We start from the raw sequence: 56,218 nt of genomic DNA, 5'->3' as shown, positions 1-56,218 counted from the left end.
CCGACGAGATCACGCTCCGGGTGGGCAAGTTCGGCCCATACCTGGAAAGCTCTGCTGCCCTAGTGGACCCCAAGACGGGCGAGATCGTCGAATCGGCGCGTGCCAACGTCCCCGAGGACCTGGCCCCCGACGAACTGACCGCGGCCAAAGCCATCGAACTGATGGAGACGGCGGCGCCCGAGGAACGCGTGCTCGGCGCGGATCCGCACACCGGACACACCGTGGTGGCCAAGAACGGCCGCTACGGCGCCTACGTCACCGAGATCATCCCGGAAATGACCGACGAGGAACTGGCCAACCAGCCGGTGGAGTACTACAAGAACGGCAAGCCCAAGCCGCCCAAGAAGCCGGTCAAGGCCAAACCGCGCACGGGCTCGCTCTTCAAGTCCATGACCGTCGAATCCGTGACGCTTGAGGAAGCGCTTCAGCTCATGAGCCTGCCCCGGGCGCTGGGCGAGGACGCCGAAGGCAACCTCATCACGGTCCAGAACGGCCGGTTCGGCCCGTACCTGAAGAAGGGGACGGACTCCCGGTCCATCGGCTCCGAAGAGGAAATCTTCACCATCACCCTGGAACAGGCCCTGGAGATCTACTCCCAGCCCAAGCAGCGCGGCGCCCGTGCCGCGGTGCCCCCGCTGGCTGAATTCGGCCCGGACCCGGTGTCCGAAAAGAACATCGTGGTGAAGGAAGGCCGGTTTGGCCCCTACATCACGGACGGCATCACGAACATCACGGTGCCCCGAGCCACCTCCCTCGAGGAACTCACGCGGGAACAGGCAGTGGAACTGCTCGCCGAGAAGCGCGCCAAGGGACCGGTCAAGCGGACCACCACCCGCAAGGCGCCGGCCAAGAAGAAGGCAACGGCCAAGAAGTAACCAAGTGGCCGGCGCGTTTGCGCCGGCCACAGTATCGTGATCGGCTAGGGGAATGACTGAACAGCCCGCGCACACGGACCTCCAGCCGCTCAACGACCTCGAGGAGAAGCTCGCCACCGGTGGCCAGCCGGACGCAGACCCGGTGGACGTCATCCTGTCGTTCCTGAACAGCGAGGTCTACATCATCAGCTCGGACACGGTGGAGGGCGTGGACTCCAAGGTGGAGCCCCTGGTTCTTGCCAATGCCGACGGCGACCCCGTCCTGGCCGTCTTCTCGCACCCCAGCAGGGTGGACCAGCAGTACCTGGAAGCCGCTCCAAACGTCCTGGGCACGCAGGGCGCTGCCATCATCGCCAATATCGGCGACGAGCTGGGCATGGTGATCAACCCGGGCGCGGCCTACGGTTTCGAAATCAACCCCGAGGGTGTTGCCAACATCAGGCGCGACTTCAAGCGCGCTGACGAGCAATAATGTCCCCATGCGTCTAGGTGTCCTCGATATCGGGTCCAACACTGTCCACCTGCTCCTGGTGGATGCCCACCCGGGCGCGCAGCCGGTCCCGTTCGCCTCCCATAAGCGGCCGCTGTCCCTGGTCCAATACCTTGAACCGGACGGCAGCATCAGCGATCAGGGCCAGCAGGAGCTGACGGACTTCGTGCTGGAAGCCTGGGAATTCGCTGCCAGGCACAAAGCCGAGGACCTGCTGGCTTTCTGTACCTCAGCGATCCGGGAGGCCACCAACGGCCCCGCCGTCCTGGCCAGGGTCAAGCACGAGACCACTGTGACCCTGCAGGAATTGAGCGGCAGCGAAGAGGCGTCCATGACGTTCTTCGCGGTCAGGCGCTGGCACGGGTGGGGCGCCGGGCCCATCCTGAACCTGGACATCGGCGGCGGCTCCTTCGAAATGGCGTTCGGCCAGGACGAACTTCCCGAGGTGGCGACTTCCGTGCCGCTGGGCGCCAGCCGGCTTACCCGGGACTGGCTTCCCGAGGACCCGCCGACCGCTAAGAGTGTCAAGGAACTGCGGCGCTACATCAGGGCCACCCTCAAGCCTGCCGTCCGCGAATTCGACGGCCTGGGCCGGGCCAACGTGGTGGCCGGCACCTCCAAGACGTTCCGGTCCCTGGCCCGGATCGCCGGTGCTGCGCCCAGTGCCGAGGGTCCTTACGTCAAGAGGGAACTGCACGCCTCGGACCTGGGAATCTGGACGCAGCGCATCTCGGCCATGAGTTCGGAAGACAGGCTGCACCTTCCCGGAGTCTCCGAAGCCAGGGCCCGCCAGGTCCTTGCGGGCGCTTTGGTAGCTGAGGCCGCCCTGGAGATGTTCAAGTTCAAGAAGCTCCGCATCTGCCCGTGGGCGCTCCGTGAAGGGCTCATCCTGCGGCGCCTTGACCAACTGGTCTTTGACGGACCCCTGGAGCCGGCACCCCATGTGGCAGGCTCCCGAACCGTGGATGCCACCGTCTAGCCCTCGACACAGCTCGACCAAGGGACGCCACCAAACCGGCCGTTAAACGCGGAAGCACCGGGGCCGGCAACAGGAAAATGGGGGAAAACCTGTTGCCGTGCCACCGGTGCCCTGGCAGACATCCCCATGCCTGCCGCATCACTCGCACCCTCAATGAGGTAATAACTACGGTAGGACCCCAAGTTGTGTGCTGCCTGCGCTGAGGATGGGAGTTGCCTGTGAATGCCTGCGAACTGCAATGATGGAGGCATGAGCAACCGAATCGCATTCCTTGGCTGTGGATCCATGAACGAAGCCATTCTTGGCGGCCTGCTGGAGGCAGGGAAGGATCCGGGGGATGTGGTGGCCACCGTCCGCCGCGCGGAGCGCGCCTCGGAACTGGCCCAGCGCTACCAGGGGATCACCGCCATTGCCGGCGAGGAAGAACCCGACAACAACAAGCAGGCCGCCAAGGGATCCGCAGTGGTCATCCTCGGCGTCAAGCCGGTGGGCATCGCGGACCTTGCGAGGGAAATCAGTCCTGCCCTGTCTCCGGAAACCGTAGTGGTCAGCGTGGCCGCGGCGGTGTCCATCGCCCAGCTTGAAGCAGCACTCCCCGCGGGGCAGCCGGTGATCCGCACCATGCCCAACACGCCCGCGAAGCTGGGCCGCGGCGTCGTGTCCGTCTCACCCGGCACACACTGCAGTCCTGAACAGCTCCAAATGGTCAAAGACCTCCTGCAGGGCACCGGAACCGTGGTTGAGGTTCCCGAGGAACAGGTGGACGCGCTCTCGGCCATCAGCGGCTCCGGTCCTGCCTACGCCTTCTACCTGGCCGAGGCCATGGCGTCCGCCGGGGAGGAACTGGGCCTGGACCGCGAGTTGTCCGTCCTGCTGGCCCGCGAAACCGTGGCCGGTGCCGGCCTCATGCTGGCCGAACCCGGTGCCGACCCATCAGCGCTCCGCAAGGCCGTCACCAGCCCCAACGGCACCACTGAGCGCGCCATCGCCACCTTTGACGAACAGGGCATCCCGGCCATCATCGCCGCCGGTGCCCGCGCGGCAGCGGACCGGGCTGCCGAGATCACCAGGCAGCTCGGCTAGGGCCGGGCGGCGAACCTTTCCAGCAGGTCCACGTGGCCGGAGACTATCAGCATGTCCCGCGAGGACACCTTGGTCTCGGGCCGGGCGTACGTGAAGTCTTCACCAGGGGACTTCACCCCCACGATGGTCACCCCGTACTTGGAGCGGACCTTTGATTCGTCCAGGGTAAAGCCCACGGTTTCGCGCGGCGGGTACATTTTGACGATGGCGAAGTCGTCGTCGAACTCGATGAAGTCCAGCATCCGGCCGGACACCAGGTGCGCAGCGCGCACGCCGGCGTCGGCCTCGGGGTAGATGACGTGGTTCGCGCCGATCCGGGTCAGGATCTTGCCATGTGACGGGGTGATGGCCTTGACCCAGAGGTGTTCGATTCCCAGGTCTACCAGGTTCACGGTGATCAGCACCGAGGATTCGATGGACGTTCCGACGCCCACCACGGCGGAGCTGAACTCCTGGGCGCCCAGTTGGCGGAGGGCATCGATATTGGTGGCGTCGGCCTCCACCACGTGGGTCAGGAGGGGTGCCCATTTCTGCACCAGGCTCCGGTCCCGTTCGATGGCGAGCACTTCCCGGCCCTGCTTGACCAGCTGCTCCGCGGTGGATGATCCAAAGCGGCCCAGCCCGATCACCAGGACCGGAGCGTTGTGGGCGGGGCGCCGGGGGGCGTCTGTGGAACTAGCCAATGATCGGCCTCTCTTCGGGGTAGTGGTACAGCTGGCTGCGCTGGCGCAGGGCCAAGGCCGCGGCGAGGGTCACGGTGCCCACGCGGCCGGCGAACATGAGGGCCGTGAGGACGTAGACGCCCTCGGGCGGCACCTCGGCGCTGAGGCCGGTGCTCAGGCCAACGGTGGCGAAGGCCGAGATCGTCTCGAACAGCACCCGGTCCAGTGACGCACCGCTGAACTGCAGGAGCAGGAAGGCGGAGACGGAGACCAGGGTGGCGCCGGCAACGATCACGGAGATGGCCACCCGCATGGTGCCCTGCGGAATGGTCCGGCCGTACACCTTCACGTCGGCATCGCCGCGGGCCTCGGCAACGATGGCCAGGAACATGACGGCGATAGTGGTGACCTTGATGCCGCCCGCCGTTGACGCCGACCCGCCGCCGGCGAACATCAGCGCGTCGGTCAGCAGTTTGGTGGTGGATTCCATGTGGTTCTGGTCCACCAGGTTGAATCCACCGGAACGCGTCATGACCGAGGCAAACAGGGAATGGGTGATCTTGTCACCGAGGCCCATCGGCCCGATGGTCCGGGCGTTGTCCCACTCCATCAGGGCCCACAGGACCGTGCCCGCGGCGAGCAGGATGAGCGAGACCTGGATGGTGAGCTTGGTGTGGAGGTTCCATTTCTTCCAGTTCAGCCCGTTCTGCTGCAGCACCATCACCACGGGAAAGCCCAGGCTGCCCAGGAAGACGCCCACCATCAGCGGGATGAGGATCCACAGGTCCGTTTCGTAGGGCACGATGCCGTCCGAGTGCGGGGTGAAACCGGCGTTGTTGAACGATGAAATGGCGTAGAAGATGCCGTGCCAGACAGACTGCCAGAACGGCTCCCCCAGAGTGAGGAAGCGCGGAATCAGCGTCAGCGCCAGGATGCCTTCGATGACCACCGAGGTAGTGATGACGATCCGCAACAGGGTGCCCACTTCGCCCAGTCGGCCCGCGTTGTTCATGGACTCCGCCGCGATGATCTTGCCGCGCACGCCCAGCCGCTTGCTCACCATCAGGGCGAGGAGCGACGCGAGGGTCAAGGTGCCCAGGCCGCCGATGAAGATGCCCACCAGGATTACCAGTTGGCCGAAGAACGACCAGTGGACCGCCGTCGATACCACCGTGAGTCCCGTGACGCAGACTGCCGAGACCGCCGTGAACAACGCCTGGTGGAGAGGGGTGGGCGTTCCGTCGGCTGCAGAGACCGGCAGGGTGAGCAGGAACGTAAAGAGTGTGCAGACGGCGGCGAACGCGGTCAGTGCCAGCCGTGCGGGGGACGTATTGGCGATGTCGTCAATGAAGTCGCGCAGCCGGGTGAAGATCCAGAGGCCCTCCCGGTCCTGCGCCGGGGGGTGCCAGGGGGCCGGCGTCCGGGGCCTCGACTGGCTTTGCGTCATGTGTGGCTTTTCCTCGGTTGAAACGGCTTCCTTCAGTAGTAAACCACTAAAGCCCGCGTCATGGCCGGGCCGGCGGCGGCGCAGGCTCGGGTAGCCTGTGATTGATGACATACCTGCCCGGACTCCGCCAGCCCGCGCCGCCAACGATGGTGGCGTGGAGTCCTGACATGACAGCCTACAACTTCGGCCCCGGCCACCCCATGGCACCGGAGCGCCTGGACCTTACCGCGCGCCTGTCACGCAGCCTGGGGCTCTTCGACCTGGACCACGTTGACCTCGCAGCGCCGGAGGTCGCATCCGACGCGGAGCTGGAGTCCGTCCACTCGGCCGACTATGTGGCAGCAGTCCGCCGGGTCAGCGCGGACCCCACCCGGCCCGACGAATCACGAGGGCTGGGAACCGAGGATGACCCCGCGTTTGCCGGCATGCACGAGGCCTCGGCCCGCCTGGCCGGCGGCTCGCTGCTGGCGGCCCGGCGCCTGCTGGAGGGATCGGCCGTGCACGCGGTGAACTTCGGCGGCGGCATGCACCATGCGGCCCGGGAACGCGCCAGCGGATTCTGCATCTACAACGACGCAGCCCTTGCCGTGCAAACGCTGCTTGACGGTGGCGTGGGTAAAGTGGCCTACATTGACGTCGATGCCCACCACGGGGACGGCACCCAGAACATCTTCTGGGACGATCCCCGGGTCCTCACCATCTCGCTGCATGAGACAGGCCTGACTCTCTTCCCCGGAACTGGGTTCGCCAACGAGATCGGCGGCCCCGCGGCCGAGGGGACCGCCGTGAACGTCGCCCTGCCGGCCGGGACCTCCGACGCCGGCTGGCTGCGCGCCTTCTACGCCGTGGTGCCCCAGCTGGTCGGGGCCTTCGAACCGGAGGTGATCGTGAGCCAGCACGGTTGCGATTCGCACCGCAACGACCCCCTCACGCACCTCAACCTCAGCGTGGACGGGCAGCGCGAGGCGGCCAGCGCCGTCGGACACCTGACCGAGCGCTATTGCGGCGGCCGCTGGATCGCCACCGGCGGCGGAGGCTACAACGTGCTGGACGTGGTGCCGCGGGCCTGGAGCCACCTGGTGGCCATCGCGGCGGGACGTCCCGTGCCGCTGCGGACACCCGTGCCGGAAGACTGGCGGCAGTACGTAATGGAGAAGTTCGGCAGGGAAGCGCCGGCCCTCATGGGGGACGACGTGGAGCTCTGGTGGCGGTCCTGGGAAGTGGGCTTCGACCCCAACGACGCTGTGGACCGCACCGTCATGGCCACCCGCAAGGCCGTGTTCCCGCTGCACGGGCTGGACCCCTGGTTCGACTGATCCGGCCGGAAACCTGGGCCGCCGAAATAGTTGATGCCTTTAGACGTATATGTCGCTAGGGTGGGAGGCATGGTGACAGACGACGTATTTGCCGTCATAGCGGAATCCACCCGGCGGGATATCCTGGTGGCGCTTCGGGCAGGCGACAAAGCCGTGGGGGAACTGGTGGAGGAACTGGCGGCAAGCCAGCCCACCATTTCCAAGCACCTGAAAGTCCTCCGTGAGGCACAGCTGGTCAGCATGCGCGCGCAGGGCCAGAAGCGCTACTACGCCCTGAACCGGGGCCCGTTGGAGGGCATCGCCAGCTGGCTGGAGACGTTCGACGTCGGCACTGGCGGCAGCGCCGCAGCCGCACCCGGCGGACCGGGCAGCATAAGCGCCGACCAGCCGGTCCCGGCCCACCTGAAGGAAAGCGTCGCCGCAGCGGCGGCCCCACAGCCGCAGGCCCCCCGGGCGGCCGAGCCTTCGCAGCCGGTCCGGGAGGGCATTCCCGCGCCCGTCCTGGTGAGGGAAGGCGCAGAGCTGAGCCCCGCCGTCGTCATTCCCGGCGGGACGGCCGCCCCGTTGAGCGACGACACTGTGCCGCAGCAAATCGGCCGGACGGTTGGCCGTGCCGCCACCAAGGCAGCCGACCTGCTGGCCAACCTCCCCACCCTGCCGAAATTCGGGCGCAAGAAGTAGGACTTACCGGGGCAGCAGCCGCACGTGGTCCGGGGTGAGCTCGGAAACGCGGCTGACCCCCAGCAGCGCCATGGTGCGGGCCATGTCCTTCTCAAGGATCTGCAGGGTCCGGTCCACGCCCGCGCGTCCGCCTGCCATCAGCCCATAGAGGTAGGCGCGGCCGATCAGCGTGAAGTCCGCGCCCAGTGCCAGCGCCGCCACGATGTCAGCGCCGCTCATGATGCCGGTGTCCAGCATGATGGCGGCATCACTGTTGTCAGCAGTGAGGGCCTGCCTGACCTCCGGGAGCAGGTGGAACGGGATGGGGGCCCGGTCGAGCTGCCGGCCGCCATGGTTGGACAGAACCACGCCGTCGGCGCCGTGGTCCACCACGCGGCGGGCATCCTCGACGGTCTGGATGCCCTTGACCACCAGCTTGCCCTTCCAGGTTTCGCGCAGCCAGTCCAGGTCCCCGAACGTCAGCGTGGGGTCGAACATGGAGTTGATCAGGTCGGCCACGGTGCCGGTGTAGCGGGACAGCGAGGCAAACGTCAGGGGCTCGTGGGTAAGGAAGTTGAACCACCATGCGGGCCGGTAGGAGGCGTCCAGCACGGTTTTGAGGGTCAGTGCCGGCGGGATGGTCATGCCGTTCCGGACGTCGCGGAGGCGCGCGCCCGCCACGGCCGTGTCCACGGTGACCATGAGGGTGTCGTTGCCGGCTTTGGCTGCGCGCTCGATCAGTTCCAGCGAGCGGTCCCGGTCCGTCCACAGATACAGCTGGAACCAATTCCTGCCGTTCGGGGCAGCCTCGGCAACATCCTCGATGGAGGCGGTCCCCATGGTGGAGAGCGTGTAGGGGATGCCGGCGGCCTCGGCCGCCTGCGAACCGGCGTACTCGCCCTCGGACTGCATCATCCGGGTGAAACCCGTGGGGGCGATGCCGACGGGGAGCCGCGACGGCTTGCCCAGGATGTCGGTGCTGAGGTCGATGCTGGAGACGTTCCGCAGGATTCCGGGCCGGAACTCGATGTCCAGGAACGCCTGGCGGGCACGGCGGAGGGTGATCTCCCCTTCCGCGGCACCATCCGTGTAGTCAAACGGCGCCTTGGGGGTGCGGCGCTTGGCGATGTCGCGGAGCTCCCAGATGGTGCTGGCCCGCTGCAGCCGGGCGGCCCTGCTGAATTCCGGCTTCTTGAACTGCATCAGGGGCGCCAGGTCCGAGTACTTGGGGACGCGCCGCTTCAGGGCGGCAGGCAGGGCGGACGACGACGGAGCCCTGGCGGGTGCCGGCGCTGCGGAAATGTCCGTGGCATCCGGGGCCGGGGTGGCTTCCGGATTGTTGGGCTGGATGGTGTGGGTCATGGCTCCTCCTATGGTCCAACCACACTCTAGGCATGTGGTCCAACCACATCAAGTACCATTGGCCTATGCGCACCCACCAGCTGGTCCTGCACTGGATCGAGGACAGGCTCTCAGCCGGCGACCTGGCCGTCGGCGGCAGGCTCCCGGCGGAGCGGACCCTGGCAGAACAGCTCCAGGTCTCCCGGACCTCGGTGCGCGAGGCCATCCGGATCCTCGAAGCCATGGGCGTGGTGCGGTCAGGTGTCGGTTCCGGCCCGGACGCCGGAACGGTAGTGATATCCGACCCCGCCGCCGCCCTGGGCTCGGCCCTCCGGCTCCATGTGGCCACCCAGCACCTGCCGGTGGCAGACATCGTGGAAACACGGGTCCTCCTGGAGTCATGGGCTGCCGCCCAGGCACGCCGGGATGCGCCGGAGCTGGAGGAGGCGGCCACGCTCCTCGCCGCGATGGATGCACCCGTTGGCCTGTCCGTGGATGATTTCCTGGCCCTCGATGTCCGGTTCCATTTGGCCCTGGCCAACGCGGCAGGCAATGCGGTGGTCAGCGCCATGATGGGATCGCTGCGCGAATCCATCCAGGGGTACGCCGCCGGACTGACGGGAAACCTGCCGGACTGGAACGCCACCGCCTCGCGCCTGCGCACCGAGCACCATGCCATCCTGGCCGCGGTCAAGGAGGGCGATGGCCGCCGGGCAGCGCAGCTGGTGGCCGCCCATATCGAAGGGTTCTACAAAGAAGCGGGGCTGGGCAGGGATCACCCTGCCCAGCCCCGCCCCGCGGGCTAGCGGATTTATCGACGTGCTCCTGGCGCCGCCCGCGGAGGGAGCCTCAGCCGTGGACCGTGCTGCGGGGCGCCTTCGCGGGGCCTGTGCTGGCCCGGATTTCGAGCCGCGGCTGGTACCGGCCGCCGGGGGTGCCGGTGGCCTCCTTGCGGATCAATGCCCGGAGCTGCTGCCAGGCCTGCTCTCCCAGTTCTGTGATGGGGACCGCGCCGGTGGTGAGTGCCGGCGTCGTATATCTGGCAAACGGAATGTCATCGAAGCCCGTTACCGAGATGTCGCCCGGGACGTCCAGGCCGCGTTCGTGGAGTCCGCTCATCAGGCCCATGGCCACGAGGTCGTTGAAGGCGAGGATTCCGGTGGCCCCGCTCGCCAGGACGGCATCAACTGCCTCGTGGCCGGTGTCGAAGTCCGAGCCGCCGTCCAGCATGGTCACCTCCACCTCGGGGTGGGCGGCCTTGAACGTCTCCAGGCCCTCGAGCCGCAGGTCGTTGGAGGCGCTGTGGGGCGGCCCTGCGAGGAAGGCCAGGCGGGTGTGGCCCAGGTCCACCAGGTGCCCTGCAATGTCCTGGACGCCCTGGCCGTAGTCCACCACCAGGCTGGGAACGTCCGGGGCGGCCGTGGTGCGGTTGATCAGCACGAGCGGGTGGAGCGAGGGGACGATTTCCTCAAGCTCCGCATCGGTCATGCGTGGAGCGCACAGGACGAGTCCGTCACAGCGCCTGCGGGCTTCGCCGGCCAGGATCGACTCCTCGCTGGACACTTCGAAGGAATCGGCGATGAGTACCCGGTAGCCATCCTGCGCTGCCGCCCGGCTCAGGCCCCGGAGGATCGCCTGGAAGGTGGGGTTGGCGAGGTCGGGCACCACGATGCCAATCGTGTCCGTCTTTCCCAGGGCCAGGCTCCGGCCCACCGGGTTGGGCTGGTACTTGAGTTCCGCGGCTGCCGCCCGGACCCGGGCCGCGATGTCCGGATCCACCGTGAAGTTCCCGTTCATGACACGCGAGACCGTGGCATGGGAAACTCCCGCCTTGGCGGCGACGTCGGCGATGCCGATCCGGCCGGTTGCCGATTTCCTGGCCATGGGGACCCCTTTCCTTGCCGCGGGCGGGCCGCCGGGAGTGGGACGTTGTCCGGTAGTGGCCCCGCCCCGCTGCGCGTGCTTTGAAAGACAGCATATACGGGAGTAGGAAAGCGATTTCTTCCCCTTTGCCGCGATTTTTCCAGGCCAGCCGCACGCGTACGTGCGCGCGCCGCAGGAAAGCGCTTTCTTTCAATGCTGGGAATGGTTGACTGACCCCCGGACATCTTGGTACAACTCTCTATAGAGAAATGAGAAAACGCTTTCTCGGCCGGTGCGCCCGGGCGCCGCCCCCGTCCGGCGGGGAACGCCTAACCGCCCGCGACTGAGCTTTCGAAAGGACCCCCATGGTCAACACAGCCGAGACCACTCCGGCCGCTGCACCGTCCGCCCGCCAGCGCGATGGGCAAAAAGCCCGGCTTGCCCTGATCGGCACCGGCGGCCGCTCCGAGATGTACATCCGCGCCATTTACGGCAAGCACGCGGACACCGCCGAGCTGGTGGCGTTCTCCGACCTCAACCCCGGGCGCGTGGAGTTCTACCAGAAGCTCATCCAGGAACTGGGCGCCCCGGGTCCGGTGGCGTCCTTCAATCCGGCCGACCTCACCGCCTTCATCCAGGCCAACGCCATTGACCGGGTCATCGTCACCACACCCGACTACACCCACGCCGACTACATCGTGGAGGGGCTCGGGGCCGGTGCGGACGTCGTCGTCGAAAAGCCCCTGACCATTGACGCCGAAAGCTGCCGCCGCATCGTCCAGGCCGTCCACGAGACCGGCCGGAACGTGGTGGTCACCTTCAACTATCGCTACTCGCCGCGCAACAGCGCCCTGAAGGAAATCATCCAGAGCGGCGTGATCGGCAAGGTCACCTCCGTCGACTTCAGCTGGGTCCTGGACACCGTACACGGCGCGGACTACTTCCGCCGCTGGCACCGGGAGAAGAAGAACTCCGGCGGCCTGCTGATCCACAAGGCGTCCCACCACTTCGACCTGGTCAACTGGTGGATCGACGACGTCCCTGAGCGGGTCTTCGCCTCCGGCGGCCTGAAGTTCTACGGCGACAGGAACGCCGTAGAGCGCGGCCTTGGACCCCGCCCTGAGCGCGGTACGCCCGACGCCGGTGCCTCCACTGGCGGAAAAGATCCCTTCGCCCTGGACCTTCGCGAGGACGAGCGGCTCAAGGCGCTTTTCCTGGACAACGAGCACTACGACGGCTACCGCCGCGACCAGGATGTCTTCACCGGAGGCATCACCATCGAGGACAACCTGGCGCTGGTGGTGGAGTACCAGGGCGGGCCGCGCCTGAGCTATTCGCTGAACGCGCACAGCCCCTGGGAAGGCTACAAGGTGGCCGTCAACGGGACCGAGGGCCGCGCCGAACTCGAAGTGGTGGAACGCGCCGCCGTCCTGCACAGCACGGACAAGAAGACCGTGGTTGACCCCAGTGCCACGCCGATCGAGGAAGAGGACGCGGTGCGCCGCAACGGCGAACGACTGGTGGTCCAGCGCCACTGGGAGCCCGCCTATGAGGTGCCGATCGTAAACGGCGAAGGCGGCCACGGCGGCGGCGACGCGCTGCTGCTGTCCGACCTCTTCAACGGTCCCGGCGAGGACCCGCTGGGCCGCCCTTCCGGCTACCTGGACGGGCTCCGCTCCGTGTCGGTCGGCATCGCCGGCAACCGTTCGCTCGAATCGTCCCTGCCCGTGCGCGTCGAGGACCTGGACCTCGGCGTCGATCTTCGCCGCGGCAAGTAGGGGAACACCATGAGCAGGATCCTTGTCACCGGCGGCTCCGGCCGCCTGGGCCGCAGCGTGGTGGCGGGCCTGGCCCAGGGCGGCCACCACGTCACCTCCGTGGACCGCGAGGCCGTCCCCGCTGGACAGCTGCCGCCCGGCACCGTCCAGGAAACCGCGGACCTCCTGGCCCCGGGTGAGGCGCTGCGCCTCCTCCGGGACGCAAGGCCCGACGCCGTCATCCACCTTGCGGCGATCGCGGTGCCGTTCAGCGCGCCGGAGGACGTTATTTTCGCCACGAATACCCGGCTCGCCTTCGCCGTGATCAGCGCGGCCACGGAGGTGGGCGTGCCGAAGATCGTCACGGCCAGCAGCCCCACGGTCCTCGGCTACGGGTGCCCGGCGGGCTGGCTGCCGCCGTCGTTCCCCCTTGATGAGCGCACCCCGCCGAAACCTTGGAACGCCTATGCGCTGTCCAAGCTCATCGCGGAGCAGACCATGCAGATGTTCGCCGCCGCCCAGGGGGACAGGACCCGGTACGCAGCGTTCCGTCCCTGCTTCGTGATCTCCCCGGAGGAATGGGAGGGCGCCCCGACACAGCAGGGCCACACCCTCGCCGAACGGCTCGCCGATCCGGCCCTCTCCGCACCTGCGCTGTTCAACTACGTCGATGCGCGGGACGTGGCGGACTTCCTGGACCTGCTGCTCCAGAAGATGGACGACATTCCCAACGGCGAGACGTTCTTCGTGGGCGCCGCGGACGCCCTGGCCACCGAACCCCTGGCCGACCTGATGCCCCGGTTCCTGCCCGGCAGCGACGCCATCAGTGCAGGCCTTTCCGGCACCAGCCCGGCGTTTTCCATTGCGAAGGCGCAGGAACTGCTCGGCTGGCAGCCCAAGCGAACCTGGCGCACCGAACTCAAATCCACCCTCAACGACGAGACCTCCGCGCTGGTGACCGCCGGCAGCGGAACCAAGGAGACATCATGAAATTCGACGGAGTCCTCTTCTTCCCCGTCACCCCGTTCACGGCCGAAGGCGCCGTCGACGTCGAACTGCTGAAGCAACACATCGCCACCCGGCTGCCCTTCGGCCCCGGCGGCGTCTTTCCCGCCTGCGGCACGGGCGAATTCCATGCCCTCAGCATCGATGAGGTCCGCACCGTGGTGGCGGCCGCCGTCGAGGTTGTGGCCGGAAAGGTCCCGGTGGTGGCGGGCGCCGGCGGCCCCCTGGGCCACGCCCTCGCAGCCGCCCGCGCTGCCGAGGAAGCCGGAGCGGACGCCCTCCTGGTGCTCCCGCCCTACCTGGTCACCGGCCCCACCGACGGCCTGGTGTCCTACATCGAGGCGGTCGCGAACGCCAGCAGCCTGCCCGTGATTGTGTACCACCGCGGCAACGCGAAGTTCACCGCCGCGGCCATGGCCAAGCTGGCTGCGAACCCCAAGGTCATTGGCTTCAAGGACGGGCTGGGCGATGTTGGCCTGGCCCTGGAAATCGTTTCTGCCGTGAAGGCAACGGGCCGGACGGATTTCGCCTTTTTCAACGGACTCCTGACGGCTGAACTGACGCAGGGCGCCTACCGCGGCCTGGGCATTCCGCTGTACTCCTCGGCGGCGTTCGCCATGGCACCGGAGATCGCCAAGGCGTACTACGACGCATACGCCTTCGGGGACGAGGACCGCCGCAACGCCCTGCTCGAAGGGTTCTACGCGCCCCTGGTCCGCCTGCGCGACCAGACCCCGGGCTTCGGAGTTTCGCTGATCAAAGCGGGCCTGCGGCTGGGCGGCCTGCCGGTGGGTTCCGTGCGGCCGCCGCTGGTGGATCCCACCGAAGACCAGCTGGTGGAGCTCAAGGCCATCCTCGCCAGGGGCTACGAGTTGGCCGGGCACTGATGAGCGCCCCGGCGTTCGCAGCCACGCGCAGCACCCCATGCATCACCGGCCTGTCCACCCGGCTCCTCACAGTGCCGCTGCGCCGGCACTGGGGCGCGGAGGCGCCGGAGAACCACGTGATCGTCACGACGCTTTCCACGGACGACGGCGGCGCGGGGCACGGTTTCTCCTGGACGCCCACCATCGGTCCGCAAGCGGTCAAGGCGCTGCTGGACTACGACATCGCGCCCTTTGTCAGCGGCCTGCCGGCGAATCCCGAGACTGTCTGGGACGCCCTATGGAAACGACTGCATGAAGCGGGCGGGGGCGGACTCACCACCATCGCGATGGCGGGGGTTGACCTCGCCCTGTGGGACCTGCAGGCGCGGCGCGCCGGCACCTCCGTGACGGGTCTGATCGGCCAGCGGCAGGAATCTGCCGAGGTCTACGGCTCCGGAGTGAACCTGCATTACACCCTGGAAGAACTGGTGGCCCAGACCGGACGCTGGGTGGCGGCCGGCCACCAAGCCGTCAAAATCAAGGTAGGCAAGCCGGACCTCCGCGAGGACGCCGAACGCGTGGCCGCCGTGCGTTCCGTGCTCGGTCCCGACCGGCGCCTCATGATCGACGCCAACCAGCGCTGGGACCTGCCCACCACCTTCCGGGCCCTTGACGTCCTGGCCGAATTCGGGCTCGAATGGCTGGAAGAACCCATCCGGTCGGATGATCTGTGGGCCTACCGCAGGCTCCGCAAGCACTCACCGGTGCCCATCGCGCTGGGCGAAAACCTGCACACCATCTACCGCTTCCGCGATTTCATCGAGGCGGAGGCGGTGGACATCATCCAGCCGAACATCATCCGGGTGGGCGGGATCACCCCGTTCCGGCGGATCGTGGAGCTTGCCCGTACCCACAGCATCAAGGTCATGCCGCACCTGCTGCCGGAACTCTCCGGCCAGCTGGCGTTGACCCTGGCGGAGCCCACCCTGGTGGAGGACGTCGAGGAGGCATCCTTCGAACAGCTGGGCATCCTCGACGGGCCGTCGCCAGTGCGGTTCGCTGACAGCCGGGTAACCCTTACGGACCAGCCCGGGCTGGGGTTCTGCTTCCGGGACGCTCCGTAGCCAAGACTTCCAAAAGAACAGGTACCTGACGTGACAACAGCAACGCTTTCCCTGTCCGACCTCACCACTGCCGCCACGGCTGCAGCCAGGATCTCCGCAGCCGCCTCTGATACTGAGCGTGCGGGATGGCTGGCAGCAGTGGCCGACGCGCTGGACGCCAACGCCGCCGAACTGGTGGAGATCGCCGACGCCGAGACCAACCTGGGCGTCGCACGCCTGACCGGGGAAGTGGCGCGCACCACCGGCCAGTTGCGGCTGTTCGCGGGCGTCATTACCGAGGGCTCCTACCTCGAGGCGATCATCGACCACGCGGACGCCTCAGCCACCCCGCCCAGGCCCGACCTGCGCCGCATCCTGCGGCCCATCGGCCCCGTCGCGGTGTTCTCAGCCTCGAACTTCCCCTTTGCCTTCTCCGTGGCCGGGGGCGACACCGCCTCGGCGCTCGCCGTCGGCTGTTCCGTGATCGTCAAGGCGCACTCGGGCCACCTCCGCCTTTCCGAACGGACCGCCGCCATTGTTGCGGAAGCGCTCCGCGCGGCGGGTGCACCGGAAGGCCTGTTCGCGCTGGTCAGCGGCCGCGACGTGGGCACGGCATTGGTGCAGGATCCCGCCGTCAAGGCCGTGGGCTTCACCGGGTCCATTCCCGGCGGCCGTGCCTTGTTCGACCTCGCCACTTCCCGTCCGGAGCCGATCCCGTTCTACGGGGAGTTGGGCAGCCTGAACCCCGTGGTGATCACGGCGGCCGCCCTGGGTGAGCGCTCCGCAGAACTGGCCGCCGGGCTGGCCGGGTCCTTCACCCTGGGCGCGGGCCAGTTCTGTACCAAGCCGGGCCTGGTGTTCATCCCCGCCGGCACCTCCTTCGCTGCCGAGGTGGCGGAAGCCAGCAAGGACAAGCCCGCCCATGCCATGCTGACCGGGAGGATCGCGGAAGCCTACCCGGACGGACTCCGCAGCTTTGCTTCCGTGGACGGGGTGGATGTGGTGGGCGGCACCGTGGACCAGGACGCGGCTGCCAACGGTGCGGCCCCGGTAGTGTTTTCCACCACCGCCGACAAGGTGCTGGACAACCCGGAACAGTTGCTCGAAGAGTGTTTCGGCCCCACCACCATCCTCATCGAGTACGCGGACCAGGACGAGCTGTCCGCGGTGCTGGCCACGGTTCCGGGAAGCCTCACGGCCACCCTCCATGCCCAGCCCGGCGAGGAGGTTGCCGCGCTGGTGGAGCAGCTGTCCGGGCTCGCAGGACGCGTCCTGTTCGACGGCTGGCCCACGGGTGTGGCCGTCAACTGGGCACAGCAGCACGGCGGCCCGTATCCGGCCACTACATCGCTGTTCACCTCGGTGGGCGCGACGGCGGTCCGCAGGTTCCAGCGCCCCGTGGCGTACCAGGACGCCCCGGAAACCGTGCTGCACCCGGCACTGCATGACGGCAACCCGCTGGGCATCCCGCGCCGCGTGGACGGTGAACTGCAGCTGCCCTAATCGGCACCAAAGAAATCCCCCGCAGCCATTCGGTTCCCGGGGTTTTCTTGGTTTTCCTAGAGTTGCAGCGTCACCGGCCGGTCCAGCCCGTTCACGGTGGCCACCGGCCAGCGCGGGTCCACGGTAAGGACCTGCAGCCCGTTCCCCGTGAGCTGCACCGTGTCCTCGATCTTGACGCCGGGGCCGGAAGGGTTCCAGGTGAAGGCCTGGTCCGGGACCACCGTGTCCGCAACGGCGGACGTCACCCGGGGATCCCGGCCTGCGTAGCCGGCGGGGCCGCCCTGGTGGTGCTGCTCCCACTGGTCCGCCCCGAAACCATGGCGGACATAGGCGGCCTGGATCTCGGCGAAGACCGTGTCCAGCCGTGCGCCGGGGACGGTGGCGTCGAAGATGTCCGCCTCCACTGCTGCGATGCGGGCCTCGGCGTCGCGCTCCTCCGGGGTTCCGGCGTCGAACCTTATCCAGCGGGTCACGTTGGCAATAAGGCCGTCGCGGCGTGCGCAGACCACCGCCATCGCACGCCTGCCGAGGGGGGAATGCGTTGCCAGCGGGTGGCGGAAGTTGCTGCGGGAACTGCCGTTGCACAGCAGCACCAGGGGCTCCGCGCCGGTGGCCACCACGCGCCCGGCAAGCGCTGAGGCGAGTTCGAATTCCGTGGTGTCCGGCCTGGCGGCGGACAGGACGTCCGTCATGATTTCTGCGGCCTTTGAGCTGAGCGCGGCGTAGCGGGCGCTCTCCGCGGGGAGGAGCCGCTGGCGGGCGGCGCGGAGTTGAACGGCAGCGTCCGCCTCCCGTAGCGGTGGGGCGGTGGAGCTGCCGACGCCGGCCGCCGCCTGGTGCAGGTCCCCGTACCAGGGGACGGTGTGCAGGCTAACGCCGGCCGGAAGCTCTTCGGCAGCAATCCGGGAAGCTTCGTTGTTGAACGTCACCAGGTGGTCGCCATCCCGGTCCACCAGGAGGGCGGCGATGGGATCCCCGGCCAGGCTGATGTGCACGCGGCTGCCGTCCAGGTACCAGGTGAGGGCCGTGTTCGTGGTCAGGAGCAAGGAGTCGCGGCCTGCGGCATCCAGGATATCCAGCACGCGCCGGCGCTTGATGGCGCGGTCGGCCGGCGCTCCGGGAGCCACGCGCGGCTCCTGCCGGGGAGCGGCCGTGGTTGTTGTCTCGGTCATGAAGGGTTCCCCTGCTGGTGGATCAATGTCTCGATGTCGGGTGTGGCCAGGATGCCGTCGGCCACGAAAACGGTGATGCCGCGCCGCACCGGGCTGCCCGGCCGGGCGACGACGGGGCTGTCCCACGCCAGTGACTGCCCCACGCCGGGATAGCCGTCCACGCGCACGAACCACGGGTCCGCTGCATCGTCGGGGGCGACGAACACCAAGGTGGCCGGGCCGCCGTCGAACATTCCCGCCCAGGCAAGCCAACGCGTGACGCTGCCATGCGTTGCCGACTCGCCGCTTCCCTCCGGCGTCCAGACCGTGACCCCCTCGCAGGCCGGCAGGCGCCAGAAGAACCCGCCATATCCGCCCTCGAACCGGCCGTTGGAGCCGGGGCTGCCAAGGCTGACGGGCTTGTTTCCGGCGGGGGAGAGGGCGAAGTCCAGGGACAGGCGCCAGATGGCGGCCTCGACGCTGGACCACGCCCAAGTGCGTTCCTCGTGGAGGATGGGGGCGCCGTCCGGGCCGTTCCAGCTGAGGGTTTCTTGGAGGGTGCCCCCGTGCCCGCCGGCGGCATCGGTCTGCTGGACGGCCGTGGCGCTGATGCTGCCGTGGTCCGGGCGCCAGATGTATTGCCCGGCTTCACGGGTGTAGGTGCGGCCGCCCCAGAAGTTCACGCCGTCCACATCCTGCAGGGCCACCCCGGCGCCCAGGTGCCACACATGGTCCAGTGGCTGGTGGTCCGTGACCACCGTGCCGCCCAGGGTGCGGACCGGGTGCAGGTAGGGACGCGGGGAGGAGACTGCCCGGATGTGGCTGCCGTCCTGGTACCCGGCTACGGGGCTGCCGTCCACGCTCAGCGTGTGGACCGGCGGAAGGTGCCGGGCCCAGGGGACGCCGAGTTCGGCGAAGGTGGCCTGTGCCCTAACTGCCCGCTGGATCAGGTCCGCGATGCCGCGCACCACCGGGTGGGCGCCGTCTCCTTCGCCTTCCCAGGACAGGTGTTCCGTGCCAATAGGGGCCGGTGCGGGGGAGGTCCGGATGGCCTCCAGCACAGTGGTGAACGCACCGGTGTCCTCCAACCCACACAACAGCGGCACGCCGGTGGCGCGGGCGGCGAGGAGGTTCTCCAGCAGGTCGGTCCGGCCGTAGGAGTCCCGGCGTTCGCCGTCCAGGGACGTGATGACCACCTCGTCTTTTGTGTAGGAGAGGGTGATGTCGCCGAGCGTTCCGTGCACGGTGACGGTGGGGTCGAGCTGTTCGGGCGCGCACAGCGTCAGGGCGCACAACAGCGTGGTTCCCTGCCCGGTGCGGACCCGGATGATGGAGGTGTCATCGCTTTCGGTGCTGTTGGCCCGGTACAGGTCAGTGTCCACGGAGGCGACGTCGGCAGCAGTGCGCGCGCCGGCCAGATGCAGCCCGGTGGCAACTGCGTGGGCCAGCGCATTGGTTGCCACGCCATCCACCACATCCGTGCCGTCCAGGCTGCGTTTCCCGGCCCAGCGCGACCGCTTGAAATAGGCCTTGGTCCGCAGCCACTGGCCGCTGGCGCTGATGCCCAGGACGGTGCCGATGTTCCCTGCGTCCACCATCTCCCTGATGGCCGGCAAGGCGTGGGAGCCGAGGCTCTGGAAGCCCACCTGGACCAGGCGGCCGCTGTCTTTCGCGGTGGCAACAACCTGCTCGAACTGGGCCAGCGACGCCACCGGCGGCTTTTCGACGTAGACGTCCATTCCGGCTTCCAGCGCCGCGGCCGCCAGCGGGGCATGCGTCTGGATGGGGGTGGCAATGATGACGACGTCGGCCCCCGGCTGGGCGGCCAGCAGCGCGGCGAGATCGGGGAACACGGCGACCGGCCCGGCGAGGGTGCCGGGGTGCGGCGGGTTGGGGTCGGCCACAGCCACCAGTTCCAGGGCGCCGGCCTCTTCAAGCCGGGCAAGGTTGGCAAGATGGCGCTCGCCGAAGCCGTGGACGCCCACCAGGGCCACCCGCGGGATGGCGGAGACGGAATGCTGTGTGGTCATCGGGGTCCTTGGGGAGTGTTCTGAAGGGGCGGCGGGGGCAAGGCTTGCGCCAGGAATTCGAGGGCTTCGTCCTGCATGGCAGCAGTGAAGACGTGGCCCCCGGGCCAGAAGCTGCCGGTGTACCTGCCGGTGCCGGCATGTATTGATTCCAGGAGTTGGTGCGCCTGGCGCATGCCGTCCTCCGGGAAGAGTTCATCTCCCAGGGCGTATTGCACCAGGAACCGGGCGGCGGCCGACCTGCCGGTAAGCTCCGGCCAGTCGCCCAGTTTCCACAGGCCGGGAGTCTGAAGCAGCCACGAGTGTGCGTCCAGGTAGGCGGGGAGGAGGGACTCGAAGGTGGTCATCATGCACGCCACCACGGAGGCCCGTATACGGGGGCTCAGGGCCGCCAGGGTGAGCGAGCGGCCTCCTCCGCCGGAGAATCCGATGCATCCCAGCCGGTCCTGGTCCACGCCGGGCTGGGCTGCCAGCAGCTCCAGCGCGGCGAGGTCGTCATGGGCCACCATGCCTGCCAGGCTGGTGCCCAGCAGTCCTGCCGTTTTGGCAACCGTGTCCTCATGGAAACCCGCCGCCGCGTTGTATTCGTCGGCAGCGGAAGGAACGACGCCGTCCTCCCTCCATTGCGCCCGCTGCGCCGTGACTGCCGCTGCGGTACGCCATGGAGCAGTGGTGAGGTCGAAGCGGCGGCTGCCCCACGCGAAGGTGTTGTGGGCAAGGACAACGAAGCCCTTTCGGGCGATGCCAGTGGCCAGGGCGCGGCCATCGTAGTGGCCGGCGCGGGCGGATGCGGCTGACGGATGGTTGTCGGGGAGTTCCACCAGCCGGTCCGCGCCGCCGAACTTGTTGCCGCCGTGGCAGTGCAGTGCCAGGACGGCCGGCAGGGGAACGGGATGCCCGGCGGGCCGCACCAGCCAGCCCGTGGTGCGTGGCCCAAAGCCCAACTGCCAGCTGAGCTGGGAGGTGGTGGCGCCGTCGTGCGTTTGCTCCCAATGCACCGTCACTTCCGGCGGTGCCAGCGAACCCGGTACGCCCAGGGCGTCCGAAAATTCCTGCGCCGCCGCGGTCGACGCCCGGTGCCGGGGGTTGCTCCGCACGTAGGCAGGCCAGTCCTCGTAGCCGGCGATGGCACTGGGCCGTGGTGTCGGGCTCATTGTGGCCGGCTCCTTTCTCGGGTTACGTACTGGATGGGCCTGGGCCTCGGCGTCGTTTCACGGTAGGCATGATGCCGAGAAAACGGTTTCTGCCAACTTAACAAAGGGTGGCGGGCGCGTCAACAGGGTGACTTTCGGCTCCGCGCAGTGCCGCAGGGCGCATGCGCTGCACGCGCCTGGCGAGCAGGGTGCGGACGCCGCCAATCTCCCGGGCAAAACGTCTTGTTCTACAAGTTGGAAGCTTGTAACATCACTTTCGGAAAGCGCTTTCACATTTCTTCCCCTTCACCACCCATCCCCAATAGATCAACGATGATCGGAGTACACAGTGCCACGTTTAACCCGCCCTGCGCCGCCTGCACATCAGCCCCCGGGGGCACCCGCACCTGGCGCGCCCCGCCGCCCCGGAAAGGGCCGAGTCCGGTGGGCCGCCGCGGTTGCTGCTGCGACGGCTGCCGTCCTTGCACTCAGCGCCTGTGGCGGGGGAGCCGCACCGAAAAGCGCGGACGGCAAGGTGGAGCTCCGCTTCACTTGGTGGGGCGGTGACAAACGCGCGCAGCTCACGCAGGCGGCCATCGCAGCGTTCGAGGCCGAGAATCCCAACATCAAGGTAAAGCCGGAGTTCGGTGACTGGAGCGGCTACTGGGACAAGCTCGCCACCCAGACGGCGGCCAACGATGCTCCCGACGTCATCCAGATGGACGAAAAGTACATCACCGAATACTCAAGCCGAGGCGCGCTCCTCGACCTCTCCAAGTACGACATCGACACCTCAAAGCTTGACCAGGCAGCGCTGAATGCCGGCAAGAGCGACAAGGGATTGACCGGTATTGCCGCCGGTATCAATGCCGCGACCATCCTGGCCAACCCCGCGGTCTTCCAGGCAGCCGGCGTACCACTGCCGGATGACTCGACGTGGACCTGGGAGGATTTTGGGCGTATCGCCGCCGATATTACTGCCAAGTCCCCGAAGGGTACGTACGGTTCGGCCGCGTACGGAACCGACGAGGCGTCCCTGGGAGTGTGGCTCCGACAGAACGGCAAGTCCCTCTACACCTCAGACGGCAAGCTGGGCTTCGAACCGGGTGACATCGCCGGCTGGTGGGCGTTCCTGAAACAGTTGAGCCAAAACAAGGCCGTCCCGCCTGCCGCCGAAGTGGTGGAGGCTGATGCTGCGCCGCTGGACCAGAGCGGCCTGGCAACCGGAAAGAACGCGATGGCCTTCTGGTGGTCCAACCAGGCGCCCGCGCTGGAAAAGGCATCCGGCGGCGACCTGAAGATCCTGCGCTTCCCCTCCAAAGCCGGCGCTGCCGATAAGGCCCAGCTTTGGTACAAGGCCTCGCAGTTCTGGTCTGCCTCCTCACGCACCAAACACCCGCAGGAGGCGGCAAAGTTCATCAACTTCCTCACCAACAATGTGAAGGCCGGCGAGGCACTCCTGGCGGACCGCGGCGTGTATCCCAATTCGGATGTCCGTGCAGCCATCGCCCCCAAGCTGACCCCGGCCGATACCAAGGTGGTCAAGTTCATTGATGAGATCAAGGATGAACTGGGCGAGGCTCCGGCGCCGCCGCCGAAGGGTGCCGGTGCCATCCAGGAGATCATCAAGCGGTACACCTCGGAGGTCCTCTTTGAGCGCTTGTCCCCGGATGAGGCCGGCAAGAAGGCAACAGACGAAATGAAGACAGCCATCCGCAGCTAGCAACTGGAAGCATGTGCCAACCGGCTCTGCCCCGTGGGGACCAACGGTCCCCACGGGGCAGAGCTGTTTAAGTGCGGAGCTGTTCGAGGCAAGTGCACCTGACGGACGCTGGTTCCCTATGGGGCGGTGCTCTCCCTGGCGCGTGACCGCTGCCGAGCATCCGCCGGTCCGTGGGTACGGGGTGCTGATTCCCTTCCCAGTACCTGGCCGGCATGGCCCATCAACCGCTGCCCAGGTTCCAGTCCGTACTCACCCCGATGCGGCGGGCATTCCTTGAGGCCCCTCTGCGGCACGTTGGTGGACGGCACGTCGGCGGTTGGACGTGCAGCGCCGGGGAGTGGTGGGGCGGTGGAGTTGTAGGTGTGGCCGGTGGGGGTGGTGGTTGCTACCGTATGCCGCGGGCCGGGGGTGGTTACGGCGGTCCAGCCGGAGGTTTCTTTGGTGTGGTTGCAGGCTTCGCAGAGGCCTTGGCCGTTGCCGGCGCTGGTGGGTCCGCCGGTGTGCCAGGGGGTGATGTGGTCGTGGTGCCTGATGGGGGCGTCGCAGTATGGGGTCCGGCAGGTGTCGTCCCGGACCTGCAGGAACCGTTTCAGCCCTGCCGGGAAGAGCCGGGCTGTGGAGTCCATCGCCACGAGTTCGCTGCTGCCCGGGGTGGTGTAGAGCCGCCGGACCCAGAGCTGTAGTTCGTCCACACCCGCCTGCCCGGTCGCACCCGCCTGTCCGGTCGCACCCGCCTGTCCGGTCGCACCCGCCTGTCCGGTCGCACCCGCCTGTCCGGTCGCACCCGCCTGTCCGGTCGCCGGTGCCTTGGCCGTGGCGGATCCGCCGGTGAGGGCGATCTCCCTGGCCCAGGCTGCCGGGATGATGCCGTAGCCGGGGAGCCGTGCTGGTTCGGCGTCGGCGTGGAGGAGGGTGCGGTCGGTCATGACGAGCTGGATCTGAACCCCGCTGATACCGCCGGGGGAGCCGGTGAGGCGTTCGACGAGGGTGTCGGCCATGACCTGCCCGCGGGACCGGTCATCCCCGGCAGCACAGGCCGTGCCGGCTTCTTTCGTGAGCGCAGCGTAGGCGGCCACGCCCTGGGCGACCGGGAGCAGCGCGGTCAGGTAGGTCATGGTGTCCGGTGCCGGACGCAGGCTCACACACCGCTCGCTCACAGCACGGGCGGCGCGTTTCGCCACGGAGGCCGGGTCCCGCCGGTACGCCGCGGCACGGACGGCGGCGATGATCGCCTTATCTCCCGCACCATCCAAAGCGCCGGTATCGGCGGCGAGTTCCTCATCCACCCCGGCCCGGTCCCCGGGCGTGAGGCAGATGGTTTCCTTCACGATCAAGGTGGCCCGCCACTCATTCAGCAACCCGGCACGGAACGCGGCGAACGTGTGCGGCATCCCGGTCAACGCCTTGGCCAGGCCCAGCAGCCGGGAACCCCGGGCCGGGGACTCCCGCCTTGCCAGGGCGATCTGCGCCGCGGCCCCGGCGCCCTGCCCGGCGCCAGGGACCCCGGCGTCGGCCTGTTCCCGCCGCTGGGACAACTCAAAAGCGACCGTGGCACCAGCCTGCCGGGCACCGGCCAGGCACTTCAGATCCTCCAGCGCCCGGATCTGGTCAATCAACCCCGCACCATCAGCAGCCAACGGAACACGGGCCAACAGGTTCAGCACATCAGCCATGGAAGGCATCAAAGGCTCCGCCTCCAGTACTGTTGCCACCCCCAAAACCGCTTCCATAACCAAAGTCTTCCAGCACCCTCTGACAATTCCGACGGCCCTTACGTCCTATGTGGACAAGGCCCGCAGAGGATTCCCTACCGGACGCCGCACTGCTGCGTATCAGAACACTTGCCCCGTCTTCAGTTAAAGACGACCGATACGGGCTTGAACCTGAAAGGTCCCCCGCAGCCGATCCCGAATGGATGTTCTCCGGTAGATTCCGTTGCTACTGGTAGGTCGCCGGCTGTTCGGCCACCGAGCGCAGCTGTGGCTTCAACATGGATCGAGGTGACGCTGACGGGCTCGTTGAGGTATGGCGTGGATTGCGGTACCAGCCATTTCCGCTCATCATTTTGCGCGACAGCCTGAGGCGAGCACCCCTGCCCAAAACATGCCGCAACGGATTCCGGTGGAGTTGAGAAGAGCAGCTCCACGGGACCTGTGTAGGCGTAGCCGATGGCTGGGCACGCCCGGAGATCCCGAGACATGCCTGCCATTACAGTGATAACCGTCAGCACTGCGACAATGATGCCGCCTCCAATGAGAAGTGCCCGCCTACGCCTCATGAAGTGAGACTAGTCCTCTATGTCCCGAGGATCCTCTACCGGGCGCTTTTCACGACCGATGGGTGCTCGCAAGTGAAACGAACGCCGGTCTCGTCGGCCATTTGAAAGTCGGTCATAGCGATGGCAGAACGACCTGCGTCTTTCCGAACTCAACCGTGACCTTCTTGGAGGCTTCTACACCTTCGGGAGTCTTGATCACGTATGTTCTTGGCGCCATATCGGCTGTGCAGTTTGGCCCCTCTCGAGTTGCCAGGCTGAATTTAAGGTGTTGGGGGCGGAACCTTAATTGATCGCCTCCCTGGGAAGTCCACCTCCCGTTTCCGGTGATCGCCCCGTGCCCCCGCCACGCACGCAAACCTGCGACGGTGCGTCCCACACGGACGGCATGCAACAATCTCGGTCCGGGCGAGGATCCTTACCGTGGATGCGATTATTGCGACAGCTGTTGGACGACAGTCGGTATGAACCACAAAGTGCTGATCAATGCCACCGTGGCAATGCCGTACCCAACGACGAGGGCGGCGATCGCCAGCCCCCTGCCTCGCTGGGGTGTGAGTTGGATTTGGTTCAGGGCAACGTGCCCGGCGCCCACGGCAAAAACAGCAAGAACTGCGACCCCAAGAACCCATAGCCCCGCCGCTGCTATAACCGCCAAGACAATCGCTGCGATGGCCAGTTTGTTTAGTCCATTGGTTGCTGTGCTGGTCGCGTCTGCATGTGTGCTCATCTGGTCCCCCAACCTAGTTGTGAGAGCGAGTCTAGCTCTGATCCATCGTGCCGTAAGCCCGTCCGCTATCGGTCCGTGGCCGGGCTGCGAGTACCGGCCAACCCGCCCCGGCCACGACGGCGGCACCCAAAGGTGGGCGCCGCCGTCGGATGTTCCAGAACGTTGCATCTAGCCTTCGGCGACCACCGCAACACCGCCGGCCTCAACCGTGCCGCCAAAGGGCGCACCCGTCAGCAGGTCGGTGCCGGTGGCGGAAACCGAGGCGGCCGAGCGTGTGTGGTTGATCGCGAACAGGAAGCCCTGCCCGTCCCCGGAGATACGGCGGACGACCTCCACTCCAGGATCGGCGTCGGCAACAGGGGCAACCCCGGATTCGGCGAGCAGCTTGTCCAGGAGCGCATCGATCCCGTCCCGGTCGGGGAACGTGGCCAGGTACCAGGCCACCCCGGAACCCACGGCCCGGCGGGTAAGGGAAGGCACGCCGTCCAGCGGATACCCGGTCAAGGTCTGCATCGCCTCAGCCCCGGCCAGATGCACGTGCTCGCTCCACACCGAGGAGACAGTCCCGTCACTGAGTTTCAGTTGGAACCCGGCCAGCAACGGGTGGAACTCCTCCACGCGCACGCCCAACAGCTCGCGGAACGCACCCGGGTAGCCGCCCAGCCGCACATGGTCCTGCATATCCACAATCCCGCTGAAGTAGCTCACCAGCACCGTGGCCCCGGCAGCGGCGGCCGCAGCAATGTTGGCGGCGGAGTCATCGGACACTGCGTACAGCGTGCACACCAGCACCAGGTCATACCCCGCCAGCGACGCGGACGGGTGCACCAAGTCCACGGAAATTCCGCGGAGGAACAGGGCGCGGTGGAACCCCCGCAACAGGTCCAAATACTTCACGTCGATACTGGGCTTCGAATCGAACTCGCTGGCCCACCAAGCCTCATAGTCAAAAACAATGGCGGCCCGGGACTGGACCCGCGAACCGCGCACGGGTTCCAGGCGTTTCAGTGCGGCGCCCAGCTCTACCACCTCGCGCCACACCCGCGTGTCCCGGCCGCCGTGCGGCACCATCGCGGAATGGAACTTCTCGGACCCCGCAAAGCTCTGGCGCCACTGGAAGAACATCACGGCGTCCGCCCCGCGCGCCACGTGCGCCAGGGAATTCCGCAGCATCTCGCCGGGCAACTTGGGCTGGTTGCGCGGCTGCCAGTTCACGGCCGACGTCGAATGTTCCATCAGGATCCACGGGTCACCGCCCGCAATGCCGCGGGTAAGGTCCGCGCTGAACGCGAGCTCAACCTGCCGTTCGGGGTCGGCAGCCACCAGGTAGTGGTCGTTGGCGATGACATCCAGATCCTGGGCCCACGCGAAGTAGTCCATGGACTTGGTGGCGCTGGAGGCCATCAGGTTGGTGGTGCAGGGGATGTCCGGCGTCACTTCGCGCAGCACCGCAACGAGCTGCCGGTAGTAGTCCATCAGGGCCCAGGAGTTGAACCGTTGGAAGTCCAGTTGCTGGCCCGGGTTGAGGGTGGACGGGGCGACGGACGGCGGCAGGATTTCGTCAAAGGAACCGTAGTTCTGGGACCAGAACGCCGTGCCCCAGGAGGCGTTGAGGGCATCGACGTCCCCGTACCGGCGCTCCAGCCAGCCGCGGAAAGCGGCGGCGTCCTCGTCCCCGTAGAACTCGGAGACGTGGCAGCCGAGCTCGTTGTCCACGTGCCACAGGGCCAGAGCCGGGTGGTCCTTGTAGCGTTCGGCGATCACGCGGGTAATCCCGGTGGCGTAGCGGCGGTACACGGCCGACGACGGCGTGTAGTGCCGCCGCGAGCCCTGCCCCAGCACGGTCCCGTCAGCCGTGACCGGCAGGATTTCCGGATGCTTGCGGACCAGCCAGGCCGGGGGAGCGGCGGTGGCGGTGGCCAGCGCCACCTTCACCCCGATGCCCGCGAGGTTGTCCATGACCTCGTCCAGCCAGCCAAAGTCGTACTGCCCCTCGGCCGGTTCCAGCAGGGCCCAGGAAAAAATGCCCACGCTGAGGAAATTCACCCCGGCCTCCCGCATCAGCTCCAGGTCCTCCGCCCGCACGCTGCGGGGCCACTGTTCCGGGTTGTAGTCGCCGCCGAAGGCGAGGCCCTGCACCTTGTTCCAGACAGGGGACGGACCGCTGGTTTCCTGCATTCTTGGGGCTCCTCTTCTGTTCATGTGCCTGTTTCATTCCGGTGCGAAGGTCCACGTTCCAGTGTGGACCCGGAAATCCATGGTGGCCGCGGCCGGGCCGGCCGCACCTTCCGGAAGCGACGCAGCGGCCGCCCCATCCGGCGTCGGGCCCGTGACCCGGTACTGGCCCGCCGGCAACCGGACCGTAGCCAGCACTCCCGGCGGAACGCTGAACTCCACCGCCACGAGGGGACCGCGCCGGCGCCAGCCGACGTTCGCCCAGCCGCTGCCGGCGGGCACGCGGCCGCGGGCGTGGTCCAGGCGGCAGAGTGGTGGCTCAATCAGGAGTTCGCCGGGCAGTACGTTCCGGACGCCCAGCAGGTGTTCGAGGACCTCCTTGAGTACCGACGCGGACCAGGCATGGGACTGGCTGTAGTCGGTTCCGTCCACCAGGTCCCAGGCCTCCCAGGTGAACGTGGCGCCGCGGTCCAGCAGGCGGGCCCAGCCGGGTTGGCCGCTGTTGGTGAGCAGGTCCAGGGCGGCGTCGGTCATGCCCTGGGCCAGCAAGGCGCGGACCAGCCGGTGTACGGTCATCGGCCCCTGCCGCATCCCCATGGCGGCGATCCGGACGGCATCCCCTTGGGCATGGGCCGTATCGGTGATGCCAAGGGACAGCGGAAAGGAGGTGGCGTGCTGGGAGGCGTGGGAACTGGGCGTTCCATCTCCGTGGAGGCCGTCGACCATTATCCCGCCCACCCGCAGGCGTGACCGGATGGCCCCGGCCAGGGTCCGCGCCGCCGCTGCATAGCGGGTTGCCGCGTCCCGGTCACCAGCGGCGCCGCAGAGCCGTGCCGTTGACATCAGTGCCGAGTACGCCTGGGCATTGACAGTGGTTTTGGCCGCACATTCCATGTCGTACCCGAACCGGCCAGGCGCGGGCCAGTCGACGATGCCGTGCAGGTAAGGGCCGGACCCGCCGCCCAGCCTGGTGACCAGTCCCGCCGTCGGGCCTTCCGCGGGAATGTACCGCAGCGCGTAGTCCGCCGTATCGCAAAGGTGCGGCAGCAGTTCGCGGATGAGTGCGAGGTCCCCGCTGCGGCGGTGGTACTCCTCGGCCCACTCGGGGACCATCAGGGAGAAATCGGGAATGTCGCGCTTGCCGTCCCCGTTGGGGTAGACGGCGTTGTACCGCCCTTTGTCCTCCCCCTCGGTCCAATAACGGCGGGCAGACCAGCTGAACTCGCGCAATGCCTGCGCCGTGTAGGCGTGTTCACCGAACAGGGCCATGGTGGCGTAGGAAATGTTCGCGGCGTCAGCCAGGAACTGGCCCTTTTCCCGGGTCGGGGTGTCCACGAACTGCTCCTGCACCCCGTACAGCGCCGAATCCCGCAGCAGCCGGAAGACGGCGTCCAGGGTGGGATCCGAGCTGGCGAAGCTGCCGTCGCCGGGGTGGCGTCCGCGGACCACCACCGCACCGACCCTGGACACCTCGGCAGCACCAACGCCCGGAAGCTCCAGATAGCGGAAGCCCAGGTGCACGGTGGCGCGGAACTGCTGCGGCCCTGCCGCCTGGGTGTAGGGGAAGGACATGTCAGTGTTTTGGCTGGCCGTCTTTCCGGCGTCCACCCGCCCGTCCGGCCGGAGGACGTAGCCGGCCCGCAGCATCACGGTGCGGCCGGGGACCCCGTCCACGAAGTCGATCGCCGGGCGCCCGGGCAGGACCTGGCCGAAGTCCGCAACCAGCGTGCCGTCGCCGGCCGTCAGGAATTCGCGCGGGGCCACGAACTCTTCAGCCAGGGACGTGCGGCGCGGGTGGAGTCGGGGAAAGTCCGACGACGGGTGGCGGCCGCACAAGGTGGCGGCGCCAAGGTCTTCGGCAGGGTTGAGGGACCCAGCGGCCTCACCGTCCAGGTGTTCCACCGGATCGCCCTCGTCGTTCCGGTAGCCCGCCTGCCGGTACGGCGCCTCGCCTGCCGACCAGCCTGGACCCGAGCCGAACACCTCGCGGCGCCCGTCCGTGTACTGCACGCTGAGCCGGGCCAGGAGCCCCGGAAGCCCCGCGGCCCTGCCTTGGCCGGGACCGTACCAGTGCAGCAGGGCTGTCACCGGAACCGGCGCCCCCTGCGGCTGTGCGGCCAGCACGCCCGTGACGTCCGCAGCATCGTAGTAGCCTTCCCCTGGGTAGCCGAAGGACGTCACGCTTAGGCTGTGGACCCCGGCGATGGACACTTGGGCGTGGTGGTTGGCGGCCAGGTACAGGCGCGCACGCCGGACCTCGCCGGTGAGCTCAATGTTGGCGCGGAACAGTGTCCATTCGTCCGGTTGGCGGAAGGCCGTGGTCCGGGTCCAGGCGGCCAGGCTGGCGCTCCCGGCGTCCGCGCCGCCGTCGAATTTTTGGTCCATCAGCGGTGAGCCTCCGGCGGCAACCCGGAGGGACGCGTACTCAGCCTGGCTGCGGGGACCCTGGTGGAGGGCCAGCCGCCCCTCGAGTCCGGACGGTTCCTGCACCGCCATCAGCTCGGCGCCATTCACGGAAACCGTGAGGCGGTTGCCGTCGTCCGACAATGCCAGGTCCAGCCAGCCATCTGGCCCTGGCCCCGGCTGAACCCCCGTATCCGCACTTGCCAGCACAGTGGTGGGCGGCGCGGCCGCGGCGGGAATCTCCCATGCGGGGGCGCGCCGCAGCATCACGGTGCCGGACTGGTCCAGTTCGAGGAGCAGCCCGGTTCCTGGTCCGCTACTCCGGAGGATCACGCCCGCCCGGCCCATCACGGGCCGCAGCCGGGCTTCCAGCCGGAAGCTGCGCACGGGCGGGCAGGGGAGGGGAAGGAACGGCGATCCCGCCACGCGGAGCGCGCCGTCCAGAACCTGGAGGGGTGCCCGGCCGCCGGGGGCGCGGCGTATCCATTCCGCCTGCCAGGAGACGTCATCGAGGCCCGTGCTGAACTCCCTGGCAGCCGACCATTCGCCGGCGGCTCCGGTGGCGTCCCGGAGGCGGACGCGCCAGGCATAATCCGCATCGGATTCCAGCCTGGGGCCGGTGTAGGGGATGTGCCGGTGCGTGCTCTCCGCAACCCAGCCGGAGCTCCAGGCCTGGGCCCCGCAGCCGTCCTCCAGCATTAGCTCATAGCCGCTCTGCCGGGCCCGTGCGGGGTCGTGGTCCCCGGCCTGGGCCAGATCCCAGCCAAAGGTCGGGGACCCGGAGGCCGTCAGGCACTCTTCGAGCCCGTCCGTCAGGAGGCGGACGGCCAGGAGTTGCCCGGACCTTGATTCACCGTTCATGGTGCTGCGGGAACCGTGAACGCCACAGGAGCCGAGTGCGCCCAGGGAAGGCCGAGTTCACTGAAAGTGGCGTGCAGCCGGCCGGCCTGTTCAAGGGCCGCCTCGATACCCCGGACCACTGCATGGGCGGAGTCGCCTTCGCCTTCCCACCGGACGTGTTCCGCGGCGATCGGTGCGGGCAGGGGTGCGGTGCGGATGGCCTCCAGGACCAGCATGAAGGCGCCGCTGTCCAGCAGCGGACTGATCAACGGCGTGCCATTGCTGCGGTGGGCCAGGAGGTTTTCCGTGAGGTCGTCCCGGCCGAAGGTCTCCTCCGTGGTGCCGGATTCCGTTGAGACGGTGAGGCGGTCTTCGGTGTAGTGGAACACGGCGGTTCCTGCCGATCCGTGGAGTGTGACGCAGGGTTCAACGGACTCGGCGGCGCAGAGCGTCAGGGCGCAAGTGATGGGCAGGCCCGTGGTGGTGCGGATCCTGATGACGGAGGTGTCGTCGGATTCGATGCTGTTGGCGCGGTAGAGCTCGGTTTCCACGGAGGCGAGATCTGAGGTGGTGCGTGCCCCGGCGATCCGGAGGGCTGTTGCGACGGCGTGTGCCAGCGGGTTGGTTGCCACGCCGTCCACTACGTCCACGCCGTCGATGGTGCGTTTCCCGGCCCAGCGTGACCGCTGGTAATAGGCCTTGTCCCGCACCCAGCGCCCGGTGGCGGAGATGCCCTGGAGCGTGCCGATGGTGCCGGCTGCGAGGAGGTCCCCGACCGCTGCCAGGGCGTGCGAACCAAGGCTTTGGAAACCGATTTGCACGCTGCGTCCCGACGCCGTTGCCGCCTCTGCCAGCCGGGTGAAGTCGGCCAGGGATGCCACGGGTGGCTTCTCCAGGTAGAGGTCCGCGTGCGTGGCCAGCGCTGCCAGGCCCAGGGGTGCATGGGTCTGGATGGGAGTGGCCACAATGATGGCGTCCAGGTCCGCGGTATGGGCCAGGAGCTCGGGCAATCCCGGAAAGACCATGGACGACGCCGGCAGGGACCCCGGTGCCGGCGGGTTGGGATCTGCTGCGGCAACGAGTTCGACGGCGCCTGCCGTGGCGAGCCGGTCAAGGTTCAGCAGGTGCTGGGCACCGAAGCCGTGCACCCCAACCAGCGCCACGCGCGCCGGCGCATGTCCCTGGTGCGGCCGGCTGGTACGGCGCTCCGCAGGTTCCCGGTCAAGTGTTGTCGGAAGTGCCGCGCCGGCAGGCGTTGCCATGGTTCTCCATTCGGCCCCGCAGGGCAATCAGGTCTGGGGCGCCGCCGGCTGCGGCTGGCGCGGATGCAAAGGGTGGCCCGCCGGGACGGGCAGTGGGCAGGCAAAAGCCGGGGTGCGTGGTGGGACACGCACCCCGGCCTTTGCTATTTGATGCCGGTGGTGGCGATGCCTTTGACCAGGAATTTCTGGCCGACGAGGAAGGCAATGAAGACGGGCAGGAGGGAAACGATGGACATGGCGAACATGGATCCCCAGTCGGTGCTGGATTGGGCGTCGACGAAGCTGCGGAGCGCGACGGGGACGGTGAACACGTCGGGGGAGGTGAGGTAGATGAGCTGGCTGAAGAAATCGGACCAGGTCCAGATGAACGTGAAGATGGTGGTGGTGGCCAGGGCGGGGGTCATCAGGGGAAGGATGACCTGCAGGAAGATGCGGGGGTGGCCGGCGCCGTCGATCCTTGCCGCCTCATCCAGTTCGCGGGGGATGCCGCGGATGAACTGGACCATGAGGAAGGTGAAGAACGCGTCCGTGGCGAGGAACTTCGGGACGATGAGGGGCGCGAAGGTGTTCACCCAGCCGATCTGGGAGAACAGGATGTACTGCGGGACGATCACCACGTGGATGGGGAGCATGATCATGACGAGCATGGCTCCGAACATCCACTTCTTGCCCCGGAAGTCCAGCCGGGCGAAGGCGTATGCGGCCATGGAGCAGGAGACGAGGTTGCCGATCACGGCGCCCAGGACCACGAGGGCCGAGTTCAGCAGGTAGGTCCCGAACGGTGAGGTCAGGGCGTTCCAGCCGGTGGCGTAGTTCTCGGTATGGAGTTCGGTGAGCCAAAGGCCCGGTGCCCGGAAGACGTCCTCGCTGGGGCGGAACGAGGACACGACCATCCACAGCAGCGGGTAGATCATGATGATTGCCGTGGCGATCAGGACCACGTGTTTCAGGACGCTCTTGGCCCGGTGCTTGGGGCGGGGCGGGCTGCCGGCCGGAGCGTTGGGTTCCTGGCGTCCGTTTGCAGGGGCCGGGGTGGACAGGAGGGCGTCGGTGGTGACGCGCGGGGCTGATTCAGTCGTCATAGAACACCCAGAATTTCGATGCGTAGAAGTTGACGGCGGTGAAGGCGCCGACGATGACCAGCAGGACCCACGCCATCGCTGAGGCGTAGCCCATGTCGAACTGGCCGAAGCCGCGCTGGTAGAGGTACAGGGTGAAGAACATGGTCGAGTCGGACGGGCCGCCGGTGCCGCCGGAGACGATGAACGCCTGCGTGAAGGACTGGAAGGCGCCGATGATTTGCAGCACGAGGTTGAAGAAGATGATAGGGCTGAGCAGGGGCAGGGTGATCTTGAGGAAGCGGGTGGTCCGTCCCGCACCGTCCACGGCCGCGGCTTCGTAGTACATGGGGGGAATCTGGCGCAGTCCCGCGAGGAAGATGATCATGGGCGAGCCGAAGGTCCAGACGTGCAGCAGGATGATGCTACCGAGGGCGGTGCTGGGGTCCGAAATCCAGCCCGGACCGGTGATGCCGACCATGGCCAGGAGCTGGTTGACCAGGCCTGAGGTTCCGAACATCTGCTTCCAGAGGATCGCAACCGCCACCGAGGAGCCCAGCAGGGAAGGCAGGTAGAACACCGAGCGGTAGAACGGCAGGCCCTTGATGCCTTTGTCCAGGGCCATGGCGACGGCCAGGGCAAGGCCGAGCTGCAGCGGGACGCCGACTATAACGTATGTCAGCGTGACCCGCAGGGAGTTCCAGAACCGGTCGTCCTGCATCATGCGGGTGAAATTGTCGGCGCCGATGAAGTTCGGGTCCTGGATCAGGTTGTAGTCCGTGAAGGAAAGGTACAGGGAGATCAGCATCGGCCCGATGGTGATGGCGACAAGGCCCACGATCCAGGGGGCGAGGAACACCATGGCGGCGCGGTTGTCCTTGAAGGTCCGCTTGACGCTGGACCGTCCGCCTCGGGATTTCTTGCCGAAGCTGCCCAGTTCGGTGAGGACGCTCATTTCTTGGCGCTCTTGATCATGTTGTCCGCTTCGGACTTGAATGCAGCGGCTGCATCCTGGGCGCTGGCGCGCCCGAACAGGACGTCGGTGGTGTGGCGGCCGAGGGCGTCGGCGGCCTTGCTCGACCCGGTGGGCGGAACAGCGGGCGGTTCGCCGAGTTCCGGCTTGATCGCCGTGAGGAAGTCGAGGGCGGTCTTGTCGGTGGGGGTCAGCAACGGCTTGATGGAGTCCTGGATCTTCGGGGACGTCGAGAAACCGCGCTCTGTGGTGACGATCTTCGCAGCGTCGGGGCTGTTGACCAGGTAGTCGATGAACGTCGCGGCCTCGGCCGCATGCTTGGAGCGTGACGACGCGGACCAGTACATCGAGGGCTTGTAGTAGAGCCCGTCATCCTTGGGGTTGCCGTCCTGGCTCGGGACGCGCAGCAGCTTGATGTCGCTGCCCGTGGCCTTCGCAATGGCGCCCAGCTGATTGGTCCACCAGAAAGACATGCCGGTCTTGTTGGTCGCGGCGAGGGTCTGCTCGACGGGGGCGCCGATGTCCTCCTGTGCCACGCTCGCCGGCGGTGCCGCATTGGCGTCCATCAGCTTCTTCTGGAATGCCATGTAGGACGCCACGCCGTCGACGGTGAAACCTGTCTGTCCGTCCTGCGTGTAGAGCTGCTCTCCCCGCTGGCGCAGCCAGATGTTGAGGCTTTGGTCCGTCAAGCCATACGAGGCTCCATAGGTGCCGGTGGCTGCCGCGAGGGCCTGGGCCGTCTTCAGGTAGTCGTCCCACGTCCATTTAGTATCGTCAGGGATCGCGACGCCGGCCTTCTTGAAGAGGTTGACGTTAGCGAAGACGGCGAGGGCGTTTTGTCCCGTGCTTATGCCGTTCAGCTTGCCGTTGTACTGGCCCGCCTTGAGGGTGTTCTGGTCGAAGGCGGACAGGTCCAGCTGGTTCTGCTTGGAGAGGTCAAGGAGCGCGCCCCGCCCGCCGTACTCGGCGATGTAGGCAAGATCCATCTGGATCACGTCCGGTGCATCGTTTGCGGCCGTCTGGGTAGCCAGCTTGTCCCAGTACCCCGACCACACCCCGGGCTCTCCCTGGATCTTGATGTTCGGGTGAGCCTGCTGGAAGGCATCGATCACCTGCTGGGTCTGGTTATTGCGCACATCGTTGCCCCACCAGGAGACACGCAGGGTTACGGAACCATCCGCGTTCTTTGCTCCGCCGGTACCGCAGGCGGAAAGCGCCCCCACAGCGGCAGTTCCGGCAAATAGTGCCAGGGCCGATCGTCGGGTAAACGTTGTCATTGTCTCTCCTTTGAGGTCATGAGTTGCCGTACAGCGCATCCGCTGCCGAATCGAGGGATGCATGTGTTCTACGCCACGTTCTTCTCCTTACAAGGAAAGCGCATTCCAAAGAAGTTGGCAAGGGCTTTCCCAATCCTCTTGATGGGTCGCGTGGTTCGGCCCCGCGACTGCGGGGCTTTCTAGTCCACCGGGGCGTGGCCGGCATTGGCCGGGAAGCGCTTTCCCCTTTCTGGCACAAGGAGGTGCGGAGTGGGCAACCGCGTTATGTAACGATTCAAAATTTTCCTTGACCAGCTGTCATGCTGGGTCTAGATTTTCGAGAAACCGATTACTGGGGTGAGGCTGACCGGCAATAGTCCGCCCCCTGAAACCATGAAGGACAGAGGGGAGCCGTGCCATGCTGTCTGGAACCTTCAGTGCGCGTGCCTATGCATTTTTCGACACGCTCCTATGGATAGCAGGCCTGAACCTGCTGTGGATCGCCTTCACGCTGGTGGGCGCGGGCGTCCTCGGTGCCGGCCCCGCCACTGCCGCCGCGCACATTGTGGTCCGCAGGAGGATCGCCGGGGATGGTGCCCCGCTGCTGCGCGGGTTCACCTCCGCCTACTTCCGGAACTTCGCCAGGGCCAACCTCCTGTCGATTCCGGTCACCGCCGCCACCGTGGCGCTCGTCCTGAACTGGAACTACTTCGCGGGAGGCGGTGGCTTCGCCCAGTACATGGCGGCGGCAGTCCTTGTCGCGGCAATCTTCATGGCGGGCACGGTCTGCTACCTGTTCCCCATGTATGCCCGCTACGAGCTGGCGCTGCCGCAGTACCTGCTGATGTCATCCCGCTTCGCCGTGCGGCACCTGGCGGGAACGGTCATCCTGCTCTTTGTTTCCGCGGCGGTGGTTTATGCCAGCAGCTGCCTCCCGGGGCTGGTTCCGTTCTTCAGCATCGGAGCCTGGCTCTACCTCACCGGCTGGTTGTGTGACCGCTTCTTCGCGGCCAATGACCGGTCGGTGGCGATCGCTGCAGGACCGGCCCCCGGCAGCCCCCTCCACGGGGCGTCCACCGCCTGACGATCCCCGCGGATTGTGGAGGCATCCCCTCGCCTTGCGCGCAAGCTACCTTGCGCGAAGCGCAAATGAAACGTATCAATCGCGGGTCCAGCGAACCCAAACCCCAATGAAGTGGAAAAGGAAAAAACATGATCCATCGGAAACTGACCTTGGCCGCCGCCGTCGTCACCGCCACTGCCCTGTCCCTCACGGCGTGCAGCGGCGGGAACGCCCCGGCCGCAGACCTCACCTCGGTGTCCATCATGGCCCCGTTCCTGGAAGCCCAGCCGCCGGCGGCGGACGGCGCGGTCCAGAAGAAGCTGGAGGAGCTCACCGGCAAGCAGGTCAAGATCAACTGGGCACCCAACGCTTCCTACGAGGACAAAACCAACATCACGCTTGCAGGGTCCGACATCCCGCAGGTCATGGTGATCCAGACCAAGAGCCCCGGGTTCGTCAAGAATGCCCAGGCAGGTGCGTTCTGGGACCTCACCGACAAACTCGACAAATACCCCAACCTCAAGACCACCTTCCCGGATATCCAGAAGAACTCGAGCGTCAACGGAAAGGTCTACGGACTGTTCCGTGAGCGCTCGCCCATGCGGACCGCCGTGATGTTCCGGCAGGACTGGCTGGACAAGCTGGGCCTGCAGCCGCCCAAGACCGTGGAGGACCTGTACAAGGTGGCAAAGGCCTTCACCGAGCAGGACCCCGACGGCAACGGCATCAACGACACCTGGGGCATCACCATTCCCAAGTGGGGTGCGCTGGGAACCAACAGCCCCTACGACGTGATCGAGGAATGGTTCGGCGCCGGAAACCGGTGGACCGAACGGGACGGGAAGCTGGTTCCAAGCTTCGAAACCGATGAGTTCCTCCAGGCCGACCGGTTCATCAAGAAGATGGTGGACGAAAAGCTCATCAACCCTGACTTCGCCACCTTCGACCCCACCAAGTGGAACGAGCCGTTCTTCAACGGCAAGGCGGCCACCATCAAGCCGGAAACCCCGGAAGGAAAGGCCGTCAGCACCGACATCAAGAGCTACGCCCAACTGGGTATGAACGTTGCCGGGAACCAGTTCTACCCGGTTAAGCAGGCCACCGACTACGAGCAGCAGGTATTCGACAAGCGCACCGACGTCATGGCCGAGGACCTCAAGAGCGCAGTCTACAACCCTGCCGCACCCTACGTTTCCGCCACTTACGTGGCCAAGGGCGCGCAGCTGGACAACATCGTGGCCGATGCCCGGATCAAGTACCTGGCCGGGCAGATCGATGAGCAGGGCCTGAAGGACGCCATCAAGCTCTGGGACACCAGCGGCGGCGACAAGGTGAAGGAAGAAATCAACAAGCTGTGGCAGGACAACAAGTAAATGGCAGCCCCTGTCATTGACACCCTCGCCGGGGAGCGGGCGGGCAAGACCCCGCCCGCTCCCCGGAAAGGGGGCAGGTTCTCCGTCCACTTCGCGCACTACAAGTGGCTCTACCTGCTGCTGGTGCCCGGCGTGGTGTATTTCGCGGTCTTCCGCTACGCCCCGATGTACGGGGTGTCCATCGCCTTCAAGGACTACGTCCCGTTCCTCGGCGTGAACGGCAGCCCCTGGGTGGGGTTCCGCAACTTCGAGGACTTCTTCGCCAACCCGGACTTCCCCCGGCTGCTGGGCAACACCCTGATCCTGGCCTTCCTGAACCTGGGCGTGGCCTTCCCGCTGACCATCATCCTGGCGCTGCTGCTGAACGAGGTCCGGCTGTCCATCCTCAAGCGCACGGTCCAGACGCTGGTGTACATCCCGCATTTCCTGTCCTGGACCATCGTGGCTTCGCTGAGCTTCCTGCTGTTCGCCCTGGACATCGGACCGCTGTTCCAGTTCCTGAACAACACCATGGGCACACACATCGATTTCCTGAGCGACCCGGCCTGGTTCCGCCCCCTGATCGTGCTCCAGGAGATCTGGAAGAACACCGGCTGGGGCACCATCATCTTCCTGGCCGCCCTTTCCACCGTGGACCAGGACCAGTACGAGGCCGCGATTATCGACGGCGCCGGCCGGTTCCGGCGGGTCTGGCACATCACGCTGCCGGCGATCCGCTCCACGATCATCGTGATGCTGATCCTGGCCATCGGCCAGATTCTCAACACCGGCTTCGAACAGATCTACCTGATGACCAACGCACTGAACCGGGAAGTAGCGGATGTCTTTGACACCTACGTCTACTTCGTGGGCATCACCCAGGGCGCCTACAGCTACTCCACCGCGGTGGGCCTCTTCAAATCCGTGGTGGGCATCGTGCTGATCTTCGGCACCAACTGGCTGGCCAAGCGATTCAACCAGAGCGGACTGTTCTAATGAAGATCCACAACACCCGCGGCGGCCGGATCTTCGACGCCGCCAACTACGTGTTCCTGGCCCTGATCGGCATCATCACGCTGCTGCCGTTCGTCTACGTCTTCGCGGGCTCGTTCGCCACCGAAGCCGAGATCACCCGCCGGGCATTCTTCGTCTGGCCGGAACAATTTACCCTCGGATCCTACGAGTACATCTTTGCCACCCCGGCGTTCGTCCGGGCCCTGGTCACCACCATCCTGGTCACCGCGGTGGGCACCCTGGTCCAGCTGGCCTTCACCGTGACCATGGCCTACCCGCTGGCCAAGAAGAGCCTGCGCGGCAGGAACGTGATCCTGTCCCTGGTGGTTTTCGCCATGGTCTTCTCCGGCGGCATGATCCCCACCTTCCTGCTGGTCAAGGACCTGGGCCTGCTCAACTCCTACTGGGCCCTGATCCTGCCGGCGGCCATCAACCCGTTCAGCCTGATCATCATCAAGAACTTCTTCCAGGAGCTCCCGGCCGAACTCGAGGAGTCGGCCAAGATGGACGGCGCCACCGAGTTCGGGATCCTGTGGCGGATCCTCCTGCCGTTGTCCAAGCCGGTGCTCGCAACCTTTGCGCTGTTCTATGCGGTGGGCATCTGGAACGACTTCATGTCGCCGCTGCTGTACCTTAGCGACAACTCCAAGTGGACCCTGCAGATGTACCTGCGGCAGGTCACGGCGGCCTCGGACCTGCTGGGCACCGGCAACGTGGATCCCAACTACATCCCACCGGAACAGGGCATCAAGTTCGCCGTGATCGTGGTGGCCACCCTTCCCATCCTTATCTTCTACCCGTTCCTGCAAAAGCACTTCGCCAAGGGCATGCTCATCGGCTCCGTCAAGGGTTGACCCGTACCACCGAAAGAAGACCATGAAAATCCTGCTGGCCGGAGATTCCACCGTGGCCACCTGCCCCACCCACGAGTTCCCGATGAGCGGCTGGGGAGCGCAACTGGCACCGTTCACCTACACGTGGGCGACTGTGCACAACTTCGCCAAGGGCGGCGCAAATACCGAATCCTTCCGGGGCGAGGGTCTCTGGGAGGACCTGCTCGCCGCGGCAGGTCCCGGGGATGCGGTACTCATCCAGTTCGGCCACAACGACCAGAAGAAGCCGCACCTTGCCGCCCGCACGGGCTACGCGGCGAACCTGCGCACCATGGTGGGGGAGGCGCGTGGCGTGGGTGCGGCGCCGGTACTCTGCACATCGGTGGAGCGCCGGCACTTCCGGGACGCGCCGTCGTCGGACGTTCTTGCGGAGAGCCTGGAGGACTACCCGGAGGTGGTCCGCGAACTGGGCCCGGAGCTTGGCGTCCCGGTGATGGACCTGAACGCCTGGACCCGGCGCCTCTATGGCCGGCTGGGGCGGGAGGGCTCCCGGGAGCTCTTCTGCCACTTCGCGCCGGGGGAGCACGCGCACTGGCCTGACGGGTTGGCCGACGACACGCATTTCTCGCAGCAGGGTGCCGCCCTGGTGGCGGCGGAGGTGGGGCGCCAACTGGCGGGCCTGGGATATGGCGGGTCCCGCACCAGAGTGCCCGCCGGCGCCGGGGAGTTGAGTACGACGGCGGGACGCAGCTAAGTGGGCGCCGCAGGCCTTGGGACAAGCGTCCTCTACCGCAACCCGCTGGCGGGGCCCGGTGACGTTGCCGGGTGGGTGGCTGAAGGGCCGTTGCGCCTGGGCAGCCATGACGGGGCGCTGGAACTGTCCGGCCTGCTTGACGACCGGGAGTTCGGCGACCATGCGCACTGGACCTTCTGGTGCCCGGAAGAATTCCCGGACCGGATCCGCATCAGCTGGGAGTTCCTGCCGCTCGCGGAGCCTGGCCTGGCGATGCTGTTCTTCGCGGCAGTGGGGCACGGCGGTCAGGATCTCTTCAGCCCGGCCCTCGCGTCCCGGACGGGCTACTATCCGCAGTACCACTCAGGCGATATAGACGCCCTGCACGTCTCGTACTTCCGGCACAAGTTTGCGTCCGAGCGGGCATTCCGGACCTGCAACCTGCGCAAGAGTGCGGGCTTCGAACTGGTGGCGCAGGGCGCGGATCCGTTGCCGCCCACGGAGGACGCTGCGGATTTCTACCGCCTGGAGCTGGTGAAGGACGGGCCGCTGGTGGAGTTTTCCATCAACGGGCTGCCGCTCTTTGAGTGGCGTGATGCCGCTGGCAAGGCACTGGGCGGCGGCCGGATCGGTTTCCGGCAGATGGCTCCGCTGCGGGCCGCCTACCGGAACCTGGTGGTGGAGAAGCTCTAGGCGAAGAAGATGGGCAGTCCCGGAGGACTGCCCATCTTGCTGCCTGTGGACTTCCTGGAACTAGAGTCCCAGGAGCCGGTTGAGCAGGTTGGCCAGGCCGCTCAGGCCGTTGCCACCGTCCAGGAGCCCGGTGACGGCGCAGAGGAGGTTGCCCACCAGGTTGCCCGCGCCGGTCTGCGAGGTGATGTCCAAGACCACCTGGTTCAGGTCGACGTTGAGGCCCAGCAGGTCCAGGTGCAGTGGGCCGAGGACCAGGTTCAGGATGTCGCAGCTGCCGCCCGAGGCCAGGGCGGCCGCGGTTGAGGGTGCTGCGGCTGCGGTCGTGGTTACCGTCTGGCTGATTGGGGTGGCCACGCCGTTGAGGTCGGTGAGGGTGCCCTGCACCAGGCCGGTGACGTTCAGCTGGCCGTTCTGGGCGCTGAAGCCCGTCGGCGTGAACGAGCCGGCGAACGTGCCCACGCCGTCAATGGTCTGGTTGATGGTGCCGGAGACGTTCGCGGTGTGTGTTGTTTTGGAGGCGGCGGAAGGAGTCGCTGGTGCGGCTGCTGTTGCCGGGCCTGCCATGCCAAAGAGCATGGCGCCGGAGAGGGCTATTGCGGTGACTGAAGCTGAGACCTTTGTTCGCATTTTCGGTAGATCCTTTCGGCGCCGGGAGCGGCGCAACGAATCCTCCGAGGCTCCGCCCCCATGGAAGAACCCCGGCGGAACTGTCTGTTTCTCATGCAGTGCGATTCACATGCAGCCCTTGCGGGCCGCGACACGGGGCCCTTGGAAGGTGATCCAGGCCACGGACACGTCGACCAACCTAATAGTAAGCATGCTGATGAGTCAAGCCCGCTGTGGGATGCGGGTGGCCTCTGGTGGAGCGATGGGCGACTACTCCGCCCCTTGTGGGGCAAGATGGAGGAATTCAGCAACTGCCCACTGGAGGGAGGCGGGGTATGGAGCCCGTAGTGGTCGACGGCGGCAAGGGAACGGTGGAACTGCGCGCTGACGGAGTCATCCACCTTATCTGGGAGCCCAAGGTCCGCATCGAAGCCGAGGATGCGCAGGCGGCGATGGCCGCGGTGAACCAGATAGCCGGGGATTCGACCTACCCGATGCTCGTGGACATGGCCACCACCGAGAATGTGAGCATCCAGGCGCGCTCAGTGTTCTCCATCCCGTGCGCGGCCAACAGGATCGCCCTGTTGGGGACAAGTCCAGTGGACCGGATCATCGCCAATTTCTTCCTGGGCGTCCACGTCCCGCCGTGCCCCACCCGCTTCTTCACGTCGCGGACCGAGTCCCTGAAGTGGCTCCAGCCCGCGGAAAATTAACCAGCGGCGGCGGTGCTTTGCCGGACTACAAGTTCTGGCGTAAACACCACGGAACGGTGGACGGGGCTCTGCGACTCAACCTCTTCGGACAGCAGTTCGATGGCTGTCCTTCCCAGTAGTTGGGTGGGCTGGCGGATGGAGGACAGGGGAACCACTGCGGAGGCGGCAAAGTCGATGTCGTCATAGCCGATCAGCGCCACGTCCCCGGGAATGCTGAACGTGTGCGTCATGGTGAGCGACTGCATGACGCCCAGGGCCAGGAGGTCATTGGCGCAGAAGATGCCGTCCGGCAGGTCCGCGCGGCCCCGTTCCACCAGCATGTTTCCCACGCTGCGGCCGGCCAGTACGGTCTGCCCCTCCGCGTCCAGGACTTCCAGGGTGGCGTCCGGTTCCTCCTTGACGGCCCGGCGGGCCCCCTGCAGGCGGTCTGCCACCTGGCGGATGGAGGTGGAGCCGCCAACAAAGGCGAGCCGACGGCGGCCGGAGTCCAGGAGGTGCCTGGCGGCCAGGTATCCGCCGGCGTCATCGTCCACGGCAACTGAGCTGAACTTGGACTCGTCGGCCAGCCGGTCCACCAGTACCGTGGGGATGCCGCGCTCGCGGAGGAGGTCCAGCCTGTCCGTCACATCGCCCACTGGGGAAATCAGCAGCCCCTGCACGCGCTGCTCCTGGAAAAGGTCGATGTAGTTCGCCTCCCGGCCGGCGTTGTGGCCGCTGTCGCCCAGCAGGACGGCGCTGCCCTGCAGGGCTGCGGCGTCTTCCGCCGCCCGGACAACGGAAGTGAAGAATGGGTTGCCCACGTCCAGGACGATGAGTCCGATGGTGCGGCTGTGCCCCACGCGAAGCTGGCGGGCGGCGTCGTTGCGGACGAAGCCGAGTTCATCAATGGCCGACAGGACCCGCTCCTTGGTCCTGTCCGACACACGGTCAGGGTAGTTGAGGACATTGGACACGGTGCCCACGGCCACGCCCGCGTGGGTGGCCACGTCCTTGATACTGGCTGTGCGGTTCATTGGTTCTCCGTGCTGACATGCCCCCGCTGGAACGATTCCGGCGGCTGATCGGAAGTTTCTGCCGTTGCTTGACACCTGCTCAAATCCAAGAGTACTTTGAATCGTACCAATGAAACGATTCAAAAAATTCTTGGCGTTTTGAAAGGGGCACCGATGAGGGTGTGTTTCCGTTCTTCGGTCCAGCCGCAGCTGGTCGATGAATACCGGCGCCGTCACGCCGCGGTGTGGCCGGAGATGCTGCACGCGCTCAAGGAAGCGGGCTGGCACAACTACTCCCTGTTCCTCGGCGAGGACGGGCTCCTGGTGGGATACGTGGAGTGCGACGACTTTGACGCAGCCCGTGCCCGCATGGCCCTGACGGACGTCAACGCCCGTTGGCAGGCCGACATGGCAACCCTCTTCGAAGATTCCGGCCAGGCACCCGACGAGGGGTTCCAGGTCCTGGAGGAAGTCTTCAACCTGGACAGCCAACTGGCGGCACCACCCTCCGCAGGCTGACCCGCGGGACGCCGGCATATGGCCACCCGGACAGCAGCCAGGCTCCAGCAGCGGGGCATCAAACAAACGCAGCAGACAGACACTCACCACCGGAAAGAATCAACATGAACGACGTAGCAACGGCGCTGGGCAGGCTCGGGGAGCTTGCCATCGAGGTCCCTTCGTGGGCCTATGGGAATTCGGGGACGCGGTTCAAGGTGTTCGGCACGCCCGGTACGCCGCGGACGGTCCAGGAAAAGCTGGCCGATGCCGCCAAGGTCCACGAGCTGACCGGCCTGGCGCCCACCGTGGCGCTGCATATCCCGTGGGACAAGGTGGACGATTACACCGCACTGAAGGACTATGCGGCCGGCCTGGGCGTAGGCCTGGGGACCATCAACTCCAACACGTTCCAGGATGACGAGTACAAGTTCGGTTCCCTGACGTCCTCCAATGAGGCCGCCCGCCGCCGTGCCATCGACCACCACCTGGCCTGCATCGACATTATGCACGCCACGGGCTCGCGGGACCTGAAGATCTGGCTTGCGGACGGAACCAACTACCCGGGCCAGGACGATCTCCGCGGCCGCCAGGACCGCCTGGCCGAGTCGCTGCGGGAGATTTATGCAGCCCTGGGCGATGAGCAGCGCCTGGTGCTTGAATACAAGTTCTTCGAACCGGCTTTCTACCACACCGATGTTCCGGACTGGGGCACGTCCTACGCCCAGACCCTGGCCTTGGGCGAGAAGGCCTTCGTCTGCCTGGACACCGGCCACCACGCGCCGGGCACCAACATCGAGTTCATCGTGATGCAGCTGCTGCGCCTGGGCAAGCTGGGCTCGTTCGACTTCAACTCGCGCTTCTACGCCGACGACGACCTCATTGTGGGCGCCGCCGATCCGTTCCAGCTCTTCCGCATCATGCACGAAGTGATCCGCGGCGGCGGGTTCGGCAAGGATTCCGGCGTGGCGCTCATGCTGGACCAGTGCCACAACCTTGAGGAGAAGATCCCGGGCCAGATCCGCTCCGTGCTCAACGTCCAGGAAATGACGTTGCGGGCCCTGCTGGTGGACACCGCAGCGCTGGGCGAAGCGCAGCGCGCGGGTGATGTCCTGGCAGCGAACGGCATTTTCAACGATGCCTTCTTTACCGACGTCCGGCCTATCCTGGCCGAATGGCGTGAATCCCGCGGCCTGCCCGCGGACCCGATCGCTGCCTACAAGGCCAGCGGCTACCAGAAACAGATCAACGAGGACCGCGCAGGCGGCCAGCAAGCCGGATGGGGCGCCTGAGAAGTTATGACCAACAAGACTGTTGAAGACCTGATTGCCCGTTCGAACCGCCTGGGTGCGGACAAGCGGAACACGAACTACGCCGGTGGCAACACCTCGGCCAAGGGCACCGACAAGGATCCCGTCACGGGCGAGGACGTCCAGCTGCTCTGGGTCAAGGGTTCCGGCGGCGACCTGGGCACCTTGAAGGAGCAGAACCTTGCGGTGCTGCGGCTGGACCGGCTGAATGCGCTGAAGAACGTCTACCCCGGCGTCGAGCGTGAGGACGAGATGGTGGCTGCGTTCGATTACTGCCTGCATGGCAAGGGCGGCGCCGCGCCGTCGATCGACACCGCCATGCACGGCCTGGTGGACGCCGCGCACGTGGACCACCTGCACCCGGACTCCGGCATCGCCATTGCGACGGCGGCGGACGGCGAAGCGCTGACCACCAAGATCTTCGGTGACAAGGTGGTGTGGGTGCCCTGGCGCCGTCCCGGGTTCCAGCTGGGCCTGGACATCGCCGCGATCAAGGTCGCCAACCCGCAGGCCGTCGGAACCATCCTGGGCGGCCACGGCATCACCGCCTGGGGTGCCACCAGCGAAGAGGCGGCGCAGAACTCGCTTTGGATCATTGAGCAGGCCGAGAAGTACATCCGCGAGAACGGCAAGGCCGAGCCCTTCGGGCCCAAGCTCCCCGGCTACGGCGCCCTTCCTGAGGCTGAGCGACGTGCCAAGGCCGCGGCCCTGGCACCGGTGATCCGCGGCCTGGCCTCCACGGACAAACCGCAGCTGGGGCACTTCAGCGATGACGCCGTCGTCCTGGGCTTCCTGGAAGCCGCCGAACACCCAAGGCTGGGCGCGCTGGGGACCTCCTGCCCGGACCATTTCCTGCGCACCAAGGTCAAGCCGCTGATCCTGGACCTGCCTGCCGACGCCTCCATCAAGGATTCGGTCGCCCGGCTGCACGAGCTGCACGCCGACTACCGCGAGGACTACCAGGCCTACTACGACCGCCACGCAGACGCTGATAGCCCTGCCCTGCGGGGCGCGGACCCGGCCATCGTTCTGGTCCCGGGCGTGGGCATGTTCTCCTTCGGCGCGAACAAGCAGACCGCCAGGGTGGCCGGTGAGTTCTACCTCAACGCCATCAATGTGATGCGCGGCGCCGAGGCGATCTCCACCTACGCCCCGATCGAGGAATCCGAGAAGTTCCGGATCGAGTACTGGGCCCTGGAGGAAGCCAAGCTGTCCCGGATGCCCAAGCCCAAGTCCCACGCCACCCGCATCGCCTTGGTGACCGGTGCCGCGTCAGGCATCGGCAAGGCGATTGCCACTCGGCTCGCCGCGGAAGGTGCCTGCGTGGTCATCGCCGACCTGAACCTGGAGAACGCACAAAAGGTGGCCGAGGAACTGGGCGGTGCCGACGTCGCCATCGGCGTCCAGGCCGACGTCACGGACGAGGCGCAGGTCTCGGCCGCGATCGATGCCGCGGTGCTCGCGTTCGGCGGGGTTGACCTGGTGGTCAACAACGCCGGCCTGTCCATCTCCAAGCCGCTGCTGGAAACCACCGAAAAGGACTGGGACCTGCAGCACAACGTGATGGCCAAGGGCTCCTTCCTGGTGGCCAAGGCCGCCGCGAAGGTCATGATCGCCCAGGGCCTGGGCGGGGACATCATCTACATCTCCTCCAAGAACTCCGTGTTCGCCGGCCCCAACAACATCGCCTACTCCGCCACCAAAGCCGACCAGGCCCACCAGGTCCGCCTCCTCGCGGCCGAACTGGGCGAGCACGGCATCCGCGTGAACGGCATCAACCCCGACGGCGTGGTCCGCGGCTCGGGCATCTTCGCCGGCGGCTGGGGTGCCAAGCGCGCCGCGGTCTACGGCGTGGACGAGGAGAAACTGGGCGAGTACTACGCCCAGCGGACCCTGCTCAAGCGCGAGGTCCTGCCCGAGCACGTGGCCAACGCCGCCGCCGTCCTGACCAGCAACGAACTGTCCCACACCACCGGCCTGCACATCCCCGTGGACGCTGGGGTGGCGGCAGCCTTCCTGCGGTGAGCGCTTCGAACGGTGTCGACGGCGGCGTGTTCGCCGCCGTCGACATCGGCGCCTCCTCGGGGCGGGTGATGCTGGGACGCGTATCCCCGGAAGGGGTGCCGCTGGAGACCGTCCACCGGTTCCCCAACGGCGTGGTGGAGCACGACGGCGGCCTCCGCTGGGACCTCGACGCCCTGTTCGCGGAGGTACTCAAGGGGTTGGCGGCTGCGGCGACAGTCGCCGCCGCGCAGGGGGAAACGATCGCCAGCATCGGCATCGACACCTGGGCCGTGGACTACGGCCTGGTCAACGCCGCCGGGAAACTCGTGGCGCAGCCGTACAGCTACCGCGACGACCGCAGCCGGGCCGCCGTCGCGCCCGTGCACGCCAAGCTGGACCCTGCGCGCCTGTACCAGACCAATGGCCTGCAGTTCCTGCAGTTCAACACCATCTACCAGCTGGCCACCGAACGCGGCCTGGACGGGCTGCAGGCGCTCCTCATCCCGGACCTGATCGCGTTCCTGTTGACCGGCGTGCGGCGGGCCGAGGCCACGAACGCCTCCACCACCGGACTGTTTGACGCCGTGGCGGGGGAGTGGGCCACCGAGTTCTTCACGGCGCTGGGCCTGCGGAAGGACTTGTTCCCGCCGCTGATCCAGCCAGGGGAAGCTTACGGGCAACTCCTGCCCGACGTTGCCGCGGCCGTTGGCCTGCCGCGGAACACCCAGGTTGTGGCCGTAGGCTCGCACGACACCGCCTCCGCCGTGGCCGCAGTTCCTGCGATGGATGACAACTTCGCCTACATCTCCTCCGGGACCTGGTCGCTGGTAGGGCTGGAACTGCAGCACCCGGTCCTTACCGAAGGCAGCCGGGAAGCGAACTTCACCAATGAACGCGGCGTGGACGGCACCACCCGCTACCTGCGGAACGTGGGCGGACTGTGGCTGCTGAGCGAATGCCAGCGCACCTGGGCGTCGGAAGGGTTCACACCCGACCTTGCGGCCCTGCTGGCCGCGGCGGCCGCACTGCCCGCCGGCGGACCCCAAATCAACGCGGACGATCCGTACTTCATCGCCCCGGACAACATGCCGGAGCGCATCCGCGCGGCGGTCCGGCGCACCGGCGATGTCCTCTCCGGCGATCCTGCAGCCATCACCCGCTGCATCATGGACAGCCTGGCGGCCGGCTACGCCAGGACCATCACCGTTGCGGAACGCCTCGCCGGCCGTCGTTCGGTGGACGTGGTGCACGTGGTGGGCGGCGGCTCCCAAAACGCCCTGCTCTGCCAGCTCACGGCCAACGCCACGGGACGTCCCGTCGTCGCCGGACCGGTCGAAGCCACCGCGCTGGGCAACGTACTGGTGCAGGCACGGGCGGCCGGGGCCGTTGACGGCGGGCTGGCCGAGCTCCGCCGGATCGTCGCCGCCGGGACCAGCCTGGACCGGTACCAACCACTTGTCACTGCCCGCGAAGGATGCGTGAATTAGGAATGCCCCTCTTCGACCTTCCCCTGGCCCAGCTGCGCAGCTACACCTCCGGGGTCACTCCACCGGGGGACCTCCAGGCGTTTTGGGATGCCACGGTGGAGGAAGCGCGGGCCTTTCCACTGGACGCGACGTTCGAACCGGTGGAGAACTACCTGACCGTGATCGATACCTTCGACGTCACGTTCTCAGGTTTCGGCGGTGCTCCCGTCAAAGGCTGGCTGCACCTCCCCGCCCACCTTGAGGCAGGTGTCCAGCTTCCGGCGGTGGTGCACTACATCGGCTACTCGGGTGGCCGGGGCCTGGCAAACCAGGACACCCGCTGGGCACAGGCCGGGTACGCCCACTTCATCATGGACACCCGCGGCCAGGGGTACGGCGGCATGGTGGGCGATACCCCGGACCCCCACCCCTCCGCCGGGGACGTGGCACACGCAGGCCTCATGACCAGGGGCATCGCCAGCCGGGAGGACTACTACTTCCGCAGGGTGTATGTGGACGCCTTCCGTGCCGTGGAGGCGGCCCAGGCCCACCCCGCCGTCGATCCCGCCAAGGTGGTGCTGGCCGGTGTCAGCCAGGGCGGCGGCCTGGTGGTGGCCACGGCCGGACTTGCCTCGGGACGGCTTGACGGCATCATCGCCGCACTCCCGGATGTCCCCTTCCTGCAGGACTTCCCCCGTGCCATCGACATCACACCCCGCGGCCCGTACCCGGAGATCGCCCAGTTCCTCGCCCGGCACCGCGACCGCTACGACGCCGCCCTGGAGGTCCTCAACTATTTCGACGGCGTCAATTTGGCCCGCTGGGCCTCTGTTCCGGCGCTGTACTCCGCCGCCCAGATGGATGACATCTGCCCGCCGTCAACGGTCTTCGCCAGCTACAACGCCTATGGATCGGCCGCAGCGTCGGGCAGCAGTCCGGCCAAGGAGATCGAGGTCTACCGGTTCAACAACCACGAAGGCGGCCAGGAACACCACTGGATCCGGCAGCTGCAGTTCCTGCGCAAGCTGCTGGGGCAGGCACAGGCCGCAATATGACGGATCCGATTTTGCGGCCGGCGCGGTCCGGGCTTATGGTCACTTCCATGACTAACCGTTGGTATGCGTATTTTTCGTTGGCTCTGGAGGAGCCCGCGTCTAACTGACACGCATCCAACTTCCTTCAGAGCCAACAGGGCAGAGATCATTCTCTGCCCTTCGCCGTTTCTCCGGCGGGTTCTGAAATCCGGGCCCGCTTCCCATCTGGAACAGGACCCCGAACATGAGCACCGCAACAGCAGCAGCCCCGGCCAGCGACACCAAGTCCACCTCGAACCTGCGCGTCAGCGAATTCACCCCGCTGCCCACCCCCTCGGCACTCCTCGCCAAACTGCCCCTGGACGCCCAGGCCGCTGGCGTCGTCGAATGCGGACGCGATGAGGTACGCGCCATCATGGACGGCGTGGACGACCGCCTGCTGGTCATCGTGGGCCCCTGCTCCATCCACGATCCCAAGGCCGGCCTGGAGTACGCGCGGCGGCTGGTCAGCCAGGCCGAGAAGCACAAGGAAGACCTGCTGATCGTCATGCGGACCTACTTCGAGAAGCCGCGCACCACGGTGGGCTGGAAGGGCCTGATCAACGATCCCCGGCTGGACGGCAGCCACGACATGGCCACCGGCCTCCGCACGGCCCGGCAGTTCCTGCAGCAGGTCACCGCGCTGGGCCTGCCCACCGCCACCGAGTTCCTCGAGCCGATCAGCCCCCAGTACATGGCGGACCTGGTCTCCTGGGGTGCCATCGGTGCGCGCACCACGGAGAGCCAGATCCACCGGCAGCTGGCCTCCGGGCTTTCCATGCCCATCGGGTTCAAGAACGGGACCGACGGCGGCCTGCAGGTTGCCATCGATGCCTGCGGTGCCGCCGCGGCGGCCCAGGCGTTCCTGGGGATCGACGGCGAGGGCCGGGCAGCGCTGGTGGCGACGGCAGGAAACCCCGACACCCACGTCATCCTCCGCGGCGGCCGGAAGGGGCCCAACTACTCCGCGGCCGACGTGGAACGGGCCTCCACCGAACTGGCGGGCAAGGGGCTCAATCCCCGCCTGATCGTTGACGCCAGCCACGCCAACAGCGGCAAGAGCCACCACCGCCAGGCGGAAGTCGCGCTGGAGATTGGTGCCCAGCTCGAGGACGGGGGAGCAGCAGCCCGGGCCGTTGCCGGCGTCATGCTGGAAAGCTTCCTGGTGGGCGGAGCCCAGAACCTCGACGTCGCAGAGCACGCGGCGGGGCGCTCCCCGCTGGTCTACGGCCAGAGCGTCACGGACGCCTGCATGGACTGGGATGTCTCAGCTTCGGTCCTGGAGCAGCTTGCGGCGTCGGCACGGAAGCGCCGGCAGCAGAATTAGGGGCGAAATAGGGGCGAAATAGGGGAGGCCACTACTTTCACATCTGCCACATGAACATCTAGAGTATCTATTTAGGTGGTTGGTGGATGGCTCAGCATCGGAACACCGCATTGGCACGTACCTGGGGTCACTGTTGTCCATCCGTCAGCAAAGGAAAATAGGGAAATGTCGGCAGAACAGAACTTCTCCAACGCGAAGTTCCTGACCGTGGCTGAAGTGGCCGAGGTCATGCGCGTCTCCAAAATGACCGTCTACCGCCTGGTCCACTCCGGCGAAATGCCCGCGGTGCGCTTCGGCCGCTCCTATCGGGTCCCCGAAAACGCCGTCGAACAGTACCTTAAGGGCGCTGTTGTGGACGGCCACACCGAGACCGCCTGAGGCGGCCTGTCCTGAGCCGCTCCCGATAAGCGGTACCCTGTTAAGGAACGTTTTACGTCATTGTAAGAATCTGTCAGTTGTTCAGTTCGTAGCTTTGTCCACGGACATTCCCCATCAGGCAGGTACTGCATCTAGTTTGTAAGGAACTTTCGTGGGTTCAGTTATCAAGAAGCGTCGCAAGCGTATGGCCAAGAAGAAGCACCGCAAGCTGCTTCGCAAGACCCGTCACCAGCGCCGCAACAAGAAGTAGCAATACTTCGAACAGCGTGAAATGCCCGTCGCCTTCCAAGGCGGCGGGCATTTTTATGCCCGGGGGCCGCGGATGCGGGCGAAGCCCTTCCAGAGGCCGTAGACGGCGCCGCCGAAGGTCGCCGCCTTGAGCCCAACGGTGGCGGCGCGGCGGCCGGCGCGGAAATCATAGACCGGCCAGTTCCGGTCGCGGGCGTGCCGGCGGAGCTTGGCGTCCGGGTTGATGGCTACTGGGTGGCCCACCAGCGAGAGCAGCGGAACGTCGTTGTAGGAGTCGCTGTACGCCCAGCAGCGCTTGAGGTCCAGGTCCTCCTGGTCCGCGATGGCCTGCACCGCTACTGCCTTGGCCGAACCGTGGAGGATGTCTCCCACCAGGCGTCCGGTGTACATGCCGTCGTGCACTTCCCCCACCGTGCCCAAAGCCCCCGTCAGCCCCAGCCGGGTGGAGATCACCGTGGCCACTTCGATGGGCGTGGCCGTTACCAGCCAGACGCGGCGGCCCACCCGGAGGTGCTGTTCGGCCAGGGCCTTGGCGCCCGGCCAGATCCGCGAGGCGATCATCTCGTCGTAGACCTCTTCACCCAGTGCCTTGATGTCGTCCACGGTGATGCCGGCGGCGAGGGTCAGGGCCGAATCGCGGACCGCATGGACGTCGTCGATGTTTTCCCCGCGCGCCACGAACTTGAACTGCTTCCACGCGAACCCGGCGGCCTGGGTCAGCGTGAACGCCCCCCGCTGGTGCATCTTGCGGGCCACGTGGAAGAGGCTGGCACCGCGCATCAAGGTGTTGTCCACGTCGAAAAACGCCGCCTCACCGGGCTGCGGGGCAGCAACCGGCCGTGTAACGACGGCGACGTATTTCTCCTCGGGCATGGACTTGAGTCTAGTCAATCCACCCGGCCGGCGCCGTCGGCGTCACCTGCACGGCGCGAACGGCGATACCGTTAAGCCATGGCTACCCCCCGCGTCGTCCTGGTCACCAAAGCTGACTGCCACCTCTGCGAAGAGGCCCGCGACGCCGTCGGCCGGGTCACTGCCTCGCTGGGCCTTGAATGGAGCGAAGAGTTGGTGGACAACCAGCCTGAGCTGCGGGAGCGCTACGCAGAAGAGGTCCCCGTGGTCCTGGTGGACGGGGTGCAGCGCGATTTCTGGAAAATCGACGAAGCCCGGCTGGAACGCGTCCTGCAGCGCGCCATGGCCAAGTAGGGGGATGCGAGTGACGTCCTTGGATTCGACCCCCCAGCCTGTGCCGGACGTACCGGATACCGCGGGCGCACCGGCCAAACAAATTCCGCCCGCTGCCGTGGCCCGGTTGACGCTCTACCTCCGCGCCCTGAACACGCTGCTGGCCGAGGGCGTTGAGCGTGTCTCCTCCGAATCGCTGGCGGAAGCCTCCGGCGTCAGTTCCTCCACGCTGCGCAAGGACCTCTCCCACGTGGGCTCCTACGGAACCAGGGGAGTGGGCTACGAGGTGCAGTACCTGAGCCGCCACATCGCTGCGGCCCTGGGCCTGACGCATGACTGGAAAGTGGCCATCGTTGGAGCCGGAAACCTGGGCAAGGCACTGGCCCGCTACGGCGGCTTCGAATCCCGGGGCTTCGACGTGGTGGCCATTTTCGACGCCGACCAGATGGTGGTGGGCAACGAAGTGGGATGGCTGCGGGTCAGCGACGTGGCAGACCTCGAGACCGTCCTCCACCGCACCGGGGCAAACATGGTGGTGCTGGCACTTCCCGCGGCGGTGGCCCAGGGAATCTGCGACCGTGTGGTGGCGGCAGGCGTGCACAGCGTGCTCAGCTTTGCACCTGTCATGCTGCAGGTCCCTGAAGGAGTCAACCTCCGCAAAGTGGACATGGCCACGGAGCTCCAGATCCTGGCCTATCACGCCCAGCGGGCGCAGGCGCCGGGGCAGACGGCCTAGGGGCAGGATTAAAAGCGGTGGCCCGGGATGCTGGACATCCCGGGCCGCCGCTGCGTTCTGCCGTTGGCGTTACCGCCCGTAAGGGTTGCCGAAGCCGCCGGAATAAGGGTTGGCAAACGGCTGCTGCTTCCGGAAATACGGGGCAGCAGCCGGGAGGTAGAGCAGGACAATGGCGGCGATGCCCAGGACAGTCCCAAGCGTTCCGAAGGTGGGGACCCCGAACAGGCCCAACACGGACAGTGCTGCGAACACGGTCCCGAGGATGCGTGCCCAGTTCTTGCCCTTGCGGACAAAGAACGCCACCAGCAGGTAGAGCGCGACGCCGATGATGGCGAAGACCACCAGCGTGCCGGCGATGACGCTCTTGATGTCGTCATACGTCACGGCCGCACCGCTGGATTTCACCTGCTGCTCAAAAGCCTGCCGGAACTGTGGATCATCGAGCTGGGTGAGCCCGGTGAGCAGGGAGATGACGAAGATCACGGCAGCCGCAATCAGGAGCCAGAACGAGATGTTCACCAGCTGCGGGACGCCGTTGCTTCCCGCCGGCTGCGGCTGCTCCGAGGGGTACTGGCCGTACGGGGACTGGCCATAGGGCGACTGCCCGTACTGGGGTGCCTTCTGGCCATATTGGGAACCGTACTGCGGTGCACCCTGGCCGTACTGCGGTGCTGCCGGCGGCTGCGAGCCGTACTGGGGCTGGTTCTGCCCGTACTGCGGTGCATTCTGGCCATACTGGGGTGCGTTCTGGCCGTAGCGCGGCTGCTCGGGGCCGGGCTGCTGGCTGCCGGACTGGTCATTGCCGGAATACGGGTCTTGGGGCGCGGGAGGCGGGACGGGAGGAGTACTCATGGGCGTTCCTTCTGCAGGTCGGGATCCAGGTAGGCTGCCGGGATTCGGTCCTCAGCCTTCCCCCCAGCATGGCTTAGCTCCACCGTACCCCCGGCGGGCGGTGATATCGGTGATTCGGGCGGGATTCACGTCCGCATTTGAGCCCATGCCCGGGGGTGGTTAAACAACCGCACCCCGGCGCCGGGCCGGGAAGGCCTGGTGCCGGGGTGCGCCGGGTGGGAAAAAATTATGCTGCGGGGGCGATGAAGGCCAGTTCCAGGTTGATGGCAACCTTGTCGCTGACCAGCACGCCGCCGGCTTCGAGAACGGCGTTCCAGGTGAGGCCGAAGTCCTTGCGGCTGATGGTGGTCTCGGCGGTGAGGCCGGCGCGGGTGTTGCCGAACGGATCGACGGCCACGCCGTGGAGCTCGGTCTCGAGGGCCACGGGACGGGTGACGCCCTTGATGGTGAGGTCGCCCTGGAGCTCGTAGGCGTCGCCCTTGGGGACGATCGCGTTGGAAACGAAGGAGATCTCCGGGAAGTTCTCGACGTCGAAGAAGTCTTCGCCGCGGACGTGGCCGTCGCGGTTGACGTCGCCGGAGTCGAAGCTGGCGGTCTTGATGGTGGCGTTGACCTTAGAGTCGGCCACGTTGTCGGCGAGGTCCAGGGTGGCCTCCGCTTCCTTGAACTGGCCGCGGACCTTGCTGATGCCCGCGTGACGGACGGTGAAGCCGATTTCGCTGTGCGAGTTGTCCAGGGTCCAGGTGCCGGTGGTGACGTCTGCGGGAAGTGCCATGATGTTGCTCCTTGGTGTGTATGCCTGCTGTGGTCCTGCGGTTGAACCTTCATCGGTTGAAGCCTCAACTATCTTGCTGCATCCAGTATAAACATGCGTTTGCATGTTTTGTTCCCGGTTTCGGAACATTTCTTCAGAAACTTAAGTTCTACTCTTTGTAGAAAGCGCGTCCGGGAGATTTCGGATCGCACGCCATCTTTGAGAAACTGGTAAACATGCCCCAAGCCACTGTCCATCTGCTCCGCCACGGCGAGGTCCACAATCCCGACGGCGTTCTCTATGGACGGCTCCCCGAATTCCACCTCTCCGAGCTGGGGCAGGAGATGGCCCGAACCCTGGCCGACCACTTCCGTCAGCGCGCCGAACGCGGAGCCCGGATCACCTACCTGGCCGCCTCGCCGCTGGACCGT

General features: G+C 66.7%; 51 protein-coding genes (2 of these 51 only partly in view). 31 read left to right on the top strand and 20 right to left on the bottom strand.

Annotated elements, in window-relative coordinates; genetic code table 11:
• From topA to proC, 4 genes are all read left to right on the top strand, one after another.
• Positions 1-875 carry the end of a type I DNA topoisomerase gene (topA, locus tag ACFVTD_RS04720; protein ID WP_387558737.1) on the top strand. It extends 1,852 nt beyond the left edge of the window, so the window shows 875 of its 2,727 coding nt (coding positions 1,853-2,727); its start codon lies beyond the left edge, outside the window; its stop codon occupies positions 873-875.
• Between the two features lie 52 nt (positions 876-927).
• Positions 928-1,347 (top strand): SseB family protein, encoded by a 420-nt coding sequence (locus ACFVTD_RS04715; RefSeq protein WP_387558734.1) that lies wholly within the window; start codon positions 928-930, stop codon positions 1,345-1,347.
• A gap of 7 nt (positions 1,348-1,354) precedes the next feature.
• Positions 1,355-2,344, top strand: coding sequence for a Ppx/GppA phosphatase family protein (locus ACFVTD_RS04710; protein ID WP_387558731.1), 990 nt, complete (start codon positions 1,355-1,357; stop codon positions 2,342-2,344).
• A gap of 249 nt (positions 2,345-2,593) precedes the next feature.
• A complete protein-coding gene (proC, locus tag ACFVTD_RS04705; protein ID WP_387558728.1) occupies positions 2,594-3,427 on the top strand; it encodes a pyrroline-5-carboxylate reductase in 834 nt (277 codons plus the stop codon).
• On the opposite strand, the gene ACFVTD_RS04700 is transcribed toward proC, so the two are convergent.
• Together ACFVTD_RS04700 and ACFVTD_RS04695 are read right to left on the bottom strand one after the other, a co-directional pair.
• The gene (locus ACFVTD_RS04700) at positions 3,424-4,110 is read right to left on the bottom strand and encodes a TrkA family potassium uptake protein (RefSeq protein WP_043452434.1); all 687 of its coding nucleotides are present in this window, start codon (positions 4,108-4,110) and stop codon (positions 3,424-3,426) included. The genes proC and ACFVTD_RS04700 overlap by 4 nt on opposite strands.
• The gene (locus ACFVTD_RS04695; RefSeq protein WP_387558724.1) at positions 4,103-5,536 is read right to left on the bottom strand and encodes a TrkH family potassium uptake protein; all 1,434 of its coding nucleotides are present in this window, start codon (positions 5,534-5,536) and stop codon (positions 4,103-4,105) included. The genes ACFVTD_RS04700 and ACFVTD_RS04695 overlap by 8 nt, the downstream gene beginning before the upstream one ends.
• A 104-nt stretch (positions 5,537-5,640) precedes the next feature.
• Between ACFVTD_RS04695 and ACFVTD_RS04690 the strand changes: the two genes are divergently transcribed.
• Together ACFVTD_RS04690 and ACFVTD_RS04685 are read left to right on the top strand one after the other, a co-directional pair.
• The gene (locus tag ACFVTD_RS04690) at positions 5,641-6,852 is read left to right on the top strand and encodes an acetoin utilization protein AcuC (RefSeq protein ID WP_387558721.1); all 1,212 of its coding nucleotides are present in this window, start codon (positions 5,641-5,643) and stop codon (positions 6,850-6,852) included.
• Between the two features lie 69 nt (positions 6,853-6,921).
• Complete coding sequence (locus tag ACFVTD_RS04685) at positions 6,922-7,533, top strand: ArsR/SmtB family transcription factor (protein ID WP_387558718.1); 612 nt, start codon at positions 6,922-6,924, stop codon at positions 7,531-7,533.
• Between the two features lie 3 nt (positions 7,534-7,536).
• On the opposite strand, the gene ACFVTD_RS04680 is transcribed toward ACFVTD_RS04685, so the two are convergent.
• On the bottom strand, positions 7,537-8,874 hold the full coding sequence (locus ACFVTD_RS04680) for an alpha-hydroxy-acid oxidizing protein (RefSeq protein ID WP_387558715.1): 1,338 nt from the start codon (positions 8,872-8,874) through the stop codon (positions 7,537-7,539).
• A 65-nt stretch (positions 8,875-8,939) separates the two neighbouring features.
• Here ACFVTD_RS04680 and ACFVTD_RS04675 point away from each other — a divergent pair, with 65 nt between their 5' ends.
• Complete coding sequence (locus ACFVTD_RS04675; RefSeq protein WP_387558712.1) at positions 8,940-9,659, top strand: FadR/GntR family transcriptional regulator; 720 nt, start codon at positions 8,940-8,942, stop codon at positions 9,657-9,659.
• 43 nt (positions 9,660-9,702) lie between these two features.
• Here ACFVTD_RS04675 and ACFVTD_RS04670 read toward each other — a convergent pair whose 3' ends face one another.
• On the bottom strand, positions 9,703-10,737 hold the full coding sequence (locus ACFVTD_RS04670) for a LacI family DNA-binding transcriptional regulator (protein ID WP_387558709.1): 1,035 nt from the start codon (positions 10,735-10,737) through the stop codon (positions 9,703-9,705).
• A 344-nt stretch (positions 10,738-11,081) separates the two neighbouring features.
• On the opposite strand from ACFVTD_RS04670, the gene ACFVTD_RS04665 reads away from it, so the two are divergent.
• From ACFVTD_RS04665 to ACFVTD_RS04645, 5 genes are read left to right on the top strand one after another with little or no spacing between them, the layout of a single operon-like run.
• A complete protein-coding gene (locus tag ACFVTD_RS04665) occupies positions 11,082-12,494 on the top strand; it encodes a Gfo/Idh/MocA family protein (protein ID WP_387558706.1) in 1,413 nt (470 codons plus the stop codon).
• A 9-nt stretch (positions 12,495-12,503) separates the two neighbouring features.
• Positions 12,504-13,463, top strand: coding sequence for an NAD-dependent epimerase/dehydratase family protein (locus ACFVTD_RS04660; RefSeq protein ID WP_387558703.1), 960 nt, complete (start codon positions 12,504-12,506; stop codon positions 13,461-13,463).
• Entirely contained in the window at positions 13,460-14,365 is a 906-nt protein-coding gene (locus ACFVTD_RS04655; RefSeq protein ID WP_387558700.1) for a 5-dehydro-4-deoxyglucarate dehydratase, read from the top strand. The genes ACFVTD_RS04660 and ACFVTD_RS04655 overlap by 4 nt, the downstream gene beginning before the upstream one ends.
• The gene (locus tag ACFVTD_RS04650; RefSeq protein ID WP_387558697.1) at positions 14,365-15,468 is read left to right on the top strand and encodes a mandelate racemase/muconate lactonizing enzyme family protein; all 1,104 of its coding nucleotides are present in this window, start codon (positions 14,365-14,367) and stop codon (positions 15,466-15,468) included. Before ACFVTD_RS04655 ends, ACFVTD_RS04650 begins: the two co-directional genes overlap by 1 nt.
• Positions 15,469-15,498: 30 nt before the next feature.
• Positions 15,499-16,950: an aldehyde dehydrogenase (NADP(+)) gene (locus ACFVTD_RS04645; RefSeq protein ID WP_387558693.1), complete on the top strand. Its 1,452-nt coding sequence runs from the start codon at positions 15,499-15,501 to the stop codon at positions 16,948-16,950.
• 56 nt (positions 16,951-17,006) lie between these two features.
• Here the strand turns inward: ACFVTD_RS04645 and ACFVTD_RS04640 are convergent, their stop codons facing one another.
• The 3 genes from ACFVTD_RS04640 to ACFVTD_RS04630 are packed head-to-tail and all read right to left on the bottom strand — an operon-like array spanning position 17,007 to position 21,282.
• Complete coding sequence (locus tag ACFVTD_RS04640; RefSeq protein ID WP_387558690.1) at positions 17,007-18,122, bottom strand: M24 family metallopeptidase; 1,116 nt, start codon at positions 18,120-18,122, stop codon at positions 17,007-17,009.
• A complete protein-coding gene (locus ACFVTD_RS04635; RefSeq protein WP_387558687.1) occupies positions 18,119-20,131 on the bottom strand; it encodes a DUF6807 family protein in 2,013 nt (670 codons plus the stop codon). Before ACFVTD_RS04635 ends, ACFVTD_RS04640 begins: the two co-directional genes overlap by 4 nt.
• Entirely contained in the window at positions 20,128-21,282 is a 1,155-nt protein-coding gene (locus tag ACFVTD_RS04630) for an acetylxylan esterase (RefSeq protein ID WP_387558684.1), read from the bottom strand. The genes ACFVTD_RS04635 and ACFVTD_RS04630 overlap by 4 nt, the downstream gene beginning before the upstream one ends.
• A gap of 328 nt (positions 21,283-21,610) precedes the next feature.
• On the opposite strand from ACFVTD_RS04630, the gene ACFVTD_RS04625 reads away from it, so the two are divergent.
• Positions 21,611-22,984, top strand: a complete 1,374-nt coding sequence (locus ACFVTD_RS04625) for an ABC transporter substrate-binding protein (RefSeq protein WP_387558681.1) — start codon at positions 21,611-21,613, stop codon at positions 22,982-22,984.
• Positions 22,985-23,100: 116 nt separating this feature from the next.
• On the opposite strand, the gene ACFVTD_RS04620 is transcribed toward ACFVTD_RS04625, so the two are convergent.
• The 8 genes from ACFVTD_RS04620 to ACFVTD_RS04585 form a co-directional block, all read right to left on the bottom strand.
• Positions 23,101-24,714: an HNH endonuclease gene (locus ACFVTD_RS04620; RefSeq protein WP_387558677.1), complete on the bottom strand. Its 1,614-nt coding sequence runs from the start codon at positions 24,712-24,714 to the stop codon at positions 23,101-23,103.
• 978 nt (positions 24,715-25,692) lie between these two features.
• A complete protein-coding gene (locus ACFVTD_RS04615) occupies positions 25,693-25,989 on the bottom strand; it encodes a DUF4190 domain-containing protein (RefSeq protein ID WP_387558674.1) in 297 nt (98 codons plus the stop codon).
• 168 nt (positions 25,990-26,157) lie between these two features.
• On the bottom strand, positions 26,158-28,167 hold the full coding sequence (locus tag ACFVTD_RS04610) for a beta-galactosidase (protein WP_387558671.1): 2,010 nt from the start codon (positions 28,165-28,167) through the stop codon (positions 26,158-26,160).
• A gap of 33 nt (positions 28,168-28,200) precedes the next feature.
• On the bottom strand, positions 28,201-31,428 hold the full coding sequence (locus ACFVTD_RS04605) for a family 78 glycoside hydrolase catalytic domain (RefSeq protein ID WP_387558668.1): 3,228 nt from the start codon (positions 31,426-31,428) through the stop codon (positions 28,201-28,203).
• The gene (locus tag ACFVTD_RS04600; protein WP_387558665.1) at positions 31,425-32,669 is read right to left on the bottom strand and encodes a Gfo/Idh/MocA family protein; all 1,245 of its coding nucleotides are present in this window, start codon (positions 32,667-32,669) and stop codon (positions 31,425-31,427) included. Before ACFVTD_RS04600 ends, ACFVTD_RS04605 begins: the two co-directional genes overlap by 4 nt.
• A gap of 143 nt (positions 32,670-32,812) precedes the next feature.
• Positions 32,813-33,751, bottom strand: a complete 939-nt coding sequence (locus ACFVTD_RS04595) for a carbohydrate ABC transporter permease (RefSeq protein WP_387558663.1) — start codon at positions 33,749-33,751, stop codon at positions 32,813-32,815.
• A complete protein-coding gene (locus ACFVTD_RS04590) occupies positions 33,741-34,682 on the bottom strand; it encodes a carbohydrate ABC transporter permease (protein WP_387558660.1) in 942 nt (313 codons plus the stop codon). Before ACFVTD_RS04590 ends, ACFVTD_RS04595 begins: the two co-directional genes overlap by 11 nt.
• A complete protein-coding gene (locus tag ACFVTD_RS04585; protein WP_387558657.1) occupies positions 34,679-35,977 on the bottom strand; it encodes an ABC transporter substrate-binding protein in 1,299 nt (432 codons plus the stop codon). Before ACFVTD_RS04585 ends, ACFVTD_RS04590 begins: the two co-directional genes overlap by 4 nt.
• Positions 35,978-36,374: 397 nt before the next feature.
• On the opposite strand from ACFVTD_RS04585, the gene ACFVTD_RS04580 reads away from it, so the two are divergent.
• The 6 genes from ACFVTD_RS04580 (at position 36,375) to ACFVTD_RS04555 (ending at position 41,644) form a co-directional block, all read left to right on the top strand.
• Positions 36,375-37,040 (top strand): YesL family protein, encoded by a 666-nt coding sequence (locus ACFVTD_RS04580; RefSeq protein ID WP_387558654.1) that lies wholly within the window; start codon positions 36,375-36,377, stop codon positions 37,038-37,040.
• Between the two features lie 128 nt (positions 37,041-37,168).
• Positions 37,169-38,392 carry an ABC transporter substrate-binding protein gene (locus ACFVTD_RS04575; protein WP_387558651.1) on the top strand — a complete coding sequence of 408 codons (1,224 nt, stop codon included), beginning with the start codon at positions 37,169-37,171 and terminating at the stop codon, positions 38,390-38,392.
• Positions 38,393-39,367, top strand: a complete 975-nt coding sequence (locus ACFVTD_RS04570; protein WP_387558648.1) for an ABC transporter permease — start codon at positions 38,393-38,395, stop codon at positions 39,365-39,367.
• Positions 39,367-40,239, top strand: a complete 873-nt coding sequence (locus ACFVTD_RS04565; RefSeq protein WP_387558645.1) for a carbohydrate ABC transporter permease — start codon at positions 39,367-39,369, stop codon at positions 40,237-40,239. Before ACFVTD_RS04570 ends, ACFVTD_RS04565 begins: the two co-directional genes overlap by 1 nt.
• 22 nt (positions 40,240-40,261) lie before the next feature.
• The gene (locus ACFVTD_RS04560) at positions 40,262-40,972 is read left to right on the top strand and encodes a rhamnogalacturonan acetylesterase (protein ID WP_387558642.1); all 711 of its coding nucleotides are present in this window, start codon (positions 40,262-40,264) and stop codon (positions 40,970-40,972) included.
• Positions 40,973-41,644 (top strand): DUF1961 family protein, encoded by a 672-nt coding sequence (locus ACFVTD_RS04555; protein ID WP_387558639.1) that lies wholly within the window; start codon positions 40,973-40,975, stop codon positions 41,642-41,644. It begins immediately after the preceding gene.
• A gap of 60 nt (positions 41,645-41,704) precedes the next feature.
• Here the strand turns inward: ACFVTD_RS04555 and ACFVTD_RS04550 are convergent, their stop codons facing one another.
• Positions 41,705-42,271, bottom strand: coding sequence for an ABC transporter substrate-binding protein (locus tag ACFVTD_RS04550; RefSeq protein WP_387558637.1), 567 nt, complete (start codon positions 42,269-42,271; stop codon positions 41,705-41,707).
• 314 nt (positions 42,272-42,585) lie between these two features.
• Between ACFVTD_RS04550 and ACFVTD_RS04545 the strand changes: the two genes are divergently transcribed.
• Positions 42,586-42,963, top strand: a complete 378-nt coding sequence (locus ACFVTD_RS04545; protein ID WP_387558634.1) for an STAS/SEC14 domain-containing protein — start codon at positions 42,586-42,588, stop codon at positions 42,961-42,963.
• On the opposite strand, the gene ACFVTD_RS04540 is transcribed toward ACFVTD_RS04545, so the two are convergent.
• A complete protein-coding gene (locus ACFVTD_RS04540) occupies positions 42,960-43,976 on the bottom strand; it encodes a LacI family DNA-binding transcriptional regulator (RefSeq protein WP_387558631.1) in 1,017 nt (338 codons plus the stop codon). The genes ACFVTD_RS04545 and ACFVTD_RS04540 overlap by 4 nt on opposite strands.
• A 153-nt stretch (positions 43,977-44,129) precedes the next feature.
• On the opposite strand from ACFVTD_RS04540, the gene ACFVTD_RS04535 reads away from it, so the two are divergent.
• The 8 genes from ACFVTD_RS04535 to ACFVTD_RS04500 all read left to right on the top strand — a co-directional run bounded on the left by ACFVTD_RS04535 (position 44,130) and on the right by ACFVTD_RS04500 (position 52,261).
• Positions 44,130-44,474, top strand: a complete 345-nt coding sequence (locus ACFVTD_RS04535; RefSeq protein ID WP_387558628.1) for an L-rhamnose mutarotase — start codon at positions 44,130-44,132, stop codon at positions 44,472-44,474.
• 104 nt (positions 44,475-44,578) lie between these two features.
• Entirely contained in the window at positions 44,579-45,745 is a 1,167-nt protein-coding gene (rhaI, locus tag ACFVTD_RS04530; protein WP_387558626.1) for an L-rhamnose isomerase, read from the top strand.
• Between the two features lie 6 nt (positions 45,746-45,751).
• Positions 45,752-47,788, top strand: a complete 2,037-nt coding sequence (locus ACFVTD_RS04525; RefSeq protein ID WP_387558623.1) for a bifunctional aldolase/short-chain dehydrogenase — start codon at positions 45,752-45,754, stop codon at positions 47,786-47,788.
• Entirely contained in the window at positions 47,785-49,254 is a 1,470-nt protein-coding gene (locus tag ACFVTD_RS04520; RefSeq protein ID WP_387558621.1) for a rhamnulokinase family protein, read from the top strand. Before ACFVTD_RS04525 ends, ACFVTD_RS04520 begins: the two co-directional genes overlap by 4 nt.
• Positions 49,255-49,256: 2 nt before the next feature.
• Positions 49,257-50,288, top strand: coding sequence for an acetylxylan esterase (locus tag ACFVTD_RS04515; RefSeq protein WP_387558618.1), 1,032 nt, complete (start codon positions 49,257-49,259; stop codon positions 50,286-50,288).
• A gap of 223 nt (positions 50,289-50,511) precedes the next feature.
• Entirely contained in the window at positions 50,512-51,633 is a 1,122-nt protein-coding gene (locus tag ACFVTD_RS04510) for a 3-deoxy-7-phosphoheptulonate synthase (RefSeq protein ID WP_387558615.1), read from the top strand.
• A gap of 165 nt (positions 51,634-51,798) precedes the next feature.
• Positions 51,799-52,011 carry a helix-turn-helix domain-containing protein gene (locus ACFVTD_RS04505; protein WP_043452394.1) on the top strand — a complete coding sequence of 71 codons (213 nt, stop codon included), beginning with the start codon at positions 51,799-51,801 and terminating at the stop codon, positions 52,009-52,011.
• 151 nt (positions 52,012-52,162) lie between these two features.
• Positions 52,163-52,261: a 30S ribosomal protein bS22 gene (locus tag ACFVTD_RS04500; RefSeq protein ID WP_003792170.1), complete on the top strand. Its 99-nt coding sequence runs from the start codon at positions 52,163-52,165 to the stop codon at positions 52,259-52,261.
• 53 nt (positions 52,262-52,314) lie between these two features.
• On the opposite strand, the gene ACFVTD_RS04495 is transcribed toward ACFVTD_RS04500, so the two are convergent.
• Positions 52,315-53,133, bottom strand: coding sequence for an HAD family hydrolase (locus tag ACFVTD_RS04495; RefSeq protein ID WP_387558611.1), 819 nt, complete (start codon positions 53,131-53,133; stop codon positions 52,315-52,317).
• A gap of 78 nt (positions 53,134-53,211) precedes the next feature.
• On the opposite strand from ACFVTD_RS04495, the gene ACFVTD_RS04490 reads away from it, so the two are divergent.
• Complete coding sequence (locus tag ACFVTD_RS04490) at positions 53,212-53,466, top strand: glutaredoxin family protein (protein ID WP_387558608.1); 255 nt, start codon at positions 53,212-53,214, stop codon at positions 53,464-53,466.
• Positions 53,467-53,476: 10 nt separating this feature from the next.
• A complete protein-coding gene (locus tag ACFVTD_RS04485) occupies positions 53,477-54,181 on the top strand; it encodes a redox-sensing transcriptional repressor Rex (RefSeq protein WP_387558606.1) in 705 nt (234 codons plus the stop codon).
• A 69-nt stretch (positions 54,182-54,250) separates the two neighbouring features.
• On the opposite strand, the gene ACFVTD_RS04480 is transcribed toward ACFVTD_RS04485, so the two are convergent.
• Both ACFVTD_RS04480 and ACFVTD_RS04475 read right to left on the bottom strand, forming a co-directional pair.
• Positions 54,251-55,033, bottom strand: a complete 783-nt coding sequence (locus tag ACFVTD_RS04480; RefSeq protein WP_387558603.1) for a hypothetical protein — start codon at positions 55,031-55,033, stop codon at positions 54,251-54,253.
• 226 nt (positions 55,034-55,259) lie between these two features.
• Entirely contained in the window at positions 55,260-55,808 is a 549-nt protein-coding gene (locus ACFVTD_RS04475; protein WP_387558600.1) for a YceI family protein, read from the bottom strand.
• 215 nt (positions 55,809-56,023) lie between these two features.
• On the opposite strand from ACFVTD_RS04475, the gene ACFVTD_RS04470 reads away from it, so the two are divergent.
• Positions 56,024-56,218, top strand: partial view of a histidine phosphatase family protein gene (locus tag ACFVTD_RS04470; protein ID WP_387558597.1) — the beginning only. Its footprint extends 486 nt past the window's final position; only the first 195 of its 681 coding nucleotides appear in the window; it begins with the start codon at positions 56,024-56,026; the stop codon falls past the right edge of the window.

Source organism: Pseudarthrobacter sp. NPDC058119, from assembly GCF_042884655.1.
Classification (GTDB): Bacteria; Actinomycetota; Actinomycetes; order Actinomycetales; family Micrococcaceae; genus Arthrobacter.
Note: the sequence above shows the minus strand (reverse complement) of the source record. Positions and strands in the feature narration are given on the sequence as shown.

What these genes read in the sequence shown, in the direction of transcription:
- ACFVTD_RS04715 (WP_387558734.1), top strand. Translation starts at nt 928, where the DNA reads ATGACTGAACAGCCCGCGCACACGGACCTCCAGCCGCTCAACGACCTC.
- ACFVTD_RS04710 (WP_387558731.1), top strand. Translation starts at nt 1,355, where the DNA reads ATGCGTCTAGGTGTCCTCGATATCGGGTCCAACACTGTCCACCTGCTC.
- proC (WP_387558728.1), top strand. Translation starts at nt 2,594, where the DNA reads ATGAGCAACCGAATCGCATTCCTTGGCTGTGGATCCATGAACGAAGCC.
- ACFVTD_RS04695 (WP_387558724.1), bottom strand. Translation starts at nt 5,536, where the DNA reads ATGACGCAAAGCCAGTCGAGGCCCCGGACGCCGGCCCCCTGGCACCCC.
- ACFVTD_RS04690 (WP_387558721.1), top strand. Translation starts at nt 5,641, where the DNA reads ATGACATACCTGCCCGGACTCCGCCAGCCCGCGCCGCCAACGATGGTG.
- ACFVTD_RS04685 (WP_387558718.1), top strand. Translation starts at nt 6,922, where the DNA reads ATGGTGACAGACGACGTATTTGCCGTCATAGCGGAATCCACCCGGCGG.
- ACFVTD_RS04680 (WP_387558715.1), bottom strand. Translation starts at nt 8,874, where the DNA reads ATGACCCACACCATCCAGCCCAACAATCCGGAAGCCACCCCGGCCCCG.
- ACFVTD_RS04675 (WP_387558712.1), top strand. Translation starts at nt 8,940, where the DNA reads ATGCGCACCCACCAGCTGGTCCTGCACTGGATCGAGGACAGGCTCTCA.
- ACFVTD_RS04670 (WP_387558709.1), bottom strand. Translation starts at nt 10,737, where the DNA reads ATGGCCAGGAAATCGGCAACCGGCCGGATCGGCATCGCCGACGTCGCC.
- ACFVTD_RS04665 (WP_387558706.1), top strand. Translation starts at nt 11,082, where the DNA reads ATGGTCAACACAGCCGAGACCACTCCGGCCGCTGCACCGTCCGCCCGC.
- ACFVTD_RS04660 (WP_387558703.1), top strand. Translation starts at nt 12,504, where the DNA reads ATGAGCAGGATCCTTGTCACCGGCGGCTCCGGCCGCCTGGGCCGCAGC.
- ACFVTD_RS04655 (WP_387558700.1), top strand. Translation starts at nt 13,460, where the DNA reads ATGAAATTCGACGGAGTCCTCTTCTTCCCCGTCACCCCGTTCACGGCC.
- ACFVTD_RS04650 (WP_387558697.1), top strand. Translation starts at nt 14,365, where the DNA reads ATGAGCGCCCCGGCGTTCGCAGCCACGCGCAGCACCCCATGCATCACC.
- ACFVTD_RS04640 (WP_387558690.1), bottom strand. Translation starts at nt 18,122, where the DNA reads ATGACCGAGACAACAACCACGGCCGCTCCCCGGCAGGAGCCGCGCGTG.
- ACFVTD_RS04635 (WP_387558687.1), bottom strand. Translation starts at nt 20,131, where the DNA reads ATGACCACACAGCATTCCGTCTCCGCCATCCCGCGGGTGGCCCTGGTG.
- ACFVTD_RS04630 (WP_387558684.1), bottom strand. Translation starts at nt 21,282, where the DNA reads ATGAGCCCGACACCACGGCCCAGTGCCATCGCCGGCTACGAGGACTGG.
- ACFVTD_RS04620 (WP_387558677.1), bottom strand. Translation starts at nt 24,714, where the DNA reads ATGGAAGCGGTTTTGGGGGTGGCAACAGTACTGGAGGCGGAGCCTTTG.
- ACFVTD_RS04615 (WP_387558674.1), bottom strand. Translation starts at nt 25,989, where the DNA reads ATGAGCACACATGCAGACGCGACCAGCACAGCAACCAATGGACTAAAC.
- ACFVTD_RS04610 (WP_387558671.1), bottom strand. Translation starts at nt 28,167, where the DNA reads ATGCAGGAAACCAGCGGTCCGTCCCCTGTCTGGAACAAGGTGCAGGGC.
- ACFVTD_RS04605 (WP_387558668.1), bottom strand. Translation starts at nt 31,428, where the DNA reads ATGAACGGTGAATCAAGGTCCGGGCAACTCCTGGCCGTCCGCCTCCTG.
- ACFVTD_RS04600 (WP_387558665.1), bottom strand. Translation starts at nt 32,669, where the DNA reads ATGGCAACGCCTGCCGGCGCGGCACTTCCGACAACACTTGACCGGGAA.
- ACFVTD_RS04595 (WP_387558663.1), bottom strand. Translation starts at nt 33,751, where the DNA reads ATGACGACTGAATCAGCCCCGCGCGTCACCACCGACGCCCTCCTGTCC.
- ACFVTD_RS04590 (WP_387558660.1), bottom strand. Translation starts at nt 34,682, where the DNA reads ATGAGCGTCCTCACCGAACTGGGCAGCTTCGGCAAGAAATCCCGAGGC.
- ACFVTD_RS04585 (WP_387558657.1), bottom strand. Translation starts at nt 35,977, where the DNA reads ATGACAACGTTTACCCGACGATCGGCCCTGGCACTATTTGCCGGAACT.
- ACFVTD_RS04580 (WP_387558654.1), top strand. Translation starts at nt 36,375, where the DNA reads ATGCTGTCTGGAACCTTCAGTGCGCGTGCCTATGCATTTTTCGACACG.
- ACFVTD_RS04575 (WP_387558651.1), top strand. Translation starts at nt 37,169, where the DNA reads ATGATCCATCGGAAACTGACCTTGGCCGCCGCCGTCGTCACCGCCACT.
- ACFVTD_RS04570 (WP_387558648.1), top strand. Translation starts at nt 38,393, where the DNA reads ATGGCAGCCCCTGTCATTGACACCCTCGCCGGGGAGCGGGCGGGCAAG.
- ACFVTD_RS04565 (WP_387558645.1), top strand. Translation starts at nt 39,367, where the DNA reads ATGAAGATCCACAACACCCGCGGCGGCCGGATCTTCGACGCCGCCAAC.
- ACFVTD_RS04560 (WP_387558642.1), top strand. Translation starts at nt 40,262, where the DNA reads ATGAAAATCCTGCTGGCCGGAGATTCCACCGTGGCCACCTGCCCCACC.
- ACFVTD_RS04550 (WP_387558637.1), bottom strand. Translation starts at nt 42,271, where the DNA reads ATGCGAACAAAGGTCTCAGCTTCAGTCACCGCAATAGCCCTCTCCGGC.
- ACFVTD_RS04545 (WP_387558634.1), top strand. Translation starts at nt 42,586, where the DNA reads ATGGAGCCCGTAGTGGTCGACGGCGGCAAGGGAACGGTGGAACTGCGC.
- ACFVTD_RS04540 (WP_387558631.1), bottom strand. Translation starts at nt 43,976, where the DNA reads ATGAACCGCACAGCCAGTATCAAGGACGTGGCCACCCACGCGGGCGTG.
- ACFVTD_RS04535 (WP_387558628.1), top strand. Translation starts at nt 44,130, where the DNA reads ATGAGGGTGTGTTTCCGTTCTTCGGTCCAGCCGCAGCTGGTCGATGAA.
- rhaI (WP_387558626.1), top strand. Translation starts at nt 44,579, where the DNA reads ATGAACGACGTAGCAACGGCGCTGGGCAGGCTCGGGGAGCTTGCCATC.
- ACFVTD_RS04525 (WP_387558623.1), top strand. Translation starts at nt 45,752, where the DNA reads ATGACCAACAAGACTGTTGAAGACCTGATTGCCCGTTCGAACCGCCTG.
- ACFVTD_RS04515 (WP_387558618.1), top strand. Translation starts at nt 49,257, where the DNA reads ATGCCCCTCTTCGACCTTCCCCTGGCCCAGCTGCGCAGCTACACCTCC.
- ACFVTD_RS04510 (WP_387558615.1), top strand. Translation starts at nt 50,512, where the DNA reads ATGAGCACCGCAACAGCAGCAGCCCCGGCCAGCGACACCAAGTCCACC.
- ACFVTD_RS04505 (WP_043452394.1), top strand. Translation starts at nt 51,799, where the DNA reads ATGTCGGCAGAACAGAACTTCTCCAACGCGAAGTTCCTGACCGTGGCT.
- ACFVTD_RS04495 (WP_387558611.1), bottom strand. Translation starts at nt 53,133, where the DNA reads ATGCCCGAGGAGAAATACGTCGCCGTCGTTACACGGCCGGTTGCTGCC.
- ACFVTD_RS04490 (WP_387558608.1), top strand. Translation starts at nt 53,212, where the DNA reads ATGGCTACCCCCCGCGTCGTCCTGGTCACCAAAGCTGACTGCCACCTC.
- ACFVTD_RS04480 (WP_387558603.1), bottom strand. Translation starts at nt 55,033, where the DNA reads ATGAGTACTCCTCCCGTCCCGCCTCCCGCGCCCCAAGACCCGTATTCC.
- ACFVTD_RS04475 (WP_387558600.1), bottom strand. Translation starts at nt 55,808, where the DNA reads ATGGCACTTCCCGCAGACGTCACCACCGGCACCTGGACCCTGGACAAC.